This is a genomic window from Vagococcus sp. (assembly GCF_036639995.1).
GTDB lineage: Bacteria > Bacillota > Bacilli > Lactobacillales > Vagococcaceae > Vagococcus.
In genome coordinates this window covers 37782-78409 of sequence record NZ_JAVWHO010000001.1, presented here as the reverse complement: position 1 = coordinate 78409, position 40628 = coordinate 37782, and the positions used below count along the sequence as shown (strand labels likewise).

Genomic DNA, 40628 nt, shown 5'->3' with positions numbered 1-40628 from the left:
TTGTCGAGATATTTTCTCTGGTATCAAGTAATAAGATTCATTCCCCTCAAAATGACTAGCTAGTTGACGTCCAATTTCAGAAGTTGGATTGACCAGGAAAGTTAAATGATGTTTCCCTTTACCACAAAACTCATGTCTCACTTGTTTGTTCACTATAATTGCCGAAGTATTTATTTCATGATTCTCAATGTCAATCATCAACGTACCACTTAAACTAATAAAAAATTGATACATCCAATGAGTATGAGAGGATGCCTCTATTCTATCTGTTACTGCTCCTATGTTTTCATTCCATAAAAAAATATCGTTCATTTTCATCACCTATTGGTAGTATACGTTGTTTTATCTAAAAAAGACTATAAAAAACATTTGTTTTAAGTCTGTTCATTTTATATACTTAAATAAAATACACTGGAGGACTTATTATGATTCATAAAATAGCTATTTTAGCAGATGTTCATGGAAATGAATCTGCTCTAAAAGCAGTACTTACAGACAGTGAAAGAGAACATGTTACTGACTACTGGTTTCTTGGTGACTTACTCATGCCTGGTCCTGGAACAAAAGCCCTTTTTGAACTAATTAATTCTTATCATTTTTCTGTTTTTCTACGTGGTAATTGGGAAGATTGTTATCTGGCAGGTGTTAATAATCAAATCGATGTGAATGATCCAGGTGATATTTATATTGCTAAGCTCGCTCATTACGTTGAAAAACAATTAACTCAAAAAGAGCAAAAGTTAATTGAAGAACTACCTTTGAGCTGTGTTAAAGAAGTGAATGGCTTAAAAATTGGACTTTCCCATAATTTACCTACTAAAAATTTTGGTCCCTTTTTAGCACCCGCTCAACCTCAAGAAAATTTTGATCAATTATTTAATGATAATTTCGATATTGCTGTTTATGCTCACATTCATCATCAAACTATGCGGTATAGTACTAACGACCAATTGATTATTAATCCTGGATCTATTGGTCAACCATTCACCAGTTGGCCTAAGCTACACGATGATTTAAGAGCACAATATGCTATTTTAGAAATAGATGATCTAGGTAGAATTCAAGTTAATTTTAAACGAGTTAGTTATGACATTGAACAGGAAATCGTCCTAGCTTACAAACAAAACTTGCCCTATTTCGAACTATATGAAGAACTTTTAAGAGAAGGAACCACTCACACTCATGACATAGAGTTACTTAGTCAGTTAAATATTAAATATAGTTACTTAGAAGATGTAAAAAAATGGTATAAAAAATAATTAATCAGTGGAGAGAATAGCTCAATTTAGCTATCTCTCCACTGATTAATTTTCGTAAAAAGAAATGATTGTCTTTAATTCTTCTAAGTAACATTGCTTTAATTTTTCAGGATATTCAATCGTGACATGTTTTCCTAAAGAAACCAAATATTGAACTAGAAACGGTAAATGCTCATCATTATACGCTCCTACAATGTAAGAAATACCATCTTCTATTTTTAGCGACATGTTTGGGTAGTTTCTCTTTAAAAACAATTCTTTTCCATATGGTGTCAGACGGCATTTAAAAGAAATATCATGAAATTTTGTTTCGTAGTCATTCAAAAAGATAGACATTTCATCCTCATCATACGTTTTAAACACCTTGTCTGATAGGGCAATTTTTTCCATATAATCACATCGAAAAACACCCCATTTTTTTTTAGCAACATTATACCCATTACAAAACCAAATGCCCTGACGATAAAACAAATCAAATAATTGGATATAAATAACTTCCTCTTCAAATTGTGTATAAGTTATTTTCAATATCTTCCTATCTAAAATAGCTTCTAATAAATATGCTAAGCTCTTAACTTCATTGATTGGAGAAACATTATGATAACTAACAACACTTAGTATATTTTCTATTTTTTGTTTTTGTAACTCTGGTAGTGTTTCAAACATCTTTTCTTTTATTCGCTTGTACGAATGATCAAAAGGAGTTGATGAAACAAGAGTCAGCGCTTTTAAAGCAAAAAATATAGCTTGAATTTCAGTTTCATTAAAATAAATTGGTGTTAATAAATGTTGTTTAAGCAATTGATATTTCCCGCTACGACCATATTCAGTATATAAAGCAAGGCCCATACTTTCAAGCTCTTGAACGTCTCTTAAAGCTGTTCGTTTGGAAATTTGAAATTCATCCATCAAATCCTTTAATTGAAATGTTTTCTTATCTTTTAAAAAAATTAATTCTTGATTTAATCGTTCTGCTTTTTTCATAAAGATAACTCTTTCTTTAGGTGACGTAAATTGGCACCTTTTTTAGTTATAGTTATCATATCAAAAGAAAGAGGTAATTGTATATGAAAACATTAATCATTAATTCACACCCAGACTTTACAAATAAAAATAGCTTTTCAGTAGCATTCCAAGAAATATTTATTCAGCACTTTAAAGGAGTGTTTCCAACTCAAGAACCAACAATTCTAAATTTATATGATAACCAAATTCCTGCTATAAAAAAAGACGAATTACTCACTATTTGGGAAAAGCAACAAACTAAAGCGATTCTGACACCTGAGGAAAAATATATTGAAACCCTATCGAATACTCTTCTTGAACAATTCAAAGAACATCACCGAATTGTAATTGTCACACCACTTCACAATTTTAATGTTGAATCTCGTTTGAAAGACTATTTAGATAACATTCTAATTGCTAAAGAAACTTTTAAATACACAGAAGATGGCTCAGTTGGCCTAATGACTGATGATTACAAGGTGCTTATGATTCAAGCAAGTGGTTCAATTTATACCAATAAAGATAGATATACTTCTCTAGATATTAGTCATTTATTTATTAAAGGAATTTTTCAGGAAATTATGGGATTTGACGATTTTTATAAAATACGATTACAAGGAACAGCTATTTTAAATTCCGAAGATATCATTGAAAAAGGAATTAATGATTTAGAAGAAGTGTTTCCTCTTTTTTATAGTTAACAGAACTCTGAAAACGTTTTACTTACAACCTTAATTATATTAGACTATTATTAGTTGACCTAAAAATTTTTAAGGAGATAATTTATTTATGATAAAAATAAAAAATGGAACAACAGAAAATTTAGATGAATTAATTGAATTATTTGATCAATATCGCCAATTTTACAAGCAGAATTCAGATAAAAAACAAGCGAAATCTTTTCTATTTGAAAGACTTAATAATCAAGATTCTATGATTTACATTGCCTATCTAAATGATAAGCCTGTTGGATTCACCCAACTTTTCCCTTCTTTTTCATCTGTTAGTATGGAAAAAATGTGGATTTTAAATGACTTGTATATCGCACCATCTGCTCGAAAAAAAGGAATCGCTGATGAGTTGATGAAAACTGCTATTAATTTCTCAAAAGAAACTAACTCTAAAGGTTTGCGACTTGAAACAAGTTCAGACAATTATCCAGCACAACAACTTTATGAAAAAATTGGCTTTAAAAGAGAAACTGAGTATTTCTATTTTTATTCAACTAGATAAAAAAGCTACCTACTGAGAAAGAGTAATCTATTTACTCCAAACAGTAGGTAATTTTTTTACAATTTACCAAATCAAAACTGCAATACCTTTAATAATGGCTCTCAATTTTTTATTAACATTAAAACGTTACAGTCTTATCCGCCCATTCCACCATTTCAACACAATCAACCATTGTTGAAATAGGACATGCAGTTTGATCTTCTAACTTTCTAGAAATCAGACATGTTCCACATGCTAATAATTCTCCATCTCCCATTTTAAACTTCTCAAGTTGATCGACTACATCGTATTGTTCATCTACTATACTTTCAATTTCAACAGCTTCACCCATTAAAAATAATTTTACCTCATGATTTAATTTTAACGCTGTTACACCAAATCTAACTGCATTCCAAGCTTTTTCATGTTCTTTTGTTTCTAAAATAATGGCTAATTTCATTTTTTATTTCTCCTTTGTCCTTCTATTTAAAAGTAATTCTTACTTTGATAATTACTTGTGATTAAACAAACTATCTCTACCTCCAATATACATCATTAACTTATTTAAACAATAAAAAAAAGACACTTTTTCGTGTCTTCTAATGTAAAATTTTTTTAGTTAAAACTATTTAATTTCTTCAGTTGTTTTCTCAAGATATTTCTCATAAAGATTCTCTAAAAATAAAACTTCTGTTGTATATTGATAAGGTAAAACATAAAAACTTGCTAAGCCAAATGTTAAGCCACTAACTAAATTCCAGAAGAAAAATGAGTATCTTAGAATTAAAAACTCCAACTTGTACCCCTTCATAATTTGACGGCTTAAATTAATCGCATCACTTGCTGATAATTCTGGTTCTTTTTCCAGTAAAATATTCGTCATGCCGTATGATGCTTGCTTCACTATTCCAGGAATAATAAAGAGTAAGCTCCAAAAGAATATATAGATATTCATTAAAACATTTGCTTTTAGAACACGATTTTTTTGTGCTTTCACCAAGTACTCAAATATTTTAACCCCATTAGCTTCTTTTCCTTTTAACGAATAGATTGCCATCCACTGAAGGACAGCATTAAATAATACCACAATCAAAAATAACCCTACTACTGCTACTACCCAAATAATAAACCAAAATAATCTAGAGAAACCACTAACTGTCGAATACCCATAATAATACGAAGCATAGTCAACATAAGACATTTTTCCAGTTGCTATCATTGAAATAAATGTTATCACTACCACTGCAACTAAATACCAAATAATACTCTTTAACCATTCTCCGTAACGTCCGGATAGTTTCTTTTGTGCTTCAAACTTTAAGTCCGTTCTTGAAACATCTAAACCTTCAGCCGTCTCCAAATTCAATTCAAATGGTTCATCCTTTTGAATTTTATCAAAGGAGGTCTTCATCTTCTCAGAAAAACTTTCTTTCTCATCATTTAGAACATTATACCCACATTTTCCGCAAAACTTTGTCTCAGGTTTTAACTCATTGCCACAATTTGGGCAAAATTTCATTTCACTCATTTTTTTCTCCTTTTATATTACCGCAATCCAGTATCCTAATACGAAAGCAACAATTGCCCCTATGGCTAAAATAACTAACCATTTTTTATCTTTCTTTGGTTGTTCTGACACTTGATACATCTCTTGTTGTAAAACAACTGAGTCATTTTGAACAATCGAACTTCTTTCTTTTCCTTTTAATGAATACCCACACTTTCCACAAAAATCAAATGAATCATCATAAAGTGATTGACATCTAGGGCATTTTTTTATCATTGAATTTTCTGTTTCACTGATTGGAAAATCTTCATTTTCTTTTAACTCTTGACCACAATCAATACAAAATAATTGATCATCTTCATTTTCTTTGCCACATGTTGCACACTTCAAAACATCTCCCCCTTATCACTACTTCTGAGTATACGTTTTTCCTGTTAAGTCTTCAAGAACTACTCCATTTGTATCAGAAACTAATCGGTACATGAAAGGTTGTGGCCCTGGCCCAGCACTTCTTGCACCGTATATTTGCTCAAACTGCTCTATATCCCACGCAATGTTATAAACACCTTGCTCATCTTTTCCGATAGATGATAGTGGATAGTCTTTATTATTTACTAAATCATGATAAAATTCATCATCAATTGAGAAGACTGCGTTTCCCTCACCATTTTCAAAATAAGTACCTTTTATTGCGTTGAGTGCTGTTGTTGTTTCCCCATCAAAGTGACTTGTTTGTTTCTCAGGAGTTGAGGCTTCTTTTCCTTCAAGAATTGCCATAAATCCATTCTTCAGATCTGCACTTGCAGTTTCCTTAAAATGAAGATAATTTTTTTCATTTCCTTGATTTTGTTCAGTTATTAAAACAATCGGTTGCCCATCTTTAAATGTGAAAAAGTATAAATGTTTTCCTAAATACGGCTGTGACTCTGCATCTGAGTACACTTCAACCAAATTATATTCTGCATTTCCGTTTCCATCATCTGACCACGAAACGGAAACGGGTTGTTCATTGACTGCCATTTTTACCTTATCATCAAATATATCTTTTGGGAGTTGTAACCCATAAAAATCAACACTTTCCTGAGCCGTATAAGATTTGTACTTTTGTCCCATCGATTCTCCCCAACTTGACATAAAAGATGAAAGTTCTTTACTTTTATTTTCGTTCCATAATGCTTCTTTTTTAGTTTCCTTTTTTTCAGGTATTTTATTTTTTGACTTATTTACTGGTTCTGATATTAATTTTACTTCTTTTTCTGCGTACTCTACTAATTTATTAGAACCATCTTTGACTTTTGTAACACTTAAAAATTTTTCTTTTGCTTCTTTTTCCTTCTTATCCTTTTTTAACTTCAATGCTTCTTGATAAAACTGCAATTGAGTCTGATAAGACTTAGCTAGTTTGTCTTCTTTCTTGTTTTCTAATGCCAGTTCAACAAACCCTTCTGCTTGTTCAAATTTTTTCTCAATAATCGCTTGTTTTGCTTTTTCCATAGCTTGTTCATAACTTGAGTCAGTCTTTTGACAAGCCGCTATTAAAAAAAGACCTAAGAACAAACAGAATACCATTACCAATTTCTTTATTTTTTGCATTTATACCACCTCCAAGTTTAGAATAACATAAAAAAATTTAAAATTGATTATTTATGAGATTCTTCCATAAAAATAGACAATTATTTTTTTTATGAGTCATTATTTTATTTAGCTATTCCAATTTCGAATAGCCACTCTTTTATTTTATTCTGTTTTTATCTTTATTCAATTTAAGTTTGATAACTAGTTCGTGTTATAAAAAAAAGAAAAAGAGTAATTATTTTTTTATCGTTTTGTTCCTTTTAGTAACTTTAAAATATAAAAAAGCAAAAATTGATAAGTTATCCAATTTTTGCTTTTTTATTATTCTTTTTCTTTTATAGTTAATTTTGTAAATTTTTTGGGTACTTTAGATGTAAATTTCATTCTTTTTTTCGTTGTTGGATGAATAAATACTAGTGTTGTTGCATGCAATCCAAGTCTCTTTAATGGATTTGAATGTGCTCCGTACTTTTTATCTCCTACGATTGGATGTCCAATTTCTTCCATATGAACACGGATTTGATTTTTCCGCCCCGTTTCCAAGTTCACTTCCAACATACTATACGTTTGATTTCCACGAACTTTTTTATAGTGAGTAATGGCTTTTTTTCCCCCATTGTTAAATGGACATGAATGAATTTTAAATGTTTTGCTTTCAGTTAACCAAGACGTAATCGTTTTTTGATTTTCTTTAACATTTCCTTCAACAACTGCTGTATAAATTCTTTCAAGCACTAACTCTTTCCAATTTTCTTGTAATATTTTTTTTGTTTTTTCATTCTTTGCAAATAGCATAACACCTGATGTGTCCCTATCTAAACGATGAACAACAAATATTCTATTTTTAGGATTAGTTTGGCGAACATAATTCATTAACTGACTATAGACTGTTACCTCAGGTCCTTTATCAGTGGCAACAGACAGAAGACCAGCATCTTTTTCAATCACCAAAACATCAGCATCTTCATGAATAATCTGAAGACCAACTAAAGCATTTTCTTTCATTGCTGCTTTATTATCTTGAATAATTATCTCTGTTCCTTCAATTAGTGGATGATTATGTTTTGTTACTACTTTACCATTAATACTAACCTGTCCCCTTGTTAAAATTGACTTAACAGAATTACGACTTAACCCTTTTAATGTTTCCAATAAGAAAGGCAACAATTCAATTTCTTTTTCTACAATATACTTAGATGCTCTTGAGTCACTTTTTGATAAATTCGTATTATTTTTTTTATTTTTCATTCATTGAGGCCCTTTTCTTTAATTTATTCTCAGCTTTACTTTAACATGTTTTAACGAAAAAACAAAAAACATTTACAATTAACTTAACTTTTTTGCTAAGTACTCGTAAATGTTTTAACTAATAAATTCCATTAATTTTTTGAAAAAAGGAGCATTCACTAATTTTCTTTTGATATTTCTAAAAAAAGGTGAAACTCTTTTGTTAATCTCTTTAAATACTGTTTTAAACCCAGTACTAATTCCTGAACCAATTTTTTGACATGTCACTGAACCAATCGTCAAAAGACCTTTTATTTTTTCGGAAATTTCAACACTTCTCTCACTTTTTTGTTTTGTTGAATCTCTTCTTTCATCTAAATAAATCAAATTACTCGGCGTTGCAACTGGAACAAGTTCTGAATGACTATCTTGTTCTTTCTCATCAATATCGATTACACAAAGGTCATAATTTTCGTCTTTAATAAATCCATATTCCTTAAAGAGTTTAAGAATCGTCTCTTCCATATGACGATACCAGTTTTCAGAAGCAAAAAAAGGATCTCTTTCTAAAAACGCAGGTCCTTCATATTTAATTTTACCACTACGGTCGCGTTGAAACGTTCCTTCTTCAAATCTAAGTTCTGCATTTTTAGCATGAGGTTTTGCCTGTCTATTAGTTTTTTTATCATACCAAAAATCTCGTGTATAAATCCGTGGCGTTCTTCCTACATTTTTCTTTCGCTCACTATATAACAAGTGAAAATTCGCTTCTTTTTGATTCCAGCGAATAACATACTCGTAATCTCTATTTTCTCCAATACCTCTTTCAGCTAGTGAATCACATAATTTTTTAAGCTGCATAAGATCATTTAAGGCTTCCTCAGGTAATTGAACAATTAATTCTCGCCCTGAAGCATGAGTGCTTTCTTCAAAAAAAGCATACTCTTTCCATTCATATTTCATTGCTTTAGCATGAAGAAGTACCACTTCATTTTTGGTTGGTTTATCCAGAATGTCAGAACGTTCTTGAATGTCTTGTAATTCAATATTTAAAAAATCTCCAATCATCTGTTAAACCCTCCTTTTTTAACTAAAATACAATTTAATGTGAAATCTCCATCTTTCATTATACATTAGATAAGTAAAAAAAGAAGGTGAAAATGCCAAAAAAGATAACAAAACGATGTTTTATTATCTTTTTATCATTAATTAGTTGTTATAAATTAATTATCAAAAACATGGAAACGTTATCTGTGCGTAATCATGTATAAAAAATATTTATTTAAACATGACGTAAAGGATAAAACTGTCATCATTGGATGCCATAGCCTCAATATCCAATTCGCCTGTCTCTATATCAGGTGATGATGTGATAGCTTCTTCACCAAATCCCCAAACACCAAGTGCGTATTTTCTTTTTTTACCTATTTCATAGCCGTCAGGATTAAATCCTATACTCGTACCACCTGATGTTTTTGATTTCATCATATACTCAGTACTTGTTTGAATTCCCTCATTTGATTCAATCGCTACCATTAAATTATTTTCAAATCCTTCTTTGTTAAACATTCCCCATTGAATCCTACCTGATATTTTTTCTTTTGTACCCGATTCAGCTGAAACACTTAAAAGCTCTTTCTTCTCTTTTAATTTATCTTTTTGGTAATGCTCGATTAAAACAATTGCTTTATTTTCATTCGCATTAAAATCAACCATTCCTTGTTCTTTTAATAATAAGGAATCTTGTTTATTGTTAATCTGTATTCTATTTTGAGGAACTTTTGATAACTTGTTTTCTTTTCCATCAAGATATTTAATATAAGAAATAAAACCAAGTGACACAACAACAAAAGTAATCAATACACTGATAGTAATAAGTTGGATACTTTTCTTAGTCATATTTTTTATTCCTTTCTAGTTTGTTCCTATTTTTTTATTACCTAACACCTTCTGAATTAATATATCCTTGCCAATTGCCTTTATCATCATATAGAGAATAATAAGTTGAGCCATTTACATGATAATACTTAGCTCTGGCAGTGAATGTTTTCCCAACTAATTTATTACTGTCTTGACATTTTTTCCAAGAAAAATTCTGCCATAACTGATAGTTTTTCTTAATAAGCTTAACTTTGCGACCATCAGCAATATAAGCCCCTTGTTTGCCATTTCCTGCTTTAGTTCCTTTTTCATTAATATAACCATACCACTTACCATTATTATCGTATAAAGATAAGTAAGTTGAACCATTTGAATGATTATATTTCCCTCTTGCTTGATACGTTTTATTTGCTAAATTAGCTCCTGAATCACGATATTTCCAACCAAAATTTGACCAAGAATTATAATTTTTATTAGTCAGTGTCACATATCGACCGTCCTTAATATAAGCTCCTTGTTGACCACTACCTACTTTTACAGCCTTTTCATTTACATAACCGTACCATGTTCCCTTATTATCATAAAGTGATAAATAAGTTGACCCATTTTGATGGTTGTATTTTCCTCTTGCTTGGAATGTTTTATTTTGTAAACTTGAGCCAGAAAGACGATATTTCCAACCAAAATTAGAATAAGTATTATAATTTTTATTTGAGTATGTAACGTAGCGACCGTCTTTAATGTAATTACCTTCAGGTTTCATCTCTTCCTTAACTGGTTTTAACGGACCATAAGCTCCAGCTTCACTATGAATTTCTGTATCAGTTGCGGTATAACCCTTTGAATCAAGTTTAACAACCTTTGTTTCTTTTGAAGTCACGTACTTATCTGCCACTTCTCCATGACCAAAACCAAAAACTAATTCTACTTTAAGTTTTAAATAATAAGGTCCTGTCGGTTTTTGATCTAAACGAGTAAATCTTGCAACTTTTTGACCTGCTGGATACTCTACTCCATCTGTTGACACTAGGTCTTGATTCGTCACTCCCCATTCAATTCTCGCACTGTCACCTAAATTTTTAGCCGCATAAACAACATTTTTTTCTCCATTTAAATGGCCTGTGGTTAAACTAACTCCCATACATACAAGAACTAAACTTAATACTAACAAACTAATTTTTTTCATAAACTATTCTCCTTTTATATATCAAAAAATAACATACAATTACATTATAACTGATAAAAGAATATGAATGTGTTCGATTTTTGTAATAAATTCGTTATTCAAGAGTCATTCTCGTACAATGTTACATAGAGAATGATATAATAATAACAGAATGGAGGAATTCAAATGACTGATAAATCCAGTATTTTCAGTATGCTTAAATTTTTATTTTCAAAGATTACCCATGAAAGAAAAATGCTCGCTGTCAGTTTTACTTTTTTACTCGGAATTTCCTTTTTTGAATTTAAAATTCCACAGTTAACACAACAAATGATTGATGTCTCCATTCCTAAAAAATCTTTTTCTGACATTGGTATGAACGTGGGAATGATTTTAATCTTTGCTTTTTGTTTAAGTTTTCTAACTTACTATTCAAATATTATTATGAGCCGAATTAGTCAACATATGATTGCTAATCTAAGAAATGAACTCTATACCCACGTATTAGAACAAGATTTTGTTTACTTTGAAAATTCTAAAACTGGTGATTTAATGACTCGTTTAACTGGTGACGTTAAAGCACTTCAAGACCTTATTTCAGCTCAAAGTCTAAAGCTCATATCGAACTTATTCACTTTTGTTTTTATTTATATATTTATGCTCCTTCAAGATACCTTTCTCACGCTATTGATTACATTGACATTTCCTATTCTTTACCTGTTAAACACTTTTTTTAGCCGTCATATCAAAGGCGCTTTTAAAAAGGTTAGAGCCTCAACTTCTGAGATTAATAACCATTTACAAACAAGTTTAACATCCATTTTACTAATTAAAACATTCGTCAACGAGTCCAAAGAGGCTGAAGATTTTAACACACTCAATGTTAAAAATAGAGATAATTTTTTAGAAGCAATGAAATATCAAACCATTTTTTCACCCACAATTGAACTAGTAAACTATCTAGGAATGGCTATTGTTCTCCTTTATTCCGGTTATGCTATCATCCAGGGAAATCAAACGGTTGGTGCAATGGTTGCTTATCTTGCTTATTTAAAAATGTTACAAAATCCTATTCGTTCCTTTACTCAAATGGTAAGCAGATTCCAACAAGCGGTAGTTTCTTATAATCGAATTTTAGATATCTATGCTTTAAATCCACAAGTAGTAGACCAAACGAATCCAATCACATTTACCAATTTAGAAAATAGTATTCAATTTAATCATGTGTCTTTTGATTACGAGCAATCAACTTTAATTTTAGATGACTTTAACTTAACACTTGATAAAGGAAAAATGATTGCCTTAGTTGGCTCTTCTGGATCAGGTAAAACAACTGTTACCAAGCTCTTAACTCGTCTCTATGATGTTACTGATGGTGAGATTATTATTGATGGACATAATATCAAAGAATTTTCTCTTTACTCATTACGAAAAAATATTGGTATTGTCGCTCAAGACATCGAATTAATTGATGGAACGATTCTTGATAATATACTATATGGTTCCACAAATAAAACTGAAAAAGATATACAAAATGCACTTAAAGCCGCCAAATTAGATGTTTTTATTAACTCTTTACCAGAGAAATTAGAAACAGAAATCGGAGAAAGAGGAATCAAACTATCTGGTGGTCAAAAGCAGCGAGTCGCTATTGCAAGAATCTTTTTAAAAAATGCACCGATTCTTATTTTGGATGAAGCTACTGCCTCATTAGATAATGAATCTGAAAAATATATTCAAGAATCCCTTGATAATTTATTAAAAGAACGTACCTCTTTAGTAATTGCTCACAGACTATCAACCATTCAAAAGGCAGATGAAATTGTTGTTTTGGAAAATGGTACTGTTCTTGAAAAAGGTACACATGAAGAACTTCTTAAAATTAATGGACGCTATAAAGAACTTTATGAAGCACAGTTTATGTAAAAAAAGATTAGAAAAATCCAACAACTGGTTTTTTCTAATCTTTTTCTTCTATAGTTAATTCAATCCATGAGTCTTGATCTAGTTTGATTGACCAAAAATCATTTGTATTTTGATAGGCTTCAACAATCACTCGAATAACACCTAGGTGACAGACTACCGCTAAATCACCAGTTGACTTACTTAATATATCTTCAAATCCCGTTAACACTCTTTCTTTAAACTCTGCAAAGCTTTCTGCTCCTGGTGGCGTGTAATCAAATGGCTCATTCAACCATTTCTCCCACTCACTTGGAAACGCTGCTTCTATTTCATCTGCAATGAGTCCTTCCCACTTGCCAAAACCTTTTTCATTCAATCGTATATCAATTTTTTTTACCTCATTAGGAAAAATAATATCCGCAGTCATATTGGCTCGTTTCATTCCACTGACATATAAAGTTTCAATTGATTGTCTGCTAAATTTTTCTTTTAAAGTGTTTGCTTGCTCTATACCTGTTTCATTAATAGGAACATCTAAGCTGCCATAAAAAGCTCTTCTTTTATTCAAATCTGTCTCACCATGGCGAATTAAGTAAATATTTCTCATAATTAAATCACCATTGAAACAAATAACATAAAAATCATTTGACTTAAAGGAGCAGCTGAACCTAGAGTATCTCCATTAAGTCCATCAATTTTTTTATAAACCATGTGTCTATATAATAATATAAAAAGAAAGACAAACCCATATACAATCAACCCGTGATAGCCAAACATAGCATACAAAATAGCTAAACCAACGATTTGAGCAATTATAATATCAACAGTTTTCACTCCTACAAACGTTGTTCCTAGCCCTTGCGGATTACTTCCTGAATAGACCATATGATAAAACATGAGACTAATTCCCATCTTACCAACAACGTTCATAGCAATCACTAAAAAGATACCTGTTTTTAATGTTAAATCTGATGAGACTTCCATAAAAGGAATAACACAGGTTAAGTAGTAAAAAATTAAGATTAACACTCCATTACTTCCCATTCGACTGTCTTTCATGATTTCAAGCATTCGCTCTTTCTTACGAGATGAAAACAATCCATCTGCCATATCGGCAACAGCATCTAAATGAAAACCACCTGTTAAAAGGACATCAACAAATAAGACAATTAACCAAGCTATATTGAAACTAACTAATTGAGATGCAAGAAAAAAAGCTATTGCTTCAATTAATCCCACAAGTAAACCAAAAAAAGTGAATAATTTAATGCCTGATTTCATTCTCTCCATTGGTTTATCAACACCAATTGGAATGGGAATTCTTGTAAAAAATTGGAAATATAATATCAAACTTTTCATTTTTTTATCTCCAATGGAATACCGGCTACAACTAGATACACTTCATCAGACTCTTTGCCTAAATATTGGTTCACTCGACCATAAATATCTCTAAACCATCTCGAAAAAGGATTCTCTGGAACAATGCCTAAGCCAACTTCATTCGTTACAATAATTAAATCTCCTGATAGTTTTCGTGCCGTTTCTATTATTTTATGCCACTCTGTCATTATTTTAGCTTCAATATTATTTTTTTCATCTTCTGTAAAAGCCGCTATTTTTTTATCAATCAACGTGTAATCCTCTCCAAATTGATCAGTCATTAATGAATAAAAATAGTTAATAGAAAGTAACGTTGCACAATCCAAAAGATAGCCTTTAAACTGATTGTTCTCACCTAAAAACTGCCCAATATTTTTAAATCTTTCTTCTGTCACCCAATTTTTAGATCGTTGTTTTTGATGCTTAGCAACACGATCTTTCATCTCTTCATCACCTGGTTGAACAACACTAGTAGCTAAATAACAAACAGAAGGTTCATCTTTCAATAAGCCTTCTGCAAACGTTGATTTACCACTACGAGCGCCACCTGTGACTAAAATTATTTTACCCATTACTTTAACACCCCTTTATACGTGTTTAAATTGACCTATCTCAATTAAGTGTGGATGTTTTTTGACAACTTCTGATTTTAACTTAGCTGAAACTGCTATTAAAACAACTGTGGAAGGCCCTGCGGATTGTTGTAATTGCCGTTCATCTGGTCTATGAAATACAATACTTAATTCATTTTCACTTGCCATTAACTGACCTTCATACTTCATGCCTTTAGACCCCACCGGTAATAAGTCAGCAACACCAGTTTCTGATTTTAATTGATACAACTCAGAGTAGCTGCATAAAGAATCTAAATTAGCCACAACTTCTGGTCCTACTAACGGTTCACCTAGTTGAAACAAATAGTCATCTGCCCTAATTTCTGGTTTAATAAATCCTTCAGTAAATTGACCAGTAACCGTAATACCTAAAGAACTCATTGATGTAGTCATGTTTTCTTCTGTGCTACCGTTTAAAGGTATATCTTCTAATCCAGCTTTTTTCATTTCCCGTTTAATACCGGCAATCATTTTTTTACCTGTTGGTTCAAGCTCATTACCTATCACATCAACAATTGAAATAGGTTTAGCACCAACACAGATTAGCTCAAATAAAGGAACTCTGAGGCAACAAGCAGCTGTTACCCCAGGATCAACTTTTACTGTATCATGTTCTTTTTCACCAATACTTGCACTACTGTCACAAGCAATAGCCAGATTAACTTCAGGACTTAACTCTAAAATAGTCAAATCGCGAAATTGATTAGTTTTCATGTTTAATACCTTTATCAGCTAATACTTTGAACGTTTCTTTAAATCCCTTGATTGTTTTATCAATATCTTCATCACTGTGAGCTGTAGACATAAAGTTTGTTTCAAATTGTGATGGTGATAAATACACCCCTTGATTTAATAATTCTTTATGGAAATGACCAAAGTAAGTTTGATCACTTTCTTTTGATGTTTTAAAATCAACAACAGGATTTTCATTAAAGAAGAAGCCCCACATTGTACCGCGACATGTTGTTTGAACTGGAATATTAAATTCGTTGGCAGCTTCTTTAATTCCATCTGTCAAGCGAACGGCTTTTTTATTCATTTCATCATAATCTTTACGAGTTAGTTGTTCTAAAGTCGCAATTCCAGCAGCCATAGCTAATGGGTTACCTGATAAAGTCCCTGCTTGATAGACTGATCCAACTGGAGCAATTCCATCCATGTATTTTTTCTTACCACCAAACACAGCAGCTGGAAGTCCACCACCTACAACTTTTCCTAAGGTTGTTAAATCAGGATCAATATCATATAAGCCTTGTGCTGAATCATAATCACATCTAAACCCTGTCATTACTTCATCTAAAATAAGTAACGCACCGTATTGTTTAGTTATTTCTCTGATTCCTTTTAAAAATTCTGGTTTTGCAGGAATCATTCCCATATTACCAGCAATTGGCTCAATAATAACTGCCGCAATTTCATCTGGATAACGTTTAAATGTTTCTTCGACTGCCGCTAAATCATTATAGTCTAGACTTAATGTTGCATTAACTAACTCTTTAGGAACGCCAGGTGAATCATTTAATTCAAATGTCGCCACACCAGAGCCAGCATTCACTAAAAATGAATCACTATGTCCGTGATAACAGCCATTAAATTTAATAAATTTTTCGCGATTAGTAAAACCACGAGCTAAACGAATAGCACTCATTGTTGCTTCTGTTCCAGAGTTTACCATTCTCATAGTCTCAATAGAAGGTACTCTTTTTTTGACCCAAGTTGCTAATTCTGTTTCCAGTGGTGACGGTGCTCCGAAACTTGTGCCTTTTTGTGCAGTTTCAATCACTGCTTTCACAACATTTTCTTGCGCATGACCTAAAATCATCGGTCCCCAAGATAATACATAATCCACATATTCATTACCATCTACATCATAAATATGAGATCCCTTAGCATGGTCAATAAATAACGGTGTGCCTCCAACTGAACCAAAAGCACGTACTGGACTATTTACACCTCCTGGAAAACATGCGTTAGCTTCTTTAAATGCCTGTTCAGAATGTTTAGTCTCTCTCATCTATTTTTCAACTTCTTTCATTTTTTTAGCAATGTCTTTAGCAAAATAAGTCATAATCATATCAGCTCCAGCACGTTTCATTGAAACTAACATTTCATTAACTACACGATCTTCATCTATCCAACCATTTTGAGCTGCTGCTTTTACCATTGAGTATTCTCCACTTACGTTATAGCAAACAATTGGAGCATCTGTTTTTGTTTTTGCTTCTTTTACAACATCTAAAAAGGACATACTTGGCTTAATAATAAACATGTCAGCTCCTTCTAAAATGTCACTTTCTAATTCTCTCATAGCTTCACGTCCATTGGCTGGATCCATTTGATAAGTTTTACGGTCACCAAATTTAGGCGCACTATCAGCTGCTTCTCTAAATGGTCCATAAAAACTTGAGGCATATTTAACAGCATACGACATAATTGGAATATCAGTGTATCCAGCTTCATTCAAACCTTCACGTATGGCATAAACAAAACCATCCATCGCATTTGATGGCGCAATAATATCTGCTCCACTTTCAGCTTGGCTAACAGCAGTTTTTACTAATAATTCTAAACTCTCATCATTGTTAACATAACCATCTTCTACAACACCACAATGTCCGTGGTCTGTGTACTCACAAAGACAAGTATCAGCAATTACTAAAATATTAGGATACTTAGCTTTACTTATTCTAATAGCTTCTTGTACGATGCCATGATTATGATAAGCTTGTGTTCCTACTGCGTCTTTACAATCTGGAATACCAAATAATAAAATTGATTTAATGCCTAACTCATTTAATTCATCTAATTCAGTCGCAAAATCTTCTAGTGTATATTGAAAAATTCCAGGCATTGAACTAATTTCTTTTGTTTCACCTGATTCAATAACAAACATTGGATAAATTAAATCATCTAAGGATAAGTGGTTTTCACGAACCATATCTCTCATATATTCTGATTTTCTTAATCTTCTATGACGCATAAAGTTTTCCATTTTACTTAATCTCCTTTAATATTTCTTCATATAGGTGGCTCATATCATAAATTTTTGCTTCTTTAAAAACTGTCTCTCCTGAAGCTTCAACTGCCCTAGACGTGATTGGGCCAATTGAATAAAGTCGCCAATTACTTAAATCAACAGACATCTCATCTGTCACCTCTTTAAAATGTTGCCAAATACTTGGACTAGACAACATGACATCTTTAATACTATTCTCTTGGAGGACCAATTTCAATTCATTTTTGGCTGTTTCTTCAAAAATAGTCGTGTAAACATGTTCTTCCATTACCTCGTGATTTGAAGCCGTTAATTTCTTGTTTAAAACGGGTCTTGCTAATGCGCTATTGGGTAGAAAAACTCGCTGGCTTTTTGTCTGCTTAGCTAACCATTCATCAGCAAAACATTCTGCAACAGCGTGAGTTGGTTGAAAATCAACAGTAATGCCATTTTTATTCAAGCACTCAGTCGTCTTGTTACCAATTGAAGCAATTTGATACTTGGTTAAGTCAAAGGTCTTATCTAAATACTTCACTGTATTAACACTGGTAAAAAAGACCCAATCTATTTTTTCTTTAGGACAATCATGTTTTAATGCTATTGTCTTTATTAACGGAATTTCTTTTATCTCTAACTTATTTTCTAAAAATTTTCTTTTAATAACTTCCGGGCATGAGTGTTCCCGTGTGTAAAGGATTGTTCTTAACATAAGTTTGACACTCCTTAATCAGTCTGTCAGCACCCTTTTCTTTCAATAAATTGCCTAAATTAGTTCCAGCAATAATTGGGTCTTTATCAGAACAAGCTTCTCGAATTATCTCTGTTCCATTATAGTTTGAAATCATGCCTTCAACCTTAATGACACCCTCTTCAATTTTGGCAAATCCTCCAATAGGAAAAGTACAGCTACCATCCATGGTACGAAGAAATGCGCGTTCAGCTTCAACTGCCAGTCTGGTTTTGTCGTCATCTAGTGAAGATAATAGGTCTAATACTTCTTTGTCATTCGATCGACACTCTAAAGCCAAGGCACCTTGGCCAATTGCTGGTAAACATTCTTTTGTATTCAAAACACTAAAATACACTTCAGATTCTTTTACATCTAAGCGTTGAATTCCGGCATGAGCTAAAAGAATCGCATCATATCTTCCTTCAACTAAACGTTTAATTCTAGTGTCAATGTTACCTCTTAAAGGTAAAATCTCTAAGTCTGGTCTAACTTTTAGTAACTGTGCTTGACGTCTTAAACTACTTGTTCCAACTTTTGCACCCTTAGGAAGCGTTTCTAAAGTTTGTCCTTCTATTCGAGTGATTAAACAATCATGAGGACTTTTTCTTTTGAGTGTACAACCAATTGTTAATTCATCAGGAATAACAGTTGGCAGATCTTTTAAGCTGTGGATAGCAATATCAATTTTTTCTTCCATCAGCTGATACTCAATCTCTTTAACAAAAGCACCTTGTCCACCAATTGATGTTAGACTTTGGTCTCTTAATCTATCACCTTTTGTCACAATCTCAATTAATTCAAGTTTAATATCTGGATATTTTTCCTGAATCTCAGCCATCGCTTGTTTAGTTTGAGTAGTTGCTAATTTACTTCCTCTTGTTCCAACTCGAATACTACGCTCCACGTTCATTCTCCTCTTCTAATTCAATCCCAAAAATCCGCTTAAATAATTGAATATCATATGCTGCATTATCTTCTGTTGATATTTCTTTTATCTCTCGAATCGGTGTTCTTAATGCTTGATTAACAATGCTCTTCATATGTTTCCTAATAATTTTAACTTCTCGTTCCGAAAGGTCTGGAAGCTTACTTTGCAAACTTTTTAGAGCACTTTCTTCGGCCTCTAAAGTTGTTCTTCTTAGTTCTTTAATCGCAGGAATAATACCTAATTGTTTTTCCCATTCTTTAAATTCACTTACTGCTGTTTCCACTTCATCAGCAACTTGTAACATTAATTGTTCACGTTTTTTAGCATTTTGATTAATCCGTTCGCTAATACTATCCACGTTATACAATGTCACATGATCAACTAATTGGCAGTGAGGGTTAATATTTCTTGGTAAACCTAAATCAAAGAGTAATAGTGCTTTTTTTAAGTCAGAATCAGTTAATAATTGCTTCGTAATAAACGAGTGCTCTGTTGAAACTGCTGTTATTAATAAATCCGCTTGGTGCAAATGTTCTGATAACTCACTCAAAGGGTAACACTCTATTGGCAAAGTTGATAGAGGTAACATTTTTTGAGCATTTAAGAGCGTTCGATTAAAAATACTCACTTTTCCAATATCAAAGTTTTCCAAATTTTTAATCACTAATTGACTCATTTGCCCCGCGCCAATCACAAATAAATGCTTATTTGATAAATCCGGAAATTCTTCATTCGCAATTTGCAGTGCTGAATGACTCAAAGAAGCAGACGACTCATTAAATTTAAACGTACTATGCATTTTTTTTGAAAAATGAATCATCTCGTTAAATAATTTATTAAAAATCGTTCCTGTTGTTCCAGCTTCTTGCGCTTCAATAAAGCCTGTTTTTAACTGACCTAGTATCTGTGTTTCTCCAAGAACTGCTGAATCTAAGCCACATCCTAATCTAAAACAATGAGTTAACGCCTCATCGCCTTCTTTAAATTCTAGATAATTCCCAAGCTCATCAACATCAACTTCAAAAAAATCAGCTAAAAAATGTTTTGTGTAGTATTTTCCTGTATGTAATTGGTCCACTACTACATAAATCTCAGTACGATTACACGTACTAATTATCACATTTTCCAAAACACTTTTTGTTGCGAATAACCTTTTGTTTGCTGCTTTTATATCTTGATTAAGAAACGTTACTTTTTCTCTCAATCTTACTGGTGTATGTTTATATGTTAATCCGACATATAGAATATGCATGACGTTTGACTCCTTATTTGTTCTTTAACCACTCTTCCAATTCAACACGTGTTTGCTTGGCAATCATGGGTGACGCTCCTTCTGTTGAAATACCGATATTGACTCCCTTATATTTAATCATCGACATATTATAAAAATCTGATACCTTTTTGTTACTAACAACATTAACCATTTGAGACGAGTGAGCGTCTTTTCTTATTTGCTCATTCAATTCATTGTTGTCCGTACACGCAAAAATTAAACTTTCATTGCCTATAATGTCGCCCGTTTCATAAATCTTTTCAAGCCATTCAACAGATTCCTTACTGATTGACGAATAGAGTGTTGGGCTAATAATTTTTACTTTTGCGTCTTCTTTTAATAGACCTCTAACTTTTCTAGCAGCTATTTTTCCACCACCAATAATCAATACTTCTTTATTTTTCAGGTTCAGAGTTATTGGATACACGTTTTTCACCTCTTGAAAAGACTTTTGGACTATTCTCATAATCAATTTCGATTTCGCCAGCTTTTACGTTAATAAAGCGTGCTACCACAAAGAAATAATCAGATAGACGATTTAATGCAATTAACACTTCTGGATTCACATCTTCATTTTGATCTATCAAGTAAACAACACAACGTTCCGCTCTTCTTGCAACGGTTCGAACCATTTGTAAACAACTAGCAAATGGTGTGCCACCAGGTAATATAAATTTATTTATTTTTGGACATTCTGCCCAGTAAGTATCGATTCTTTCTTCCAACCACTTATGCTTATCCCCAGTTACTTTATAAGTTCGCATACCTTCTTTAGGTACCGCTAAGTCTCTTGAACAATCAAAAATTAACTGTTGAACCTCAATTAACTCTGGTTTTAAATCTAAGTGTGCTTCGTCTAATAAGGAAATCGCATGACCAAGTAAAGAGCATAACTCATCTGTTGTCCCGTAAGCTTCAACTCTTGGATGGTATTTCTTAACTCTTGCTCCACCAACCAATTTTGTCAATCCTTGATCACCTGTTCTAGTGTAAACTGCCATTTGAGTCCTCCTCTGACTGATTAATAATCTCATAAATTTTTTCCATATCTAAATTTTCACGTAAAATATCTGCTAATTTATCATACTGTTCTGCTTTAAATTCACTATATTCCTGTGTCACTTGATTTAGTGGTTCTAAACCTTTATCTAGTCTAACTTTATTTAAAAAGTCACGTCTAAATTCGCTACCATCAAATATACCGTGCAGATATGTACCATAGACTTTTTCATCTTCACTAACGGCGCCATCTAAACGATCGACTGGTTGATTATTTTCAGTTGTAATCCTTGAAAATGGTTGGCATCCCTCTTTAAGAATCGTCTCACCCATATGGATTTCATACCCCGTCACACTTAACTCGCCAACACTTCCTTTGACTTGGGCTGTTACTTTTGTTTCCTGCATCGTTGTTTCAACTGGTAATAATCCTAAACCTTTCACTGACCCAGTTGTAGACTCCACTTGATTAGGATCAAGTAGTGTTTCTCCTAATAATTGAAAACCACCGCAAATGCCAAAAATATACGTACCCATTTCTCGTAACTTTTGAACCTCTTTTCCAAGTCCACTTTCTTGTAAAAAGATACTATCTTCTAATGTATTTTTGCTTCCAGGAATTAGAACCACATCAGGATTGCCAATTGAATCCCCTGGAAAGACATATCTAACAGATACATCAGGCTCTAATTCTAAGCTATTAAAATCAGTAAAGTTAGACATCTTACTCAAAGAAACAACTGCAATATCTAATGGTTTACTGCTATCGTAATAGCGATTCACATTTTTTAAAGCCACGCTATCCTCATCTTCTATTTTAAAATCGCCATAAGGAACAACACCCAAAACAGGAACATTCGTTAAATTTTCAATCATTTCTAATCCAGATTCAAGTAACGCTTTATCTCCTCTAAACTTATTAATGATTACGCCCTTCACTCGTGCCCGTTCTTCTGGTTCTAGTAATTCAATCGTGCCATAAATTGAAGCAAAAACTCCCCCACGATCTATATCTGCTACTAACACAACCGGTGCATCAGCAATTTTTGCCATACCCATGTTGGCAATATCACGACTGTTCAAGTTAATTTCTGCTGGACTTCCTGCTCCTTCAAGAACAATCACATCATTTTCAGCGCCTAATTCTTGATATAACTCAGAGATTTTATGACTTAGAGTCGGTTTAAATTCATGGTATTCAACAGCATCCATATTGGCTAATACTTTTCCGTTAAAAATAACTTGAGATTTACGATCAGATGTTGGTTTTAATAATACCGGATTCATTCTGACATCAGGTTCTTTTCCTGCTGCCTCAGACTGGAACACTTGAGCTCTTCCCATTTCATGACCTGTTAATGTAATATATGAATTAAGTGCCATATTTTGTGACTTAAATGGTACACAGGACAAACCATCTTGTGAAAATATCCGACATAAACCTGCTACTAAAATACTTTTTCCAGCATCCGAAGCTGTCCCTTGAACCATAATACTTTTAACCATTTATTTATCCCCCAACTCTTGTATTTTTATAAAATGTCTCTTCATTTTCATAAAGAGGTATATCAAGTTGTTGATGCATTTTTACTAACCAAGGTTGTTCCAATTTAGCATCAAGTAACAGTTCCCGGTCTAAAAATATCTCGTCCTTTGTTCCTTCTAGAATAAGTGACCCTTGCTTAATAACATAAAAATATTCGCAAACCTCATACATTAAATCCATATCATGACTGGATAAAATAACTTTCTTATTCTCTAAAACAAGTCGTTTAATAATTTCAATCATATGTCCTCTACCAGCTGGATCAAGTCCGGCTGTTGGCTCATCTAAAAGTAACCACTCTGTTTCTAATACAATAACACTCGCAATCGCTACTCTCTTTTTTTGACCATAACTCAGATATTGAATTGGTTTATTTCTTAAATGTTGAATATCCAACAAGTCAAATGCTTTATTCATTCTCTTAACAATCTCGTCTTCAGAAACAGCTAAGTTCTTCAAGGCAAACGCCACATCATCTTCAACGATTGAATAAAACATTTGCTGTTCCGGTTCTTGAAAAACAATCCCCACTTTTTTTCTAAACTCAGTCAAACTCTTCTTTTTAAAATTCAATTCTTTTCCGTCAAAGAAAATTTTGCCCTTTGTTGGTTTTAACAAGCCAACAATTGTTTGAAAAAGCGTAGATTTTCCAGAGCCGTTTGCACCTATGATACCAACTGGTGTGTTGCTATTAAAATCCATACATATATCATTTAATACTTGATTTTTATTATCATAAGACACACAAACATTTTCAATTTTTAACATAACTAAACCTTCTTTCAATTCAGAGGAAAATCACCATTGAAAAACTTCATTTCTAAAGCAATCATCATCTTGTTATATCTAGCCATACTTTGAACAAACAAGACTCTAAATAATAAACCTAATGATTGGTAACTTGTTCTTAATGTATGATAACCAAAGCGAATACTTTGAGATTGATGAATTAAAATCATTTCATCTAATAATATAAAGATGAAGCGATACATCAACATTGTTATTTCTATCAAATAACTTGGTAAGTGACATTTTCTTAAAACAAGTAAAATCTGATTAAAAGGAACACTCATCGAATAAAAATAAGTACAGACTAAACAACCCAACGATCTAAAAAACAACTGGTACCCCATACTCAGTGATGCCGCATTCGGTCCAATATATCTTCCAAACAAGTGGACCGAAAAAATCAGCCCACTTTTGGAAGTTGATATTGTGAATATAATTGTTATGAAACTAACTAGTAAAAAAGGAAGTGGAACAAGTAACCATTTTAAATAGCGCCATACTGATAGTTGCGCTGTATAAATTGTTGCAATGCCAATCACGATTATTCCGATACCTTGAAAAAGCGGTGTCGCCATAAACATGTAAACAAGAAGCAATAAATAAAAAATAGTTTTTATCCTTGGTGAGATATCCCTTAATTTACTTTCATAAGCAATCTTATCAATCAGTAACATGTTTATTTTTACCTTTGTTAAAACCTATAACATAAGCAATAATTGCTGCTCCAATACTTCCTTGAAGTGTAAATAATAAACTTTCAATTTCTCCACTTTTTGGTTCAATCAATGGTTCAAACCATGGTTCATAATCTGGTTTTATTTCTGTAATCATCTCTTCAGCTGCACCATCAGATCCTTCAAATTCACCTTTTGGTTGAAGTAACAATGCCCCTACAACAAGTGCGACTATAGCAAGTAACATAAGAATATTAGCTTTTGTTTTACTTCCTTTTTTCATCGTAAAATTCCTCCTTGTTCTTTCAAGCTAGATGTTAATAGATTATAAATAACAACAGTTAATAAACCTTCAGCGATGCCAATTGGTACTTGAGTGAATAAGAAAACACCCATAAATTTAACAACTGCACCCATAATACCAGTACTTGGATCTGGGAAAACAATTCCCAATTGAATTGATGTCATTAAGTAAGTCGCAATATCTGCTAAGAAAGCACAAGCAAACAAACTGATTGACGTATTAACTTTCATTTTTTTACATAACATGTAAACTCCGTAACCTACAAACGGTCCAACTACTGCCATTGAGAAAGCGTTAGCGCCTAATGTTGTAATTCCACCATGAGCTAAGAATAACGCTTGGAATAACAAACAAATCGTCCCTAGCACACTAATCACTGCTGGTCCAAAAATAGCTGTTCCTAATCCAACACCAGTTGGATGAGATGTAGAGCCTGTAACTGAAGGAATCTTTAACGCAGATAAGACAAAAATAAGTGCACCACTTAACGCTAACAATACTTTATTTTGTTTGTCAGCTTCTACAATTTTTTTCATTTGCATTAAGCCATAAATAAAGAATGGGGCAAAAGCAACATACCAAAAAATACTCCAACCAACCGGTAAAAATCCTTCCATAATATGCATTGCATGTGCTTCTTGCGGCAGGATAGTGACTAATACGGCAATAAGGACAATTCCCATTGCTAACTTTTTCAATACTTTTTTCATTTTACTAATCTCCTTTATATTTTTCTTGTTTTATAGACAATGATTGTTGAAAAATATGAAATTCGCTCAGTTTCATCAAGGTTTTCTAATCCCATCATAACCGTTTCATCTTCCATTGATGCGTTACTAATTAAAACTGAAGAAGCAAGTAAGCCTTTTTCTTCTAGCAATTTTTTGATTTTTGGAAGTTCAATCGATACTTTCATAATGATGACCGTAGAAAAAGTTTCTAAAGCTGTGTTTATAACATCTTCACTTGCTGTAGCTGGAACAACTGAATAAGTTTCCTCATCCATAACAAGTGGAATTTGTAGGGCATTAGACATACTACAAAATGAAGATATTCCAGGGATTGTTTCCGTTTCAATGTGATCTGATAATCTCTCAAGTAAGTAGCTATAAGTGCTATATACCATTGGGTCACCTAATGTAATAAAACCTACATTTTTGCCAGATTGAACATCTTCTAAAATTTCTTTTGCAATATCATTCCAAGCATTTTCTTTTTCAGATAAATTGTTAACCATCGGAAAATGACGTTGCTTAATTTCTAATGATTCAGGAAGAAACGGTGCAACAATTGACAAGGCCAAACTTTTACTTTTTCTCTTTGGCTCTGGTGTATAAAGGCAATCAATCATTTCTAATGTTTTTTGTCCTTTAACAGTTAATAAATCTGAGTCTCCTGGACCTGTTCCAATTCCGTAAAATTTAGCCATCTATTCTTCCCCTTCAACTACTTTTTTAGCATGTTCTAGAAACATATTTTGAATTTTAGGGTATTCACCCATTCCTTTAAGAATTGGTTCAACTTCAAATCCTGCATTTGTTAATTGAGATTTCCAAGAATCTTCTTCATCTGAAGCCATATCATTTGTTGCATGGTCTCCAGCCACTAACATAAATGGGTGCAGATAAACTTTTTCAATATTTGCCTCTTTTAATCTCTCCACTACTGTTTCAACACCTGGATAGCTTTCAACTGCACAAATGAAAACTGGATCTTTTGATAACATGTGATCTAAACAAGCATACGCTGTAAATGCTGAATGTTGCGTTCCATGTCCCATTAAAACAACTGCTTCTTTTTCTGCTAAAGGTTGTGCCAAGTCTCGTAACCATTCAACGATTTCTTCATAATCTTCAAATTCTGTCATCAAAGGACGACCAACTTCAATAACATCAAAATCATTTTTAAAATGTTTTGCTTGATGAAGTGCTTTTGAGTATTCACTTCCATTAATCACATGTAAAGGTTGCACAAAAACTTCCTTGTAACCTTTTTCTTTTAGTTCCAACATTAATTGATTTACCGTTGGAATTTTTACGCCTTCTTGTTCTTTAATTTTTTTAATTACCACGTTTGATGTAAAAGCGCGGAATACATCACACTCTGGAAATCTTTCTATCATTCTGTTTTCAACAGCTTCAATAGTTTTTTTTCGTGTTTCCGGGTAGCTTGTTCCAAAACTCACCACGATTAATGCTTTTTTCATTACATTTCCTCCTCAATTAGTTTAGTTAAGACACTGTTAAATGTCGGTTGCTCAGATTGAATAACAGAAATACTTTCTGCTTCAAATACTTTTGCCGTAATGGCACCCATCACAATAATTTTTTTCATTTTAAGCAGTTCTTTTTGAGTGTCAGATAGATTATTCAAGAAATAGTAAGCTGCTTTAGAACTTGGTAGGAAGAAATAATCAGCTTCTTCAAGTTGTGATTCTTCAAATGGTTTATTTTCAAAAGAGAACGGTGACCATATTTTAATTGCCTTATTTTCTTTTATTAGTTGTCGAATATAACTCTGTTCTCCAATATAAAGTGTTGTCTCTATCTGCGTATTAAGTTCTTTATAATCAGAAAGAAGATCAAAACGTTCTTTAGGAAGGATTCCTAATTTTTTGACAGCCAATTCTGTATGATGTCCTATTGTGACAAAATCCACATGTTCCAATTGACGAATATCTTGACCATTCTCCATTAACTTAGATATAAAATATGTCACACTATCTGAATCCAAGAAAACTAATTTATTGATTCCTTCTAGAGACAATCTTGTTTCATTTTCTTTTTTGGTTAATTTCGATAATTCCAACACCGATGCCCCAGCATCAATTAAATGATGATACATATTTTTCTTTTCTGTATGAGGAATAACCACACGTTTTCCAAATAATGGACGCGTTTCATAAAAGTTTAAATAGTCTCTTTGTGTTACAACATCTCCCATTACAATTAAACTTGGAGAGGTCATTTGTGCTTTTTCAGCAACTTCACAGATTGTCTCCAAAGTACCTGTTACTGTCTTTTGCTCTTTGCGAGTCGCCCATCGAACAATAGCAACCGGGGTTTCTTTTGATTTGTTGTGTGCCATCAATTCGGTTGTAATTGTCTCTAACTCAGACATTCCCATTAAAAAGACCAAAGTACCTTCAGTTTTAGCTAGTACTTCCCAATCTAACTGATTATTTTCTGACTTCAAATGACCAGTAATAACGTGAAAACTAGAAGCAAAATCTCGATGTGTTATTGGAATACCCGCATAGGCAAGCCCACCAATAGCTGAAGTAATTCCAGGAATCACTTCAAAAATCAAATCATTTTCGATAATTCTTTTTCCTTCTTCACCACCACGACCAAAAACATAAGGATCTCCACTTTTTAAACGAACGACTCGTTTTCCTTCTTTTGCTTTAGCAATGATTAAGTTTTCAATTTCAGATTGAGGCACTTTATGATGTTTTGGTTTTTTACCAACATCAATTAATTCACACTTTTCAGAGCAATAATTTAGTAAATCTTGATTAATTAAGCGATCATAAAAAACAGCATCTGCTTGTTGCAGCTTTCTTACAGCTTTGACCGAAAGTAGCTCAGGTTCACCTGGACCTGCGCCAATTAAAGTAATTTGACCTTTCACATTAACTCCTCCAAGCATTTATAAAGTTCAGTTGTTTCATTAAATAATTTTGGATAGCTGATTTCCTCACGAGTAATAACAACACAAGGAATTCCTAACTCATGACATGCCTCAATTTTTTCTAAAATACCACCAGCGATGCCACTTTCTTTTGTAATCATAACTTGAGCATTATTTTTAGTAATCAACGCTTTGTTCATCTCAACAGAAAAAGGTCCTCTAATGCCTTCTATTTGATGCGCTTGAAAGCCTAATTTCTCAGTCTCAACTAAAACCTCAGCTGTCGGTAATACACGTGCGACCAAATTGTCTAGAGATAGTTCATCTCTAAAAAATTTTAATGTTTTACTTCCAGTAGTTAGGTAGACAGTCCCTGAAACATTTTCTTTTACCCATTGACACGCGTCTGCATTACTACTGACCTTCACTGCATGATCCATATCAACTCGCGGTCTTTCATAACGAATATAAGGTACCTTACTTTGTTCTGCTGCTTTAATTGCAGTTTTTGAAACAATAGAAGCAAAAGGATGTGTAGCATCTAAAATAAGATTGACCTGATGATCAAGAACAAATTGAGCCATTTGTTCTTGATCCATACGTCCTTTTGTAACTTTTGATACTTTAACTTTCGCTAATTGCTCTCCGTAATCTGACACAACAGAAAAACAAATATCATAACCCTTTTTTTCAAGCGTTGACGCGATATTCAAACTATCAGATGTGCCACCTAAAACTAAAATCATAAAGTATAACCTCTAGGTGTCAACATTCTACCATTTGACACATAAGTTTCTTTGTTACCAACAATAACAACAGTTGTCATATCAACCAGTTCTTCATCTAATTCTTTGATAGTTGTTACTATCATTTCCTCTTTAGGACGTCCAACATCTTTTGCTATCCCAACTACTGTATCTTCACTTTTATATTGTTTCATAATATCTAATGCTGTTTTTAAATGATGAGGTCTTCCTTTACTTCTTGGATTGTAAAGACAAATAACAAAATCAGCACTAGAAGCTGCATGTAATCTTTTTTCAATCATTTCCCAAGGTGTCATTAAATCACTTAAACTAATATGGCAGAAATCATTCATTAACGGGGCACCTAATCGTGCAGCTCCACCAATACTTGCAGTAATTCCTGGAATCACTCTTACTGGAATATCTATGTTTTGTTTATGCATTAATTCTAAAATCAAACCAGCCATTCCATAAACGCCTGCATCCCCACTTGAGATAACCGCCACATCTTTTCCTTCAACAGCAATATCAATTGCTTTTTGACATCTCTCAACTTCTTGACGCATGCCATTATGAACAAGTTCTTTACCTTTTACTAAATCTTTCACTAATTTCATATATGTGACATAACCTACAATGACTTCCGAGTTTAAAATTGCCTCTTTTGCTTCAAATGATAATTGTTCATGTCCACCTGGTCCTAAGCCTACTACGTATAACATCATTTCATCCCTTTCCTAATGCGAACGTCACACCGTTATGTCCATATCTTTCTGTTAAGACTTTGCCATTTGTTGCATAATCTGCAGAAGATAACGCCACATTTCCAATACCAACAACTGATTTCACAAAATCTGATTGAGGATATTTTAGTGAAGACGGTTCTAATTCTTCTTTTGTATAAGTGTCAAAAGGTACGGCCAATTCATTAGAAAAGGCGATAATCCCTTGTTCATCTTTTTTTAAGTCAATGCTTACTATTTGTTTGATACTTTGAGGATGGATATTATGAAGGTCACAAAAGATTGAAAATTCTTCTTTTATAACGTTGTAAGGAGTATCTCTTTTAGCTCCCATACCCAAAACAAACTCTTTAGGAACTACTTGGAAGCAGTTAGATGCTAGATCTAATCGTTGCTTCGTTGAAACGACAATCACTGCTTCAAAGTTAGTTACCTCTTTTGTTTCTAAAGTATTTATTAACTCCAACCCTCTTAAATCAGTCACTCTGTTTTCTTCGTCGAATAGAGCAACTTTTTTATGTGTAGCTAATAAGTAATTAACATGTTTCGTTGTTTTTTTAAAGTCTTGATACCAACCGTTCAATGATTTAGCCATCAAATCAATTGCTGTCACATTTTGAACGTCGGTTGCCGTTGTAATAACCGGTTGTGCACCTATTGTATTTGCAATGTCATTGGTTAACTCATTGCCACCACCAATGTGGCCTGATAATAAACTAATCGCAAATTTTCCTTTTTCATCCATCACAACCACAGCAGGATCATGTCTTTTATCTTGAACTAACGACGCTAGATGTCTAACAACAATTCCTGTTGCCATAACACAAATCATTGCATCATATTCTGAAAAGATAGCAGCAAAGCCTTCTTTAAATTGCTGATTCAAATAGTTTTCTTCAATAAATTCAACATTTTTTTCTAGTCCATACAAAGAAACTTCATAATCTACTAACTTTCTTTTTAGCTCTTTTCCTAAGTCGTAACTGCCTTTAGTCAAAGTTAAAATAGCCACTTTTTTAATCATTATTCTGCATCACGGAATTCATGTTGGAACTGAGCATCATATAATTTAGAGTAATAAAATTCTTCGCCTAAGAAGTCTCCTACCATAATCAATGCTGTTTTAGTGATATCAGCTTCATTTACTTTATCTGCAATGTTTTCCAATGTACCAACAACTTTTTTCTCTTCTGGCCATGTTGCTTTATACACAACAGCTGCTGGTGTTGTTGCTGGGTATCCTCCCGCAACAAGTTCTTCAACAACTTTATCTACCGATTGAACTGAAAGGAAGATAACCATTGATGTTCTATGTTGTGCGTATGAACGAATACTTTCTCTATCTGGTACTGGTGTTCTTCCTGCCATACGAGTAATAATAACGCTTTGAGAAACTTCAGGTACTGTGTATTCTGCACCTAAACTTGATGCTGCTCCAAGGAATGAACTAACTCCTGGTGTACAAGTAAATGGTAAATCTCTTTTATTCATTTCTTCAATTTGCTCTCTGATTGAGCCGTAAATTGAAAAATCTCCTGTTTGTAAGCGAACAACTTCCTTGCCTGATTTAATCCCACGCTCCATTGCGTCGATAATTTCAGTCAATGTCATAGAAGCACTATCTAAAATTTCGCATTCGTCATTACAATAAGTTAATAATTCTGGGTTAACTAATGAGCCTGCATAAATAACCATTCCTGCTTCTTGTAATAAACGATATCCTTTCAATGTAATTAAATCTGTTGCTCCTGGACCTGCGCCTACAAAATGTACTTCTACCATTTAATTTCCCTCTTTCTTTGCTTCTATAATAATAACTGGATTAAGCGGTTTAAAATAATGCCCTACTCCAAGTTTTGTCCCATTCCCCACTTGAACCTGTACAGTATCATAAGCGATATTATGATCTTCAAACCATTTAAACGCCACTGTTGCATTTTCAATTAAGATAAAGTTTAAGACCAAAGAACCACCTGGTATCAGATGATTAAAACTCCAACTTAAAATATCTTCTAAATTTCCTCCACTACCTCCGACAAAGATACTATCAAAAATATCATCCATATCAATTGGAGCCTTACCTTTTACTACTTCTAAATTTTCCACACCAAAGTGTTTCTTGTTTTCCAAGATTAAATCAACAGCTTCGTCTTTTGTTTCAATTGCTGTTACCTTAAGTTCTGGATATTCAACACACGCTTCAATTGAAATACTTCCTGTTCCGGCACCAATATCTAGAAAACGTTTAGCATGTTTCAAATTTAATTTAGCCAAACTAATCGTTCTAATCTCTTCTTTGGTCATTGGGACTTTAGATCTTACAAATAAGCTATCCTTCATCGATTAACACCACCACATTCATATTAAATTCTTCATTTGGAACAGTCGTTTCGTTAAATTCTCTAATTTGTTCATCAGGATAACTTAAGTTTTCACCAACAAATATTTTTCTTTTTAGACCACGTTTTTTTATTTCACCAGCTAATTGATATGGTCCAATTTTGCTATCAGTTACCATCGCAACTTTCGGCAATGAAAGAAGTAAATCAAAATTAGGCTCTTTTCCGTGACTACTTGTAAAGTAAGTATCATTCATTGAAAGTTTTAATTGACTAAACATATAATGCATCGAACTAATACCTGGTACAATCTCAACTTCATTTGAATCAAATTTAATCAACATCCAGTTGCCAATTCCATACAATAGAGGCTCACCAGAAGCCAGAACAACCACATTTTTTTCTTTGTTATTGTTTAAGAAGAGTTCTAATTCTTGTAATTTTTTAGGTAAAATCTTTTTTTCACCTTTAAAACTTTCAGGGATAATCTCTAACTGACGATTACTTCCAATAACAATATCTGCTTGTTTAACCTTTTCAAGCACTCGACCTAAAAGTAACGTTGTCTCTCCTGGTCCAATCCCTGTTACAGTAATCATCGCCATTCCTCCATCAATTCTTTAATCGGTTTCGTTGACGCAAGGAGTCCTGTTTTTGAAGAGAATAGTACTACTTCAGCTTTTACTTTTGGTTCTCGATATTTTAAAAGTTTTTCACTTCGAAATTTAATTTTATCTGCAATCACTTGGTAAACGGCTTCATATCCCGTCTCAGAAATAATATCACCTGCAGCTTCTGTTGTATTACACTTCGAAACTCGCTCTAAATCAGCAACAGGCATTCCCATTAAGGCTAAATTTGCAACTAAAATTTCAGCACGTGCATCTGCATCTTTACTATGTGTTGAAAAGATACCTGCTGATACTTTAACCAGCTTACCCAAATGCCCTATCATAAGAACTTCTTCAAAACCAATTCTTTGAACTTCTTTTAAGACGTAACCTACAAAATTACTCATTGAAACAATATAATCTTGATTCAATGACATTTTATTTAATGCGAAGTCTTCTCCGTAATTTCCAGGACTTAAAATAATTTTTTTAAACCCTTGTTTCTTTTTCATCTCAAGCTCAATGGAAATTGCTGCTTTCCAACTATCTTCCGACATAGGAGTCACAATTCCTGTTGTTCCTAAAATTGAGATGCCTCCGATAATTCCCAAATTACGATTCATTGTTTGTTTAGCTACTTCATAACCTTCTGGAGCAAAAATAATAACATCGGCTCCATTAGTCTCACCAATGATTTTTCTAACATTATCTTCAATCATTTTTCTTGGTTTGGGATTAATAGCTGGTTTGCCCACATCAACAAGCAGACCTTCTTGTGTCACTCGTCCTACCCCTTCGCCACCTTCTATGGTGATGCAGTTGTCCTCTCTAAGTGTTACTTTTGAATAGATCAACATACCATGCGTAGCATCAGCATCATCTCCGCCGTCTTTTTTAACAGCTACTATTGCCGTTTTAGCATCCACTCGCTCAATAGTTTCGATTGGTATTCTAATTTCTCTATCAACAGGAGACACAACACAAACTTCCTCGCACTCCTCTTCTGTTAACAATAAATGAGCAGCCGCTACTGATGCAGCAGTGGCACAAGAACCTGTCGTATAACCTTTTCTCATTTTTTTGCCGTTAACATATACAAACTCTTCCATTTTTATTCCACATCCAATTGATAAATAATGGCATTAATAATTGCAGCTGCAACGTTACTACCACCTTTTCTTCCTCGGGCAACGATTGCTGGTATCTCGCTTTCAAATAATTCTTCTTTTGATTCGGCTGCTCCAACAAAGCCAACAGGAGCGCCAACTACGGCTTTAACATTTAATTCTTTTGCATGAACCATTTCTAATATTTTATAAATTGCTGTTGGCGCATTCCCAATAACAAATATTTTATCTCCTTCTAAAGTTGCCGCATGTTCAATAGCTGCCATTGAACGAGTTATTTGTTTTTCTTTCGCAATTTTTACTATTTCTGGATCTGAAATAAAACATTTATATGAAATGCCAATTTTATCCAATACTCGTTTATTAATACCACTTAAAGCCATGGTTGTATCCGTATAAATTGTTCCTCCACCTTTTTGGAAAAACTCTTTCATTTCTTCAATTACGTTATGAGTGAATTGTAGATTTTCTAAATAATCAAAATCAGCACTAGTATGAATCGCTCTTTTAATAATCATTTCTTCCATTTTATTGTTAAATTGATAATCTGGATTGATTTCATCAATTGTATCTTGGATAATAACAAAGCTTTCTACTTCAATTCCTTTTGGATCTTTCATGTAATTCATCATACGTATCACTTTCCTTTTTCAAAATTTTAAAAGCCTTTAATAATATATGAAATAACTGAAAACAAGACCATACCAATACTTGCTGAACAGTATAAAAGTAAATTCATTTTTAAAATATCAAAACGATCTACTTCTTTTAACGATTCACCAATTGTTGGTTTGTAAATCTCAACCCCATGATAAACATGGCTTCCTCCCAGTTGGATTCCCAATGCACCTGAAGCTGGAGCTTCTAAATACCCACCATTTGGACTTTTATGGTTTTTACGGTCACGCCAACCTACAACAAATGTTTCTTTCGGATTCATGTTAAGTAAAATACTACTCAATCCTAAAAGTAAAAAACTAATTCTTGCAGGGATAAGATTCCATAAATCATCCATTTTTGCTGATACATAACCAATTTCTCTATATTCAGGCGTTAAATAACCCACCATTGAATCTAAGGTATTAATGGCTTTATATGCCATTGCTAATACTGGACCTCCAATGAATAAACAAAGCATAGGAGCAATTACTCCATCTGACGTATTTTCTGCTATTGTTTCAATCGTTGCTTTGGCAATTTCTTCTTCTGTTAGCTGGCTTGTATCACGACCAACAATCATAGCTACTTGCTTTCTAGCATCTTCAATCGTTCCATTTTTAAGAGTGTCTGCTATTTTTTTTCCTTCTTTTGCCAAGCTTTTAGTTGCCAAAGTTGTATATGATAAATAGATGAACACTAAATGACCTAAATAAATATTAAAGCTATAAGCAACTTTTAATAGTAACCATGTTACTCCAGAAGCTAAGAATACAGTGCTTATCCATAGCACACCACCCATTAAATATTTCTGTTTAGTAGATAATTTATTAGTTAACATATTTTTCTTAAAAAAACTAATATAGTTACCTATCACTTTAATTGGATGAGGCCAGTGATATGGATCTCCTAATATCAAGTCTAAAACAAAAGCAATAGCGATTAATAAAACTGTCATTCGACATCACCATTAGTAGTCATTTGTGTTAGTAATTGAGTAACAAAGGTTTCACTTTGGAAGAAGTGAAGATGTAGGTAACTGGCAAAGACACGTTTTTTTTGATATCCACCTTCCCAGCTTGATACTATTTCTCCATCTCTATTTTTCTCCATTGTCATGACGGTAGATTCATTGGTTTCAAAAATTGAATGATGAAATTCGTGACCATAAATTTTGTCTCCTTTTTCACCTAGTAACGTATCTTCATTGAGAATACCGTAGCAATAACCAAAGCGTTTCAATCTTGAAGTCATTTGACTTTGACCTTCAAAAATACCAACCATTGGATAGTAACTATCTTCTATCTGAAGGGAAGTTCCCAAATACATTAGCCCACCACACTCTGCTAAAATAATTTTATTCTCTTCAAAAGCTTTATAAACAGACTTTCTCATACTTTCATTTTCAGACAACTCTTTGGCAAACTCTTCAGGATATCCTCCACCAAAGTAATAAGCATCTGCCTCAGGTAATTTTTCATCTTTCATTGGACTGAAATAAACAATTTCAACACCACTATCTTCTAATAACTCCAAATTATCTGGGTAATAAAAATGAAAAGCAGGATCATGTGCAATGCCTAATGTTATTTTTTTGAATTGTTTAGCTAAATTAAATGGATGTTTTGGTTTCTTAATTTCCACTTCTTCCATATCGTAAAGCAACTGATCAATATCCACTGTTTTTTCAATACTATCAGCAATTAAACCTATTATTTCTAACACGTCATCAATTTCGTTTTCTGGAACCAATCCAAGTTGTCGTGACGGTAAAGCAAAAGCTGGATTTTTAGCTATATACCCATACACTTTTGTTTTTGTATATTTTTCAATGGCTCCTTTAACTAGAAAATAATGATTTTCTGAGGCTATGTTGTTAATAACAACTCCCATAATATTTAGGTTCTCATCAAATTCTTCAAAGCCTTTTACCACAGCTGCAATTGAGGTTGATGCTGATTTTCCGTTGACTACTAAAATAACAGGGCAGTTTAATTCTTTAGCCACAGCTGAACTTGAACAGCAATCTTTATCAATACCAAATCCATCAAATAACCCCATAACACCTTCGATAACAGCTACATCGGACTGATAGGCAGCATGTTCAAACAGATAGTTGAGAGTCTCATTTTTGCGAACTAAAAAATTATCTAAATTTCGTGAGGGATTTTTGGTTATCCTACTATGATACCTTGTATCCACATAATCAGGACCCACTTTAAAAGGTTGAACATCTAAATTTTTCCGTCTTAGTATTTCTAAAAGACCTAAAGTAAATGTTGTTTTACCTGAACCGCTAGAAGCTGCTCCAATTAAAATTTTCTTCATTTTAACTATCCTTTCTGTTCTTTTAGTCCCTCAAAACAAGACCGATAAACATTTATATTATTATAAATTGCTGTTATTTTTTCTTTTTCTAACTCGTTAATTATTTGATTTTTTTCCGTTAAATCTCTTAGTAAAATACCAATCACTGTACCACTATGGGCGACATTTATCCCCAATACTGATTGATAGTTCGATTGTATGCTAACCACTTCTTTAAAAAATGGTTTAGGTAAGATCACTTGATTTAAAATAGCACTCTTGGTTGCTGCCTCACCTAATTTATCTAAACTTTTTTCCTTCACTGCTGTTAAATAAAGCGCGTGAACTCTACTAAAAGATTTAGCTTGTTGCTTAAATAACTTGTCATTTTTTTGTGTATGAAAAGCTGCTGTTTTTATGAGCGTTTCAGGTTCCAAAACTAACACATAAAATTCTGGCCGCCAATTTGTTTCTTCTACAAAATCACCGGACTTAGAAGCAAATAAAGTCATTGAATCAAACATTACACTATCAGTTGATTCAATTTGCGTACAAATTTTAGCAATATCCTTAAATTGCAAAGGCTTCTTATAAGCTAAACTTGTAGCTAAACTTGCAGCTGCAATATCTGCTGTACTACTCGCCATGCCTTTTGCAACTGGTAAGTTCGATCTAATATCTAAATCTAGCTCTAGCTGATTTTCCTCTGTTATACCTAGGTATTTTTCCGTTAAGTTTAAGGCATCTTTTGCTTTATCTCCTGCCTGCTGATTAGTCAGTGTCTCCCTTTTTATAGTTGCATAAGAGTACGATTCAATACCACAACTGACTAATTTAAGTTCATTATCAATGTAGCCTTGTATTAACTCTCCACAACTTCCAGGGCAACTAACAACAATCTTATCCATGAAAATACTCCTCAAATGCCTCTAACAGTTGCTGATTTTCCTCACGGGTTCTAACAGCTACTCGGTAATAATTACCATTTAATCCTTTATAATTGGAACAATCTCTAATTAAGATATTTCTTTTTAATAATTCTTTTTGTAGATTAACGTTTTGTTTAAATTCGAAAAAGATAAAATTAGTTGTACTTTTAACAAATTGAATCTCTTTAAACTCCGATAAGCCTTTTTCTAAGAATCCTCTTTCTTGGTTAACAAAAAGAAGTGTTTTTATTAAGTACTCTCTATCCTTCAAAGATTCTCGGCCAGCTAAGTCAGCAAAACAATTTATTCTCCATGGAACTGCTCTTTTTTCTAACTTTTCCAGCACCTCTTTATTGTCAGTTAGTAAGTAGCCTAATCTTAATCCCGGTATAGCAAAAATTTTAGTTAACGAGCGAAGGATAAACAACTCAGAATAGTTTTTCAATTCAGAACTCAAAGACTGCTCTTCTGAAACAAAATCCATAAAGGCCTCGTCAACAATCAACTTAATCTTATTTACCTTGCAATAGTCCACTAATTTAATCATATCAGCCTTCTCAATTAATGTTCCTGTTGGATTATTAGGATTACACAGGCAAATAGCATCCACAGTTTCTACTTCTATTGCCTTCATTAACTCAGTGATATCAACTTTGAAATTATTATCAATTGTTTTGAAATAGAAAAAACTTGTATTATTATGAGCAAATGCATCTTCGTATTCAGAAAAAGTAGGAGCAAGTAATAGTAGTTTTTTTACTGACAATACATCTGCTAAAGAGTAGATAACTTCTGCTGCACCATTTCCTAGAAAAATAGTATTCTCTTTTAAATGATGATAATTAGCTATTTCCGTTTTTAATTCTTTATATCTTAAATCAGGATAATGTAATATTTGATCAATTCCCGTATGAAAGCTCTCTAGTAATTTTTTAGACAGTCCCAACGGGTTTATGTTCGCACTGAAATCAATAATTTCTGTGTCAGACACTTCATACATTTCTGATATTTCTTTAATGTTTCCTCCGTGAAGTCCTATCATTTTAATTCCCCTTAACATCTTTTTGAATAGTAGTAAAATTTTTGATTTTTGAAGGTAAACAAGCATAAACTACTTCCGTTAATAACAGATTTGTTAACGTTGCAATAGTCAATGGAATAAATAAAATAAAAATAACGTCTCCTAAAATCGGGTAGAGAATAGCTAAATCAAGTGGGACATTAATTAAATATGCAACAATGATTGAAACTACTTTAGATAGTATTGGTCTATGTGCCCATTTTTTTCTAATGAAACCGTATACAAACATGCATAGCATCATTAGTGTAGCAATGATCAAATGAATCGGTAATGTACTTGGAAATCCTGCAAGCATAGCTGAAAACATGTGCCCAAAAAAAGCAACGATCATCCCTAGAGTTGGTCCTAAAATAATAGTTGATAAAAATGCTGGAAATGAATCGAGCGCAATTGAACCAAGTAACTTTATACTTCCTCCTAAAATGCTTAAGGCAATCATTAATGCCACAATAGTTATCGTTCTTGTTTTCTTTGTCATTTTTCTCCTCCTTTAAAAATAAAAAAAACACAAATCATCTTTCAATCAAAAGGATGTTTTGTGTTTTAGTATTATTAAATCAGCAAGAATAGATGCTTATTGTTAAACTAGCTGATACTAAAAAAACAATTTCCCGATAGAATTATTTTTTTATTTCAGCTTGGATATCCTGACTTAGCCTCGTCCAATACTTTTTACCTTCCCAAACAATAAATTGTTAGTGGTTAAATCAAAAAGATTGTCAGCATTACAGTAGAATGGGTCTGTAGAGGATTTTCACCTCATTCCCCAATGCTAAAATTAATCTATTAAATTGTGATTGAGTCTGTTTGCTACAAGCTTAATACTATAACAAATTCTCTCTCATTACAATAATAAATGTGAACTTTGTGAAAGTTTGCTCTTTCACTTGAAAAGATTAATAACTTTCAACTCTAATCTAATTTTTTAATCATAATAAATTCACCAATTGTTGGCATATAAGCTGATTCAACTTTGCCGATTGCATTATACCCCATACTTTCATATAAGCTTTTTGCTCTCGTATTGAAATCACCAACCATAAGGGTAATTTTATTTTTATTTAAAGTTCGACCAATTGCTTCATAAATCTTCAAAAGAAATGTACCTAGACCTTGACCTTGATAATTTTTTTTCACACCAATCAATGCTAGATAAGGGTATTCATGAAAGAAACCACTTTCCTCAATCCACATAATCGCAGCCACTTCACCAGTATCAGTAATAGCTCCCCAAAGCTCATTTTTCCTGATTCCTGTTTTCACCCAGTCTAAAACTTGACCGTTGTATCTATCATTAAAATCATCACCCTTAAAAACAGCAAGACACTCATCTAAGTAAGTAATTGGTAATTTTTTCACTTCTGAAATCATTTGACCCTCACCTTTATACTCGATTATTGCTTACTCGCAATTGCTATACCGATTGGTGTTACAAATTGTGGATAATCTGGACGATCTACTTTTTTACCTAAATATTTAGAAAATAC

The 40628-nt window shown here is 32.8% G+C and carries 47 protein-coding genes and 1 riboswitch; of the genes, 4 read left to right on the top strand and 43 right to left on the bottom strand.

Translation table 11 applies throughout. From position 1 onward, the window contains the following. Positions 1-312, bottom strand: a 312-nt coding sequence (locus RR554_RS00455) for a hypothetical protein (protein ID WP_332462149.1), incomplete at its 3' end; no start/stop codon positions are given. A 113-nt stretch (positions 313-425) separates the two neighbouring features. Between RR554_RS00455 and RR554_RS00450 the strand changes: the two genes are divergently transcribed. After that, positions 426-1259, top strand: coding sequence for a metallophosphoesterase family protein (locus RR554_RS00450; protein ID WP_332467207.1), 834 nt, complete (start codon positions 426-428; stop codon positions 1257-1259). Between the two features lie 45 nt (positions 1260-1304). Here the strand turns inward: RR554_RS00450 and RR554_RS00445 are convergent, their stop codons facing one another. Next, the gene (locus tag RR554_RS00445) at positions 1305-2243 is read right to left on the bottom strand and encodes a helix-turn-helix transcriptional regulator (protein WP_332467206.1); all 939 of its coding nucleotides are present in this window, start codon (positions 2241-2243) and stop codon (positions 1305-1307) included. An 83-nt stretch (positions 2244-2326) separates the two neighbouring features. On the opposite strand from RR554_RS00445, the gene RR554_RS00440 reads away from it, so the two are divergent. Together RR554_RS00440 and RR554_RS00435 are read left to right on the top strand one after the other, a co-directional pair. Continuing rightward, the gene (locus tag RR554_RS00440; RefSeq protein ID WP_332467205.1) at positions 2327-2965 is read left to right on the top strand and encodes an FMN-dependent NADH-azoreductase; all 639 of its coding nucleotides are present in this window, start codon (positions 2327-2329) and stop codon (positions 2963-2965) included. 88 nt (positions 2966-3053) lie between these two features. Then, entirely contained in the window at positions 3054-3497 is a 444-nt protein-coding gene (locus RR554_RS00435) for a GNAT family N-acetyltransferase (RefSeq protein WP_332462153.1), read from the top strand. A gap of 118 nt (positions 3498-3615) precedes the next feature. Here the strand turns inward: RR554_RS00435 and RR554_RS00430 are convergent, their stop codons facing one another. The 8 genes from RR554_RS00430 to RR554_RS00395 form a co-directional block, all read right to left on the bottom strand. After that, positions 3616-3936: a DsrE family protein gene (locus RR554_RS00430; RefSeq protein WP_332462154.1), complete on the bottom strand. Its 321-nt coding sequence runs from the start codon at positions 3934-3936 to the stop codon at positions 3616-3618. Positions 3937-4101: 165 nt separating this feature from the next. After that, on the bottom strand, positions 4102-5004 hold the full coding sequence (locus RR554_RS00425) for a DUF975 family protein (RefSeq protein WP_332462155.1): 903 nt from the start codon (positions 5002-5004) through the stop codon (positions 4102-4104). Positions 5005-5016: 12 nt separating this feature from the next. Then, the gene (locus RR554_RS00420) at positions 5017-5373 is read right to left on the bottom strand and encodes a zinc ribbon domain-containing protein (protein WP_332467204.1); all 357 of its coding nucleotides are present in this window, start codon (positions 5371-5373) and stop codon (positions 5017-5019) included. Between the two features lie 18 nt (positions 5374-5391). Beyond that, the gene (locus RR554_RS00415; protein WP_332462157.1) at positions 5392-6576 is read right to left on the bottom strand and encodes a DUF4767 domain-containing protein; all 1185 of its coding nucleotides are present in this window, start codon (positions 6574-6576) and stop codon (positions 5392-5394) included. Between the two features lie 303 nt (positions 6577-6879). Continuing rightward, complete coding sequence (locus tag RR554_RS00410) at positions 6880-7806, bottom strand: RluA family pseudouridine synthase (protein WP_332462158.1); 927 nt, start codon at positions 7804-7806, stop codon at positions 6880-6882. A gap of 114 nt (positions 7807-7920) precedes the next feature. Then, a complete protein-coding gene (locus tag RR554_RS00405; protein WP_332462159.1) occupies positions 7921-8853 on the bottom strand; it encodes a hypothetical protein in 933 nt (310 codons plus the stop codon). Positions 8854-9063: 210 nt separating this feature from the next. Beyond that, the gene (locus RR554_RS00400) at positions 9064-9684 is read right to left on the bottom strand and encodes a hypothetical protein (protein ID WP_332462160.1); all 621 of its coding nucleotides are present in this window, start codon (positions 9682-9684) and stop codon (positions 9064-9066) included. A 37-nt stretch (positions 9685-9721) separates the two neighbouring features. Continuing rightward, positions 9722-10852, bottom strand: coding sequence for a hypothetical protein (locus tag RR554_RS00395; protein WP_332467203.1), 1131 nt, complete (start codon positions 10850-10852; stop codon positions 9722-9724). Between the two features lie 165 nt (positions 10853-11017). Between RR554_RS00395 and RR554_RS00390 the strand changes: the two genes are divergently transcribed. After that, positions 11018-12757, top strand: a complete 1740-nt coding sequence (locus tag RR554_RS00390; RefSeq protein WP_332462162.1) for an ABC transporter ATP-binding protein — start codon at positions 11018-11020, stop codon at positions 12755-12757. Between the two features lie 34 nt (positions 12758-12791). Here the strand turns inward: RR554_RS00390 and RR554_RS00385 are convergent, their stop codons facing one another. The 33 genes from RR554_RS00385 to RR554_RS00225 all read right to left on the bottom strand — a co-directional run bounded on the left by RR554_RS00385 (position 12792) and on the right by RR554_RS00225 (position 40512). Further along, entirely contained in the window at positions 12792-13343 is a 552-nt protein-coding gene (locus RR554_RS00385; protein ID WP_332467202.1) for a histidine phosphatase family protein, read from the bottom strand. 2 nt (positions 13344-13345) lie between these two features. Further along, positions 13346-14095 (bottom strand): adenosylcobinamide-GDP ribazoletransferase, encoded by a 750-nt coding sequence (gene cobS, locus RR554_RS00380; protein WP_332462164.1) that lies wholly within the window; start codon positions 14093-14095, stop codon positions 13346-13348. Then, positions 14092-14688 carry a bifunctional adenosylcobinamide kinase/adenosylcobinamide-phosphate guanylyltransferase gene (gene cobU / locus RR554_RS00375; RefSeq protein WP_332462165.1) on the bottom strand — a complete coding sequence of 199 codons (597 nt, stop codon included), beginning with the start codon at positions 14686-14688 and terminating at the stop codon, positions 14092-14094. Before cobU ends, cobS begins: the two co-directional genes overlap by 4 nt. 15 nt (positions 14689-14703) lie before the next feature. Beyond that, a complete protein-coding gene (locus RR554_RS00370; RefSeq protein ID WP_332462166.1) occupies positions 14704-15444 on the bottom strand; it encodes an AIR synthase related protein in 741 nt (246 codons plus the stop codon). Further along, positions 15434-16744, bottom strand: a complete 1311-nt coding sequence (hemL, locus tag RR554_RS00365; RefSeq protein ID WP_332462167.1) for a glutamate-1-semialdehyde 2,1-aminomutase — start codon at positions 16742-16744, stop codon at positions 15434-15436. The genes RR554_RS00370 and hemL overlap by 11 nt, the downstream gene beginning before the upstream one ends. Then, on the bottom strand, positions 16745-17722 hold the full coding sequence (gene hemB, locus RR554_RS00360; RefSeq protein WP_332467201.1) for a porphobilinogen synthase: 978 nt from the start codon (positions 17720-17722) through the stop codon (positions 16745-16747). 1 nt (position 17723) lies between these two features. After that, positions 17724-18434: a uroporphyrinogen-III synthase gene (locus RR554_RS00355; protein ID WP_332467200.1), complete on the bottom strand. Its 711-nt coding sequence runs from the start codon at positions 18432-18434 to the stop codon at positions 17724-17726. Continuing rightward, positions 18382-19359 (bottom strand): hydroxymethylbilane synthase, encoded by a 978-nt coding sequence (hemC, locus tag RR554_RS00350; RefSeq protein WP_332462170.1) that lies wholly within the window; start codon positions 19357-19359, stop codon positions 18382-18384. The genes RR554_RS00355 and hemC overlap by 53 nt, the downstream gene beginning before the upstream one ends. Further along, entirely contained in the window at positions 19349-20635 is a 1287-nt protein-coding gene (gene hemA, locus RR554_RS00345) for a glutamyl-tRNA reductase (RefSeq protein WP_332462171.1), read from the bottom strand. The genes hemC and hemA overlap by 11 nt, the downstream gene beginning before the upstream one ends. Positions 20636-20648: 13 nt before the next feature. After that, positions 20649-21083, bottom strand: coding sequence for a precorrin-2 dehydrogenase/sirohydrochlorin ferrochelatase family protein (locus RR554_RS00340; RefSeq protein ID WP_332467199.1), 435 nt, complete (start codon positions 21081-21083; stop codon positions 20649-20651). Then, complete coding sequence (locus tag RR554_RS00335; protein ID WP_332467198.1) at positions 21052-21657, bottom strand: cob(I)yrinic acid a,c-diamide adenosyltransferase; 606 nt, start codon at positions 21655-21657, stop codon at positions 21052-21054. Before RR554_RS00335 ends, RR554_RS00340 begins: the two co-directional genes overlap by 32 nt. Then, positions 21641-23161 (bottom strand): cobyric acid synthase, encoded by a 1521-nt coding sequence (locus RR554_RS00330; RefSeq protein ID WP_332467197.1) that lies wholly within the window; start codon positions 23159-23161, stop codon positions 21641-21643. Before RR554_RS00330 ends, RR554_RS00335 begins: the two co-directional genes overlap by 17 nt. A gap of 4 nt (positions 23162-23165) precedes the next feature. Continuing rightward, the gene (locus RR554_RS00325) at positions 23166-23969 is read right to left on the bottom strand and encodes an energy-coupling factor ABC transporter ATP-binding protein (RefSeq protein ID WP_332467196.1); all 804 of its coding nucleotides are present in this window, start codon (positions 23967-23969) and stop codon (positions 23166-23168) included. A 14-nt stretch (positions 23970-23983) separates the two neighbouring features. Next, complete coding sequence (gene cbiQ / locus RR554_RS00320) at positions 23984-24664, bottom strand: cobalt ECF transporter T component CbiQ (protein WP_332467195.1); 681 nt, start codon at positions 24662-24664, stop codon at positions 23984-23986. After that, positions 24651-24947, bottom strand: a complete 297-nt coding sequence (locus tag RR554_RS00315; RefSeq protein ID WP_332462177.1) for an energy-coupling factor ABC transporter substrate-binding protein — start codon at positions 24945-24947, stop codon at positions 24651-24653. The genes cbiQ and RR554_RS00315 overlap by 14 nt, the downstream gene beginning before the upstream one ends. Then, entirely contained in the window at positions 24944-25678 is a 735-nt protein-coding gene (locus tag RR554_RS00310) for an energy-coupling factor ABC transporter permease (protein ID WP_332462178.1), read from the bottom strand. Before RR554_RS00310 ends, RR554_RS00315 begins: the two co-directional genes overlap by 4 nt. Positions 25679-25692: 14 nt before the next feature. After that, entirely contained in the window at positions 25693-26397 is a 705-nt protein-coding gene (locus RR554_RS00305) for a cobalt-factor II C(20)-methyltransferase (RefSeq protein WP_332462179.1), read from the bottom strand. Further along, a complete protein-coding gene (locus RR554_RS00300; protein WP_332462180.1) occupies positions 26398-27174 on the bottom strand; it encodes a sirohydrochlorin cobaltochelatase in 777 nt (258 codons plus the stop codon). Continuing rightward, a complete protein-coding gene (gene cobA / locus RR554_RS00295) occupies positions 27174-28601 on the bottom strand; it encodes a uroporphyrinogen-III C-methyltransferase (RefSeq protein WP_332462181.1) in 1428 nt (475 codons plus the stop codon). Before cobA ends, RR554_RS00300 begins: the two co-directional genes overlap by 1 nt. Next, a complete protein-coding gene (gene cobK / locus RR554_RS00290) occupies positions 28598-29347 on the bottom strand; it encodes a precorrin-6A reductase (protein ID WP_332462182.1) in 750 nt (249 codons plus the stop codon). Before cobK ends, cobA begins: the two co-directional genes overlap by 4 nt. After that, entirely contained in the window at positions 29344-30069 is a 726-nt protein-coding gene (cobJ, locus tag RR554_RS00285) for a precorrin-3B C(17)-methyltransferase (protein ID WP_332462239.1), read from the bottom strand. Before cobJ ends, cobK begins: the two co-directional genes overlap by 4 nt. 4 nt (positions 30070-30073) lie before the next feature. Next, positions 30074-31114, bottom strand: coding sequence for a cobalt-precorrin 5A hydrolase (locus tag RR554_RS00280; RefSeq protein ID WP_332467194.1), 1041 nt, complete (start codon positions 31112-31114; stop codon positions 30074-30076). Then, a complete protein-coding gene (locus tag RR554_RS00275) occupies positions 31114-31872 on the bottom strand; it encodes a cobalt-precorrin-4 methyltransferase (protein ID WP_332462184.1) in 759 nt (252 codons plus the stop codon). Before RR554_RS00275 ends, RR554_RS00280 begins: the two co-directional genes overlap by 1 nt. Next, positions 31873-32430: a decarboxylating cobalt-precorrin-6B (C(15))-methyltransferase gene (locus RR554_RS00270; RefSeq protein WP_332467193.1), complete on the bottom strand. Its 558-nt coding sequence runs from the start codon at positions 32428-32430 to the stop codon at positions 31873-31875. Next, on the bottom strand, positions 32420-33028 hold the full coding sequence (locus RR554_RS00265; RefSeq protein ID WP_332467192.1) for a cobalt-precorrin-7 (C(5))-methyltransferase: 609 nt from the start codon (positions 33026-33028) through the stop codon (positions 32420-32422). The genes RR554_RS00270 and RR554_RS00265 overlap by 11 nt, the downstream gene beginning before the upstream one ends. Further along, the gene (gene cbiD, locus RR554_RS00260; protein ID WP_332467191.1) at positions 33025-34149 is read right to left on the bottom strand and encodes a cobalt-precorrin-5B (C(1))-methyltransferase CbiD; all 1125 of its coding nucleotides are present in this window, start codon (positions 34147-34149) and stop codon (positions 33025-33027) included. Before cbiD ends, RR554_RS00265 begins: the two co-directional genes overlap by 4 nt. A 2-nt stretch (positions 34150-34151) precedes the next feature. Next, positions 34152-34796 carry a cobalt-precorrin-8 methylmutase gene (locus RR554_RS00255; protein WP_332462240.1) on the bottom strand — a complete coding sequence of 215 codons (645 nt, stop codon included), beginning with the start codon at positions 34794-34796 and terminating at the stop codon, positions 34152-34154. Between the two features lie 29 nt (positions 34797-34825). Then, complete coding sequence (gene cbiB, locus RR554_RS00250) at positions 34826-35782, bottom strand: adenosylcobinamide-phosphate synthase CbiB (RefSeq protein ID WP_332467190.1); 957 nt, start codon at positions 35780-35782, stop codon at positions 34826-34828. Beyond that, positions 35779-37152, bottom strand: a complete 1374-nt coding sequence (locus RR554_RS00245) for a cobyrinate a,c-diamide synthase (protein ID WP_332467189.1) — start codon at positions 37150-37152, stop codon at positions 35779-35781. The genes cbiB and RR554_RS00245 overlap by 4 nt, the downstream gene beginning before the upstream one ends. Positions 37153-37157: 5 nt before the next feature. After that, positions 37158-38039, bottom strand: coding sequence for a GHMP family kinase ATP-binding protein (locus tag RR554_RS00240; RefSeq protein WP_332467188.1), 882 nt, complete (start codon positions 38037-38039; stop codon positions 37158-37160). Further along, positions 38032-39102 carry a threonine-phosphate decarboxylase CobD gene (gene cobD / locus RR554_RS00235; protein ID WP_332462191.1) on the bottom strand — a complete coding sequence of 357 codons (1071 nt, stop codon included), beginning with the start codon at positions 39100-39102 and terminating at the stop codon, positions 38032-38034. The genes RR554_RS00240 and cobD overlap by 8 nt, the downstream gene beginning before the upstream one ends. A 1-nt stretch (position 39103) precedes the next feature. Further along, positions 39104-39619 (bottom strand): ECF transporter S component, encoded by a 516-nt coding sequence (locus RR554_RS00230; protein ID WP_332462192.1) that lies wholly within the window; start codon positions 39617-39619, stop codon positions 39104-39106. Between the two features lie 140 nt (positions 39620-39759). Next, positions 39760-39933: riboswitch (cobalamin riboswitch) on the bottom strand. A gap of 120 nt (positions 39934-40053) precedes the next feature. Then, positions 40054-40512, bottom strand: coding sequence for a GNAT family N-acetyltransferase (locus RR554_RS00225; RefSeq protein WP_332462193.1), 459 nt, complete (start codon positions 40510-40512; stop codon positions 40054-40056). Between the last annotated feature and the right edge of the window lie 116 nt (positions 40513-40628).

Excerpts from the sequence above, each read along its gene's own strand:
- RR554_RS00300 (WP_332462180.1), bottom strand. The coding sequence starts at position 27,174 with ATGAAAAAAGCATTAATCGTGGTGAGTTTTGGAACAAGCTACCCGGAA.
- RR554_RS00385 (WP_332467202.1), bottom strand. The coding sequence starts at position 13,343 with ATGAGAAATATTTACTTAATTCGCCATGGTGAGACAGATTTGAATAAA.
- RR554_RS00355 (WP_332467200.1), bottom strand. The coding sequence starts at position 18,434 with ATGTTAAGAACAATCCTTTACACACGGGAACACTCATGCCCGGAAGTT.
- cbiD (WP_332467191.1), bottom strand. The coding sequence starts at position 34,149 with ATGGAAGAGTTTGTATATGTTAACGGCAAAAAAATGAGAAAAGGTTAT.
- RR554_RS00275 (WP_332462184.1), bottom strand. The coding sequence starts at position 31,872 with ATGGTAGAAGTACATTTTGTAGGCGCAGGTCCAGGAGCAACAGATTTA.
- RR554_RS00370 (WP_332462166.1), bottom strand. The coding sequence starts at position 15,444 with ATGAAAACTAATCAATTTCGCGATTTGACTATTTTAGAGTTAAGTCCT.
- RR554_RS00330 (WP_332467197.1), bottom strand. The coding sequence starts at position 23,161 with ATGGTTAAAAGTATTATGGTTCAAGGGACAGCTTCGGATGCTGGAAAA.
- RR554_RS00425 (WP_332462155.1), bottom strand. The coding sequence starts at position 5,004 with ATGAGTGAAATGAAATTTTGCCCAAATTGTGGCAATGAGTTAAAACCT.
- hemL (WP_332462167.1), bottom strand. The coding sequence starts at position 16,744 with ATGAGAGAGACTAAACATTCTGAACAGGCATTTAAAGAAGCTAACGCA.
- cobU (WP_332462165.1), bottom strand. The coding sequence starts at position 14,688 with ATGGGTAAAATAATTTTAGTCACAGGTGGCGCTCGTAGTGGTAAATCA.
- RR554_RS00435 (WP_332462153.1), top strand. The coding sequence starts at position 3,054 with ATGATAAAAATAAAAAATGGAACAACAGAAAATTTAGATGAATTAATT.
- RR554_RS00225 (WP_332462193.1), bottom strand. The coding sequence starts at position 40,512 with ATGATTTCAGAAGTGAAAAAATTACCAATTACTTACTTAGATGAGTGT.
- RR554_RS00395 (WP_332467203.1), bottom strand. The coding sequence starts at position 10,852 with ATGAAAAAAATTAGTTTGTTAGTATTAAGTTTAGTTCTTGTATGTATG.
- RR554_RS00430 (WP_332462154.1), bottom strand. The coding sequence starts at position 3,936 with ATGAAATTAGCCATTATTTTAGAAACAAAAGAACATGAAAAAGCTTGG.
- RR554_RS00245 (WP_332467189.1), bottom strand. The coding sequence starts at position 37,152 with ATGAAGAAAATTTTAATTGGAGCAGCTTCTAGCGGTTCAGGTAAAACA.
- RR554_RS00270 (WP_332467193.1), bottom strand. The coding sequence starts at position 32,430 with ATGAAGGATAGCTTATTTGTAAGATCTAAAGTCCCAATGACCAAAGAA.
- RR554_RS00230 (WP_332462192.1), bottom strand. The coding sequence starts at position 39,619 with ATGACAAAGAAAACAAGAACGATAACTATTGTGGCATTAATGATTGCC.
- hemA (WP_332462171.1), bottom strand. The coding sequence starts at position 20,635 with ATGCATATTCTATATGTCGGATTAACATATAAACATACACCAGTAAGA.
- cobJ (WP_332462239.1), bottom strand. The coding sequence starts at position 30,069 with ATGTTATACGTAGTAGGCTTAGGACCAGGTGGACATGAACAATTATCA.
- RR554_RS00445 (WP_332467206.1), bottom strand. The coding sequence starts at position 2,243 with ATGAAAAAAGCAGAACGATTAAATCAAGAATTAATTTTTTTAAAAGAT.
- RR554_RS00400 (WP_332462160.1), bottom strand. The coding sequence starts at position 9,684 with ATGACTAAGAAAAGTATCCAACTTATTACTATCAGTGTATTGATTACT.
- RR554_RS00305 (WP_332462179.1), bottom strand. The coding sequence starts at position 26,397 with ATGGCTAAATTTTACGGAATTGGAACAGGTCCAGGAGACTCAGATTTA.
- RR554_RS00390 (WP_332462162.1), top strand. The coding sequence starts at position 11,018 with ATGACTGATAAATCCAGTATTTTCAGTATGCTTAAATTTTTATTTTCA.
- RR554_RS00335 (WP_332467198.1), bottom strand. The coding sequence starts at position 21,657 with ATGGCAGTTTACACTAGAACAGGTGATCAAGGATTGACAAAATTGGTT.
- RR554_RS00255 (WP_332462240.1), bottom strand. The coding sequence starts at position 34,796 with ATGAATTACATGAAAGATCCAAAAGGAATTGAAGTAGAAAGCTTTGTT.
- RR554_RS00410 (WP_332462158.1), bottom strand. The coding sequence starts at position 7,806 with ATGAAAAATAAAAAAAATAATACGAATTTATCAAAAAGTGACTCAAGA.
- RR554_RS00240 (WP_332467188.1), bottom strand. The coding sequence starts at position 38,039 with ATGGATAAGATTGTTGTTAGTTGCCCTGGAAGTTGTGGAGAGTTAATA.
- RR554_RS00440 (WP_332467205.1), top strand. The coding sequence starts at position 2,327 with ATGAAAACATTAATCATTAATTCACACCCAGACTTTACAAATAAAAAT.
- cobS (WP_332462164.1), bottom strand. The coding sequence starts at position 14,095 with ATGAAAAGTTTGATATTATATTTCCAATTTTTTACAAGAATTCCCATT.
- RR554_RS00315 (WP_332462177.1), bottom strand. The coding sequence starts at position 24,947 with ATGAAAAAAGGAAGTAAAACAAAAGCTAATATTCTTATGTTACTTGCT.
- RR554_RS00415 (WP_332462157.1), bottom strand. The coding sequence starts at position 6,576 with ATGCAAAAAATAAAGAAATTGGTAATGGTATTCTGTTTGTTCTTAGGT.
- cbiB (WP_332467190.1), bottom strand. The coding sequence starts at position 35,782 with ATGACAGTTTTATTAATCGCTATTGCTTTTGTTTTAGACTTGATATTA.
- RR554_RS00310 (WP_332462178.1), bottom strand. The coding sequence starts at position 25,678 with ATGAAAAAAGTATTGAAAAAGTTAGCAATGGGAATTGTCCTTATTGCC.
- RR554_RS00405 (WP_332462159.1), bottom strand. The coding sequence starts at position 8,853 with ATGATTGGAGATTTTTTAAATATTGAATTACAAGACATTCAAGAACGT.
- hemB (WP_332467201.1), bottom strand. The coding sequence starts at position 17,722 with ATGGAAAACTTTATGCGTCATAGAAGATTAAGAAAATCAGAATATATG.
- cobK (WP_332462182.1), bottom strand. The coding sequence starts at position 29,347 with ATGATTTTAGTTTTAGGTGGCACATCTGATAGTTTGAATATCGCGTCA.
- RR554_RS00280 (WP_332467194.1), bottom strand. The coding sequence starts at position 31,114 with ATGATTAAAAAAGTGGCTATTTTAACTTTGACTAAAGGCAGTTACGAC.
- cbiQ (WP_332467195.1), bottom strand. The coding sequence starts at position 24,664 with ATGTTACTGATTGATAAGATTGCTTATGAAAGTAAATTAAGGGATATC.
- RR554_RS00450 (WP_332467207.1), top strand. The coding sequence starts at position 426 with ATGATTCATAAAATAGCTATTTTAGCAGATGTTCATGGAAATGAATCT.
- cobD (WP_332462191.1), bottom strand. The coding sequence starts at position 39,102 with ATGATAGGACTTCACGGAGGAAACATTAAAGAAATATCAGAAATGTAT.
- RR554_RS00325 (WP_332467196.1), bottom strand. The coding sequence starts at position 23,969 with ATGTTAAAAATTGAAAATGTTTGTGTGTCTTATGATAATAAAAATCAA.
- RR554_RS00265 (WP_332467192.1), bottom strand. The coding sequence starts at position 33,028 with ATGATTACTGTAACAGGGATTGGACCAGGAGAGACAACGTTACTTTTA.